The organism is Ensifer adhaerens (assembly GCF_001270265.1).
GTDB lineage: Bacteria > Pseudomonadota > Alphaproteobacteria > Rhizobiales > Rhizobiaceae > Ensifer > Ensifer adhaerens_B.
In genome coordinates, this window is record NZ_LGAP01000001.1 from 962,864 (window position 1) to 1,009,122 (window position 46,259).

General features: G+C 61.8%; 45 protein-coding genes (1 of these 45 cut by a window edge). 24 read left to right on the top strand and 21 right to left on the bottom strand.

The features are described 5' to 3' along the window. From AC244_RS04600 to AC244_RS04625, 6 genes are all read left to right on the top strand, one after another. A protein-coding gene (locus AC244_RS04600) for an LTA synthase family protein (protein ID WP_053247690.1) crosses the window boundary here: on the top strand, nt 1–548 show its 3' end. Its footprint begins 1,375 nt before the window's first position; the window shows 548 of its 1,923 coding nt (coding positions 1,376–1,923); its start codon lies off the left edge, out of view; its stop codon occupies nt 546–548. A 233-nt stretch (nt 549–781) separates the two neighbouring features. Then, entirely contained in the window at nt 782–1,330 is a 549-nt protein-coding gene (locus AC244_RS04605; RefSeq protein ID WP_053247567.1) for a DUF1003 domain-containing protein, read from the top strand. 196 nt (nt 1,331–1,526) lie between these two features. Next, entirely contained in the window at nt 1,527–1,949 is a 423-nt protein-coding gene (locus AC244_RS04610) for a TadE/TadG family type IV pilus assembly protein (protein WP_053247568.1), read from the top strand. A 1-nt stretch (nt 1,950) separates the two neighbouring features. Next, on the top strand, nt 1,951–3,690 hold the full coding sequence (locus tag AC244_RS04615; RefSeq protein ID WP_053247569.1) for a pilus assembly protein TadG-related protein: 1,740 nt from the start codon (nt 1,951–1,953) through the stop codon (nt 3,688–3,690). Nucleotides 3,691–3,863: 173 nt separating this feature from the next. Next, nucleotides 3,864–4,805 (top strand): hypothetical protein, encoded by a 942-nt coding sequence (locus tag AC244_RS04620; RefSeq protein ID WP_414735880.1) that lies wholly within the window; start codon nt 3,864–3,866, stop codon nt 4,803–4,805. Nucleotides 4,806–5,056: 251 nt separating this feature from the next. After that, entirely contained in the window at nt 5,057–6,094 is a 1,038-nt protein-coding gene (locus AC244_RS04625; protein WP_053247571.1) for a MerR family transcriptional regulator, read from the top strand. Between the two features lie 4 nt (nt 6,095–6,098). Here the strand turns inward: AC244_RS04625 and AC244_RS04630 are convergent, their stop codons facing one another. From AC244_RS04630 to rpiA, 5 genes are all read right to left on the bottom strand, one after another. Then, nucleotides 6,099–6,497: a GFA family protein gene (locus AC244_RS04630; RefSeq protein WP_053247572.1), complete on the bottom strand. Its 399-nt coding sequence runs from the start codon at nt 6,495–6,497 to the stop codon at nt 6,099–6,101. 121 nt (nt 6,498–6,618) lie between these two features. Continuing rightward, the gene (locus AC244_RS04635; RefSeq protein WP_053247691.1) at nt 6,619–7,992 is read right to left on the bottom strand and encodes a class II 3-deoxy-7-phosphoheptulonate synthase; all 1,374 of its coding nucleotides are present in this window, start codon (nt 7,990–7,992) and stop codon (nt 6,619–6,621) included. Nucleotides 7,993–8,237: 245 nt separating this feature from the next. After that, a complete protein-coding gene (gene gor / locus AC244_RS04640; protein ID WP_053247573.1) occupies nt 8,238–9,629 on the bottom strand; it encodes a glutathione-disulfide reductase in 1,392 nt (463 codons plus the stop codon). Nucleotides 9,630–9,846: 217 nt separating this feature from the next. After that, nucleotides 9,847–10,395 (bottom strand): DUF2059 domain-containing protein, encoded by a 549-nt coding sequence (locus AC244_RS04645; protein ID WP_053247574.1) that lies wholly within the window; start codon nt 10,393–10,395, stop codon nt 9,847–9,849. Between the two features lie 121 nt (nt 10,396–10,516). Beyond that, nucleotides 10,517–11,212, bottom strand: coding sequence for a ribose-5-phosphate isomerase RpiA (rpiA, locus tag AC244_RS04650; protein WP_053247575.1), 696 nt, complete (start codon nt 11,210–11,212; stop codon nt 10,517–10,519). A 222-nt stretch (nt 11,213–11,434) separates the two neighbouring features. On the opposite strand from rpiA, the gene AC244_RS04655 reads away from it, so the two are divergent. Beyond that, on the top strand, nt 11,435–12,112 hold the full coding sequence (locus AC244_RS04655) for an HAD family hydrolase (RefSeq protein WP_053247576.1): 678 nt from the start codon (nt 11,435–11,437) through the stop codon (nt 12,110–12,112). Nucleotides 12,113–12,369: 257 nt separating this feature from the next. Here AC244_RS04655 and AC244_RS04660 read toward each other — a convergent pair whose 3' ends face one another. Both AC244_RS04660 and AC244_RS36245 read right to left on the bottom strand, forming a co-directional pair. Beyond that, a complete protein-coding gene (locus AC244_RS04660; protein ID WP_053247577.1) occupies nt 12,370–14,265 on the bottom strand; it encodes a L,D-transpeptidase family protein in 1,896 nt (631 codons plus the stop codon). Next, nucleotides 14,262–14,657, bottom strand: coding sequence for a hypothetical protein (locus AC244_RS36245; RefSeq protein ID WP_152975833.1), 396 nt, complete (start codon nt 14,655–14,657; stop codon nt 14,262–14,264). The genes AC244_RS04660 and AC244_RS36245 overlap by 4 nt, the downstream gene beginning before the upstream one ends. Before the next feature lie 141 nt (nt 14,658–14,798). Between AC244_RS36245 and fumC the strand changes: the two genes are divergently transcribed. From fumC to AC244_RS04675, 3 genes are all read left to right on the top strand, one after another. Then, on the top strand, nt 14,799–16,190 hold the full coding sequence (gene fumC, locus AC244_RS04665) for a class II fumarate hydratase (RefSeq protein WP_053247692.1): 1,392 nt from the start codon (nt 14,799–14,801) through the stop codon (nt 16,188–16,190). A gap of 190 nt (nt 16,191–16,380) precedes the next feature. After that, nucleotides 16,381–17,451, top strand: a complete 1,071-nt coding sequence (locus AC244_RS04670; RefSeq protein ID WP_053247578.1) for a GGDEF domain-containing protein — start codon at nt 16,381–16,383, stop codon at nt 17,449–17,451. Nucleotides 17,452–17,622: 171 nt separating this feature from the next. Further along, the gene (locus AC244_RS04675) at nt 17,623–18,270 is read left to right on the top strand and encodes a L,D-transpeptidase (RefSeq protein WP_053247579.1); all 648 of its coding nucleotides are present in this window, start codon (nt 17,623–17,625) and stop codon (nt 18,268–18,270) included. 40 nt (nt 18,271–18,310) lie between these two features. On the opposite strand, the gene AC244_RS37920 is transcribed toward AC244_RS04675, so the two are convergent. The 3 genes from AC244_RS37920 to AC244_RS04690 all read right to left on the bottom strand — a co-directional run bounded on the left by AC244_RS37920 (nt 18,311) and on the right by AC244_RS04690 (nt 20,936). Then, complete coding sequence (locus tag AC244_RS37920) at nt 18,311–19,102, bottom strand: M15 family metallopeptidase (protein ID WP_234716840.1); 792 nt, start codon at nt 19,100–19,102, stop codon at nt 18,311–18,313. A gap of 80 nt (nt 19,103–19,182) precedes the next feature. Continuing rightward, a complete protein-coding gene (locus AC244_RS04685; RefSeq protein ID WP_053247581.1) occupies nt 19,183–19,791 on the bottom strand; it encodes a pyridoxamine 5'-phosphate oxidase family protein in 609 nt (202 codons plus the stop codon). 236 nt (nt 19,792–20,027) lie between these two features. Continuing rightward, complete coding sequence (locus AC244_RS04690; RefSeq protein ID WP_053247582.1) at nt 20,028–20,936, bottom strand: alpha/beta fold hydrolase; 909 nt, start codon at nt 20,934–20,936, stop codon at nt 20,028–20,030. Between the two features lie 47 nt (nt 20,937–20,983). Between AC244_RS04690 and AC244_RS04695 the strand changes: the two genes are divergently transcribed. Then, the gene (locus AC244_RS04695) at nt 20,984–21,469 is read left to right on the top strand and encodes a MarR family winged helix-turn-helix transcriptional regulator (RefSeq protein ID WP_053247693.1); all 486 of its coding nucleotides are present in this window, start codon (nt 20,984–20,986) and stop codon (nt 21,467–21,469) included. Nucleotides 21,470–21,484: 15 nt separating this feature from the next. Here the strand turns inward: AC244_RS04695 and AC244_RS04700 are convergent, their stop codons facing one another. After that, on the bottom strand, nt 21,485–23,305 hold the full coding sequence (locus AC244_RS04700; RefSeq protein WP_053247583.1) for a monovalent cation:proton antiporter-2 (CPA2) family protein: 1,821 nt from the start codon (nt 23,303–23,305) through the stop codon (nt 21,485–21,487). A gap of 24 nt (nt 23,306–23,329) precedes the next feature. Beyond that, complete coding sequence (locus tag AC244_RS04705) at nt 23,330–23,704, bottom strand: gamma-butyrobetaine hydroxylase-like domain-containing protein (protein WP_053247584.1); 375 nt, start codon at nt 23,702–23,704, stop codon at nt 23,330–23,332. Between the two features lie 148 nt (nt 23,705–23,852). Between AC244_RS04705 and moaA the strand changes: the two genes are divergently transcribed. Beyond that, nucleotides 23,853–24,902 carry a GTP 3',8-cyclase MoaA gene (gene moaA / locus AC244_RS04710; RefSeq protein ID WP_152975836.1) on the top strand — a complete coding sequence of 350 codons (1,050 nt, stop codon included), beginning with the start codon at nt 23,853–23,855 and terminating at the stop codon, nt 24,900–24,902. A gap of 352 nt (nt 24,903–25,254) precedes the next feature. Here moaA and AC244_RS04715 read toward each other — a convergent pair whose 3' ends face one another. Next, nucleotides 25,255–27,807 carry a methyl-accepting chemotaxis protein gene (locus AC244_RS04715; protein WP_053247586.1) on the bottom strand — a complete coding sequence of 851 codons (2,553 nt, stop codon included), beginning with the start codon at nt 27,805–27,807 and terminating at the stop codon, nt 25,255–25,257. Between the two features lie 455 nt (nt 27,808–28,262). Here AC244_RS04715 and AC244_RS04720 point away from each other — a divergent pair, with 455 nt between their 5' ends. Genes AC244_RS04720 through mobB form a run of 3 tightly spaced genes read left to right on the top strand, consistent with a single transcriptional unit; the run spans nt 28,263 to nt 30,359 of the window. Next, nucleotides 28,263–29,171 carry a DMT family transporter gene (locus AC244_RS04720; protein WP_053247587.1) on the top strand — a complete coding sequence of 303 codons (909 nt, stop codon included), beginning with the start codon at nt 28,263–28,265 and terminating at the stop codon, nt 29,169–29,171. A gap of 16 nt (nt 29,172–29,187) precedes the next feature. Continuing rightward, nucleotides 29,188–29,853 carry a molybdenum cofactor guanylyltransferase MobA gene (gene mobA / locus AC244_RS04725; protein ID WP_053247588.1) on the top strand — a complete coding sequence of 222 codons (666 nt, stop codon included), beginning with the start codon at nt 29,188–29,190 and terminating at the stop codon, nt 29,851–29,853. After that, nucleotides 29,850–30,359 carry a molybdopterin-guanine dinucleotide biosynthesis protein B gene (gene mobB / locus AC244_RS04730; protein WP_053247589.1) on the top strand — a complete coding sequence of 170 codons (510 nt, stop codon included), beginning with the start codon at nt 29,850–29,852 and terminating at the stop codon, nt 30,357–30,359. Before mobA ends, mobB begins: the two co-directional genes overlap by 4 nt. Nucleotides 30,360–30,442: 83 nt before the next feature. On the opposite strand, the gene AC244_RS04735 is transcribed toward mobB, so the two are convergent. From AC244_RS04735 to AC244_RS36250, 3 genes are all read right to left on the bottom strand, one after another. After that, nucleotides 30,443–31,174, bottom strand: coding sequence for a polysaccharide deacetylase family protein (locus AC244_RS04735; RefSeq protein ID WP_053247590.1), 732 nt, complete (start codon nt 31,172–31,174; stop codon nt 30,443–30,445). 105 nt (nt 31,175–31,279) lie between these two features. Next, nucleotides 31,280–33,622: an OmpA family protein gene (locus AC244_RS04740; RefSeq protein ID WP_053247591.1), complete on the bottom strand. Its 2,343-nt coding sequence runs from the start codon at nt 33,620–33,622 to the stop codon at nt 31,280–31,282. A 199-nt stretch (nt 33,623–33,821) separates the two neighbouring features. After that, nucleotides 33,822–34,037 carry a hypothetical protein gene (locus tag AC244_RS36250; RefSeq protein WP_152975837.1) on the bottom strand — a complete coding sequence of 72 codons (216 nt, stop codon included), beginning with the start codon at nt 34,035–34,037 and terminating at the stop codon, nt 33,822–33,824. On the opposite strand from AC244_RS36250, the gene AC244_RS04745 reads away from it, so the two are divergent. From AC244_RS04745 to AC244_RS04760, 4 genes are all read left to right on the top strand, one after another. Beyond that, on the top strand, nt 34,036–34,818 hold the full coding sequence (locus tag AC244_RS04745) for an ABC transporter substrate-binding protein (RefSeq protein WP_053247592.1): 783 nt from the start codon (nt 34,036–34,038) through the stop codon (nt 34,816–34,818). The two genes, AC244_RS36250 and AC244_RS04745, sit on opposite strands and share 2 nt — an antisense overlap. 169 nt (nt 34,819–34,987) lie before the next feature. Beyond that, on the top strand, nt 34,988–35,791 hold the full coding sequence (locus tag AC244_RS04750; protein ID WP_053247593.1) for an ABC transporter permease: 804 nt from the start codon (nt 34,988–34,990) through the stop codon (nt 35,789–35,791). Continuing rightward, the gene (locus AC244_RS04755) at nt 35,788–36,618 is read left to right on the top strand and encodes an ABC transporter permease (protein ID WP_053247594.1); all 831 of its coding nucleotides are present in this window, start codon (nt 35,788–35,790) and stop codon (nt 36,616–36,618) included. The genes AC244_RS04750 and AC244_RS04755 overlap by 4 nt, the downstream gene beginning before the upstream one ends. 178 nt (nt 36,619–36,796) lie before the next feature. After that, nucleotides 36,797–37,063 (top strand): usg protein, encoded by a 267-nt coding sequence (locus AC244_RS04760; protein WP_053247595.1) that lies wholly within the window; start codon nt 36,797–36,799, stop codon nt 37,061–37,063. Between the two features lie 128 nt (nt 37,064–37,191). On the opposite strand, the gene AC244_RS04765 is transcribed toward AC244_RS04760, so the two are convergent. Continuing rightward, complete coding sequence (locus tag AC244_RS04765) at nt 37,192–37,896, bottom strand: SDR family oxidoreductase (RefSeq protein ID WP_053247596.1); 705 nt, start codon at nt 37,894–37,896, stop codon at nt 37,192–37,194. Nucleotides 37,897–38,012: 116 nt separating this feature from the next. Next, complete coding sequence (locus AC244_RS04770) at nt 38,013–38,738, bottom strand: DUF2270 domain-containing protein (RefSeq protein WP_053247597.1); 726 nt, start codon at nt 38,736–38,738, stop codon at nt 38,013–38,015. Between the two features lie 180 nt (nt 38,739–38,918). Between AC244_RS04770 and AC244_RS04775 the strand changes: the two genes are divergently transcribed. The 4 genes from AC244_RS04775 (at nt 38,919) to AC244_RS04790 (ending at nt 42,642) form a co-directional block, all read left to right on the top strand. Further along, nucleotides 38,919–39,746: a class I SAM-dependent DNA methyltransferase gene (locus AC244_RS04775; protein ID WP_053247598.1), complete on the top strand. Its 828-nt coding sequence runs from the start codon at nt 38,919–38,921 to the stop codon at nt 39,744–39,746. A 106-nt stretch (nt 39,747–39,852) separates the two neighbouring features. Beyond that, nucleotides 39,853–40,722: an NAD(P)-dependent oxidoreductase gene (locus AC244_RS04780; RefSeq protein ID WP_053247599.1), complete on the top strand. Its 870-nt coding sequence runs from the start codon at nt 39,853–39,855 to the stop codon at nt 40,720–40,722. Further along, nucleotides 40,719–41,441 carry a DNA alkylation repair protein gene (locus tag AC244_RS04785; protein ID WP_053247600.1) on the top strand — a complete coding sequence of 241 codons (723 nt, stop codon included), beginning with the start codon at nt 40,719–40,721 and terminating at the stop codon, nt 41,439–41,441. Before AC244_RS04780 ends, AC244_RS04785 begins: the two co-directional genes overlap by 4 nt. 208 nt (nt 41,442–41,649) lie before the next feature. Further along, a complete protein-coding gene (locus tag AC244_RS04790) occupies nt 41,650–42,642 on the top strand; it encodes a carbon-nitrogen hydrolase family protein (protein WP_053247601.1) in 993 nt (330 codons plus the stop codon). Nucleotides 42,643–42,691: 49 nt separating this feature from the next. Here the strand turns inward: AC244_RS04790 and AC244_RS04795 are convergent, their stop codons facing one another. The 3 genes from AC244_RS04795 to AC244_RS04805 form a co-directional block, all read right to left on the bottom strand. Next, nucleotides 42,692–43,180: an Lrp/AsnC family transcriptional regulator gene (locus AC244_RS04795; RefSeq protein WP_025427268.1), complete on the bottom strand. Its 489-nt coding sequence runs from the start codon at nt 43,178–43,180 to the stop codon at nt 42,692–42,694. 65 nt (nt 43,181–43,245) lie between these two features. Continuing rightward, on the bottom strand, nt 43,246–43,881 hold the full coding sequence (locus AC244_RS04800; RefSeq protein WP_053247602.1) for a uracil-DNA glycosylase family protein: 636 nt from the start codon (nt 43,879–43,881) through the stop codon (nt 43,246–43,248). Continuing rightward, on the bottom strand, nt 43,874–44,467 hold the full coding sequence (locus tag AC244_RS04805; RefSeq protein WP_053247603.1) for a thermonuclease family protein: 594 nt from the start codon (nt 44,465–44,467) through the stop codon (nt 43,874–43,876). The genes AC244_RS04800 and AC244_RS04805 overlap by 8 nt, the downstream gene beginning before the upstream one ends. 224 nt (nt 44,468–44,691) lie before the next feature. Between AC244_RS04805 and AC244_RS04810 the strand changes: the two genes are divergently transcribed. After that, a partial coding sequence (locus AC244_RS04810) for a sensor histidine kinase (RefSeq protein WP_063934067.1) occupies nt 44,692–46,259 on the top strand: 1,568 nt, incomplete at its 3' end.

Below are 46,259 nucleotides of genomic sequence, written 5' to 3' on the forward strand. Positions count from 1 at the left end.
TTGCCACCTATGCGCAGGGCGTCAAGGAAGCCGACGAAAGCCTGAAGAAGCTCATGGATTGGGCCAAGGAACGCGACCGCGAAACCATCATCGTGCTCTTCGGCGACCACCTGCCGCCGCTGAACACCGTCTATACCAACACCGGTTTCATGAAGGGCGTGACCGCCGAGCGCAAGGGTCCGAAGGACCAGATGAAGGCCCAGCACGAGACGCCGCTCGTCGTCTGGTCGAACAAGACGGGTCCGAAGAAGAATGTCGGTACGATCAGCCCGGCTTTCCTCTCCTACCAGATCTTGAAGCAGTCCGGTTACGAGCATCCCTATTACACCGGCTTCCTCGGCAAGGTGCATGACCAGTACCGCGTCCTCGACCGCTACATGCTGATCCGCAAGAACGGCAAGGATGTCGCCGAGTGGTCGCGCCAACCGAAGGTGCCGGCGCTGCTGCGCGACTACCGCTTCCTGCAGCACGACATGATGTTCGGCAAACGCTACTCGACCGACCGCTTCTTCAAGTCGCACGCGGATCTCTACGCCGCAGGTTTCTAAAGCATGTCGCGCAAAAGTGTGCTGCGGTTTTGCGATGACGACATGCGCAAGAACAAGAGCTCAAAGCGCAACAGCGAATCCTAGAGATCGCGACGCGCTTTAGTGCAACGTGTTTGAGAACCGGACAGAGCCGGACGGGCGACCGTCCGGCTCTTCTCATTTTCACCTATCCCGTTGATTTCCTCGCCGAAGTGGTGCGCTAGATATCCTCCGGTCCATTTCCGGAGACAATCATGCCGCACTTCAACGACCTTTCTCAGCACCTCTTCGGCAAACCGATCGCCGAACTCGGCGAGATTGAGCGCCGTATCCTGACCCGTGCGAAGGAAAGACGCACAGTTGCGACGGACACCAATGCCGAGTTCAGCGCCGAGCTTACCGTCGGCGATCGGCTCGCCGACGCCATTGCCAGGGTTGGCGGCTCCTGGGGCTTCATTCTCGGCTTTTGCGGCTTTCTCGTCGCCTGGGTGATCATCAACACTGTGTTGCTGGTGACCGGAGCCTTCGACCCCTACCCCTTCATTTTCCTGAACCTGCTGCTCTCAATGCTGGCTGCCTTGCAGGCGCCCGTCATCATGATGTCCCAGAACCGGCAGGCCGAGCGTGATCGCTTCGCTGCGGCAAAGGACTATGAGGTCAATCTGAAATCGGAAGTCGAACTGATCGCCCTGCATCACAAGGTCGACGACGTGCTGCTGCGCGAGATCGCCGAGCTACGCTCCGACATCGCCAATCTCAATCGCCAGCTTGCCCAATATCGGCACGCGCCCGACAACGAATAGCCGCTGCGAAAGCAGCTGACGCACGCCAGAATCTGCAGAATTCCTAATTCAATCATAAATTTGCATTTTGCAACAATAGGCGATTTCTAGCCATTGAAACAACCTATTCGCGTATCGAAAAATTAATACTTGGGGCGCAGCGTTAAAAGCGCAGGGACAAAGAAAAAGCAGTCACGGTTCGGTCGGAGTTGCTCGAATGTCCAGATTAACGCGCCTGTTCCGCGGCCGCGATGGCGCTGCCGCAATTGAATTTGCAATCATCGCCCCACTCTTCTTTCTATGCGTGCTGACGTTGATCGCCTATGGCATCTACCTCAGTGCCGCCCACTCCATTCAGCAGATTGCCGCCGATGCTGCGCGCACCGCCATTGCCGGGCTTTCCGAGAGCGAGCGTGAACGTCTTGCCACGGACTACATCCAGCGCACGACGATGGATCAGTCCTTCATCAAGTCCTCCCGCATGACGGTGACCGTCAAGGACGACGCCGGCAACACCAACCAGTTCACCGTCAGGATCATGTACGACGCCGGCGATCTTCCGATCTTCAACATGTTCACCTTTGCGATGCCGAGCGAGAAGATCGAACGCTTCGCGACGATACGCGTGGGAGGCATCTGACATGATCCTGAAGGCGCCAGGAATACGATCCCTCGCCCGGTCCAGGGATGGCAATATCGGCATATCCGCCGCTCTGATCATGCCGCTCGTGATCATGTCCATGGGGCTCGGCATCGACTACGGTTACCTCACCGTCCAGAGGCAAGAGATGCAGTCGACGGTCGATCTTGCCGCCATTGCCGCTGCATCGAACGTCTCTTCCGCCGAGCAGGCGGTCCTCAAGTACTTCTCCAACAACGGCCTTAATTTCGCGGTTGCGACGCCCGCTGGTCTGCTGACGGTCGACGGCAAGGTTCTGCCGCCAGGCGACATCGGCACCGCGAAGGTCGACGGGGTGGCAACGGTCACGCGTGGGCGCTATGTGCCCGATCCGAACATCGCCGCGGGCCAGCGCTTCATCAAGGACGCGACCCCTTCAGATGCGGTCCAGATGCATCTGGAAAAGAAGGGCCTGATCTATCTTGCCTCCGTCTTCAGCGAGCCACCGGACCTGAGCGTCGTCGGCACAGCGGCTAGTTCGAAGGTTGCGGCCTTTTCTGTCGGATCACGCCTTGCCAGCCTGAACGACGGTCTGCTCAACGCCATTCTCGGCCAGATGCTCGGCACGAACATCTCGTTGAAAGTGATGGACTACAACGCCCTGATCGACGCTGATATCGACATCCAGCCCTTCCTGAAGATCATTGCGACCAAGCTCAGCCTGACTGCCGCCTCCTATGAGGACGTACTCGACGCCAATCTGACGATGCCGCAATTGTTGTCGTCGATGCGGCTGTTCCAGGGGCTGTCCGGCACGGTAACCTCCGCCCTCAAAAGCATCGAACTGGCGACGGCCAACAACAAGAAAACCTTCACGTTGGCGCAGATCCTCAATCTCGATCCCAAGAAGGACCTGAGCGTCGACGCCGGGTCGGATTGGACGATGAAGGTCAGCGCACTGCAGATCGTATCTGCCGCCGCCGCCATTGCCAACGGCGAGAACCAGATTGCACTTAACGCCGTCGCGGGCCTGCCGGGAATAGCCTCGACTACAGTGAAACTTGCGATCGGCGAACCGCCGGTCGAGACGCCGAGCCACCGGCTTGGCACCCCGGGCGCGGCGGTGCGCACGGCACAGACCCGGCTCGCGGTCGAGGTGGGCATAGACGGGCTGGCTGCGCTTGCAGGCATTCGCATCCGTCTGCCGATCTATGTCGAGCTGGCCCACGCCGAAGCCAAGCTTTCCGACATCCGCTGCTACGGCGGCAAGCCGGAGAACGCGGCAGTCGTCGTCGATGCGGTGCCGGGCGTCGCCGAAATCGCCATCGGCGACGTCAACCCGAAGGTGCTTTCGAGTTTCTCCTCCGACGCTCGGGTCGAACGCGCCCGCATCGTCGATGCGCTGGTGGTCAAAATTGACGCTATCGCTCACGTCGAGGCGCAGAACCTTCAGGCTTCCCGGCTCACCTTCAGCCCCGCCGAAGTGGCCGCACGCTCGATCAAGAGCGTATCGACCAAGGACATCCTGTCATCGACGACGAAGACCCTGCTCAACAATCTGGATCTCAACATTCAGGTGTTGTTCCTCACGCTCGGCAGCCCCACGGTCCTGCAGCAGGCGCTGGCCCAGACCCTCGGCGCTGTCACGAAACCGGTGGATGATCTGCTCTACAACCTGTTGCTCCTGGTAGGGGTACGGGTGGGCGAAGCGGATATCCGTGTCACCGGCGTCAAATGCCAACCGCCGGTGCTCGTGCAGTAACAGCATCCCGACCAACACAAGGGGGTTGGCAACGGAAAAATCCGCTGCCAGCCCTTTCGAACAAAAACGCGGGTTCGCACGTTATGAGCAAGGTAAAGCTGCTACAAGCAGTAGAGTTGAGTAGTATCGAAGCAAGCGTGGCGAGGGATCGGCCCCCGAGACGTACGCGAGAGATGGTCGGGAGATGTGCACAGCAGATGCATTTGGTGGCAAAACAGGGGGATGTTACACCGGCAAAACCGCTCGCCTTCACAGCGGACGGAATCTTGCGCAACCCGCTGCTGCGCGAGACGCTGCAGATCAGCGCCCGCGATCTGATGGCGGTTTACGATATCTTTCCGCGCGTGGCCCGTCTCGTCGCCTCCCACCAGAAATGGATCTTAACGCAGGCCGCCTATGCGCTTCATCTTGAGCGCGACCCGTCTCACCCTGATTCTGGTGTTACCGCTGCACGGCTGTTGAAGTTCATGCACGAAACCGGTGGTGCCAGCAGAAACACGGCGGCCGCATTCCTGGCTGAACTACTCGCCTACAAACTGCTGCGCGATGCCAGCGGCGAGCGGAAGAACAAGAAGGTTCGCCCTCTGGAGCCGACGGAAGTCAGCGAGAACGCGATGATGCGTTGGTTCATGAGCCAGATGGGCACGCTCGACCGCCTTGATGGCGGGCGTCGGCTGGAGCATGTGGAGGCTGACACGTCGGTACTCGGACGAACGCAGCCGATCGCGGCAAGAATGCTCCTTTCCGACAAGAACTGGAGCGAGCCCCCCGCAGGCGTTGCCATCTTCGTCTGGACCGAATGCGGTGGCTTGTTACTCGACGATCTGATGGCGCGTCCCAAAAGTCTGACGCCTGTGGACGGGAAGGTCTGGCTCGAACTCAATCTGGCTGAACTTGCCACGCATTACACGATCTCCAATACCCATGTCCGCAGACTGTTCACCAAGGCTCAGGACTCCGGCTACATCGGTCGATCGAACGACGGTTCGCGCGGCCGCTTCTGGATGAGCGCCCGGCTGGTCGACGAATATTGCCGCTGGCAGGCCGTCAAGCTCGCCGCATTGGCCAATGCCTATGAAAGAGCCACGGCTGGTGCCGTCCGCTTGGCGGAGTAGCATAGCCTCCTTCCAACCGCAGAACCGTCCCGATCCTTCATCAAAAGCTTTGCTCGGTGCTGCAAGCGCACGAAATTGGCATTACAGCGCCGCGCGTCTGTCCAGGCGTGCAAAGGTCGCTGTAACACGTTGAGCTGCTGCATAATTTTATCCTTAAACCGATTCCGATCTAAGGAATTATGCAGTAGCCGGTTGACCCGTCCCCAGGGGCAGGACCGATAAGGACTGCGGCCAACTGGACGAGGTGATTCGTGAGTTCTTCCGCACAATTCTTGAATGCGACCGAGGCCGCCAAACGCCTCGGCGTCTCGGTCAAGGCACTTCGCCTCTACGAAGAGCGGGGCCTGATCGCCCCGGTGCGCACTTCGGTGGGCTGGCGGACCTACGGTCCGGCGGAAATGCAGCGCGCAAGCGAGATAGCCGCCCTGCGGTCGCTTGGCCTCAGCCTGGCACAAATCGGCCGGGTGCTTGACGGCGGCACGCAGCAGCTTGGCCCCGCATTGGCAGAGCAGCAGGCGTTGCTCGAAGCGCGGACGCAAGACCTGCATGATACCGTCGAAAAAGTCCGGCGCCTCAGGCAAGACCTGGCCGCCGATAAGGCATCCACCTTGCGGGAGTGGACACAGAAGACGCCGCCAGCCGGCGGCAATCCCAAGATTGTCCTCGATCTTCCGTGGCCATGGGGCGGCGAAGAATTCACGCTCGACGCCATTCGCCGGCTGACCTATATCACCGGACCGCTCGGCAGCGGCAAGACCCGCTTGGCCCGTGCCATCGCCACTGCCCTGCCCGGCACAGCTTTCATCGGCCTCACACGGCTGGACGCCGAAAACATCCAGACCATGCAACACCTGATCGAGGCCGAACCTGAACTGAAATCGCGCATAGCGACCGTACTCGCACGACTGGTGGAAGATGGTGCCACCGCATCCTCCGCTTTAACGGCGCTGCTGGTCGCGCTGGAGTCGGACGCCAAGGCGTTCGTGGTCGACATGATCGAACAGGGTCTCGACGCCGCATCGCAGGCCGCTCTGATGGCCCACTTGCGCCACGGCCGCACCGACAGGAGGCCGATCTTCATGCTCACTCGGTCCAACGCGATCCTGAATCTGGCTGACGTTGGGGCCGACGAAACCATCATTCTCTGCCCTGCCAACCATAACCCGCCGAGCGAGGTCCCGCCTTACCCGGGAGCCCCGGATTATGAAACCATCGCCAACTGCCTGGCGTCGCCACAGGTCCGGGCGCGGACCGAAGGCGTCATCGCGTGGAGGCCGGAAGTGGCCTGAGCACTTACGACCGCCCGGCTTCAAACTTGGGCAGCTCGTCGTCGATCTCGTAGAAGTCGCCCTTGTCTGCGCAATAGATGTGGTAGCCGGGTTTCAGGTCCGTCGGCTTATCGAAGGCGCCGGCCATGATCGAGGTGTAGTCGAGGCCATCCGATTTCCAGAACAGAGCTGAGCCGCAATGGCGGCAAAACCCGCGCTGGGCGCCGTCGCTCGAGCGATACCAGGTCACGTCCCCGGCGCCCTCAAGTTCCATGTCGCGATCCAGGACATTGGTCGCGGCGTAGTAGAGACCGGTCTGCTTGCGGCATTGGGTGCAATGGCAAAAGATCAGCTTGCGCAGTTCGCCCCGCGTCTTGAAGCGCACTGCAGCGCAAAGGCAGCTGCCGCTGTGGATATCCGACATGGTCCCCCGACCTCCTGAAACGAGAAATGCCGGGCCAGCTTCGTGAGCTGGCCCGGCATTGTCAATTTCATAGTGCCGGCCCGAGGTTCAGAAAAACTGAACCGTCGGTCATACGAGATGATCAGCCGTTGACGACCAGTCTCTTCTCGTCGCGGCCACCCTTCATGCGTTCGGCAAGCAGGAACGCCAGTTCCAGTGCCTGGTCCGCATTGAGGCGCGGATCGCAATGGGTGTGGTAGCGATCGGCCAGATCGTCGCCCGAAAGCGCGCGGGCGCCGCCCGTGCATTCGGTGACGTCGTTGCCTGTCATCTCGATATGGATGCCGCCCGGATGCGAACCTTCCGCACGGTGGATCTGGAAGAAGCTTTCGACTTCCGACAGGATCCGTTCGAACGGCCGGGTCTTGTAGTTGTTGAGCGTGATCGTGTTGCCGTGCATCGGATCACAGGACCAGACGACCTTCTTGCCTTCGCGCTCGACCGCGCGGATGAGGCGCGGCAGGTGCTCTGCAACCTTGTCGTGGCCAAAGCGGCAGATCAGCGTCAGGCGGCCGGCTTCGTTGGCCGGGTTGAGCAGATCGATCAGTTCCAGCAGGCCGTCGGCCGTCAGCGACGGGCCGCACTTGAGGCCGAGCGGGTTCTTGATACCACGGCAATACTCGATATGGGCGTGGTCGGGCTGGCGCGTACGGTCGCCGATCCAGATCATGTGGCCCGAGGTTGCATACCAATCGCCCGAGGTCGAATCGACACGGGTCAGCGCCTGTTCGTAGCCGAGCAGCAGCGCCTCGTGGCTGGTGAAGAAATCGGTCTCGCGCAGGCTCGGATGGTTTTCTGAGGTGATGCCGATCGCCTTCATGAAATCCATCGTCTCGGAGATCCGGTCGGCGAGCTTGCGGTAGCGTTCCGCCTGCGGGCTATCCTTGACGAAGCCGAGCATCCACTGGTGAACGTTGTCCAGGTTGGCATAGCCGCCCATCGCAAAAGCACGCAGCAGGTTGAGCGTCGCGGCGGACTGGCGGTAGGCCATGATCTGCCGTTCCGGGTTCGGCACGCGGTCTTCTTCGGTGAACTCGATGCCGTTGATGATGTCGCCGCGGTAGCTCGGCAGCTCGACGTCGCCCTGCTTCTCAATGTTGGACGAGCGCGGCTTGGCAAACTGGCCGGCGATGCGGCCGACCTTGACCACCGGCTGCTGGGCGCCGAACGTCAGAACGACGGCCATCTGCAGGAAGGCGCGGAAGAAGTCGCGGATCGTGTCTGCACCGTGCTCGGCAAAGCTCTCGGCGCAATCGCCGCCCTGCAGCAGAAAGCCGCGGCCTTCGGCAACATTGGCAAGAGCACTTTTCAGACGCCGCGCCTCACCGGCAAACACCAGCGGCGGATACTTCGCGAGCTTCGCTTCCGTCGCCGCAAGAGCTGCAAGGTCCGGATAGTCCGGAACCTGCTGGATGGGTTTCTGCCGCCAGCTATTCGGAGTCCAAGTCTGTGCCATTTCGATCACCTGTTGTCTGCCGCGGACTTCGGTCCGCGCGGGTCGCATCCTGACGGTTTTGACACCGCCCGGTATTCGGAAATTTCACTGCGTCCGCGTGCCCTGCTCCAGCGCATGGCCAAGCCCTCGCGCCCGCCCGAAGCCGGTGACTTCGCGGATGCGGGCTTATAGACGTTAAGCGATGGCTTGGAAAGACATCCTACCAGAATTCATGGATTCCGGCGCCAGCAAAGCGACCGCCCTGCTCAGCCGACGCGCTCGCCCTTGCGCAGGCGATAGGTTGGCGCATACATCGTCACGAGCTCCTCCGATGCCGTCGGGTGAACGGCCATCGTTCGGTCGAAGTCGTCCTTGGTGCACCCGGCCTTCAGCGAAATGCCGAGCAACTGCGCCATCTCGCCGGCATCGTGGCCGAGAATGTGGGCGCCCAGCACCTTGCGGTCGGCAGCGTTGACGATCAGCTTCATGATCATCTTTTCCTTGCGGCCGGAAAGCGTCGCCTTCATCGGTCGGAACTCGGCGCGATAGACTTCCAGCTCTTCGAACTGGCGTGCCGCCTGCTCCTCGCTGAGGCCGACGGTGCCGATCTCCGGCTGAGAGAAGACCGCAGTCGCGATCAGATCGTGGTCGGGCGATACCGGGTTGTTCTTGTATTCGGTCTCGATGAAGCACATCGCCTCGTGGATCGCGACCGGTGTCAGCTGGACGCGGTCGGTTACGTCGCCGAGCGCATAAATGCCGGGCGCACTCGTGCGCGAGAAGGCGTCGACGACGATCGCGCCGCGCTCGTCCGTGTTCACGCCGGCGCTCTCCAGCCCCAGCCCCTTGATGTTCGGCACGCGACCGAGCGCCAGCATGATCTGATCGACGGCAATTTCGCCGTGTTTCATCGTCTGCGCCACGCGCTTGCCGTCTGCGCCCGTGGCCACCGACTGAATGATGTCCTCGCAAAGGATGCGGATGCCCTTTTCCTCCATTGCCTTGTGCAGACCACGGCGAAGATCCTGATCGAAGCGCGAGAGGATTTCCTTGCCGCGATAGATCAGCGTCGTCTCGACACCGAGACCATGGAACACATTGGCGAACTCGACCGCGATGTAGCCGCCGCCGGCAATCAGGATCGACTTCGGAAGTTCGGCGAGGTCGAAAGCTTCATTTGAAGAGATGCAGAGTTCATGACCCGGCAAAGCGTCATGCGGCGTCGGATGCCCACCTACGGCGATGACGATACGCTCGGCGGTCACGGTCTTGCCGGTATCGAGCAGGCGAACCGTATTCGGGCCAACAAGCTCCGCCCGCGTGCGCAGGATCTCCGCGCCGGCATTGGCGAGCCCCTTCTCGTAGAGGCCTTCAAGCCGCGTGATCTCCTGTTCCTTGGCAACAACGAGCTTTTGCCAATCGAACCGGCTTTCACCGACGGTCCAGCCGAAGCCGGCCGCATCCTCGAAATGTTCGGAATATTGCGACGCGTAGACATAGAGCTTCTTCGGCACGCAGCCACGGATGACGCAGGTGCCGCCGTAGCGGAACTCCTCGGCGATCGCGACCTTCTTGCCCATGTTCGCCGCGAGTCGACCGCTTCTGACGCCACCGGAGCCGCCACCGATTACGAAGAGGTCATAGTCGAAAGCGGGCATGGCGAACTCCTGAAGGTCGTGCAGACTGCAATTGGTGTGATGAGGGACACCGTCCGGTCGACATCTCGCCGACAGCATGCCCTGCCCGGGGTGGGAGCCCCGTCGCAGGCACATATAGTGTTGCACTGCGGAAAAAGAAAAGCCCGGATCGCTCCGGGCTCGTCAAAACGTGATGTGATTGCTCGACTGGCCCGAGGTCAGTCCAACTGGCCCAGGATTATTGGGCAGGCGTCGCAGGCGTGCCTTCAACAAGCGCCGGAGCCGACGTGCCGACCTTGGCGTCGAGCGACTTCGTCGCCTCAGTGTTGAGGTCACGCGAAACGCCAGCCGCCCAGATGTCAGCCGCCTTCAGCAGTTCGCGCGAAGCGATCGGGCCGTCGTTCAGGAGCTTCTTGCCGGCGGTCGAGTTGTAGAACTCGGTGATGGCGTTCAGCTCTTCGAGCGTAAAGGTCTTGGCGTAGATCGTCGCCGCTTCGTTTTCGAGATCGGCGCGGCGCGCTGCCAAGGACAAAGCCTTTTCGTCGACGGTCGCGGTGATCAGTTCCTGGAAGTTCGGCGAAGCCTGGATCAGGGTGTTCTTCAGACGCTCGGCGAGGTTCGGCAGGATGTTGTCGAAGTTGTTGGTGACGCCGAGTGCGGCGATGGTCGCACGAGCGGCCTTGATCTGGGCGTCGGAGACGTCCTGAGCCTGGACCGCCGGAATGGATGCAGAAAGGAGAACCGCGGTGGCTGCGAATGTGCGGACAAGACCTGCGAGTTTGTTCATTTTTATCCATGCTCCTGTGTTTGTCGCATGCTGCCCGGGCGATTGCCGCCGCCAGGCCCGCATGTGTGGTAACCTGTTTTCTTCACCGTTCCCTGCTCCTGGCGGAGCAGCGGGAACCGGCTCAAGACGCGGTCAGAATGCGTGCCTCTTCCGGTCCGGCAATAATTGCCAGCGACGCGATGCCGATGAAAAGTCCATGCTCGACGACACCGGGAATGGCATTCAGCTCTCCCGCGAGCGCATCTGCATCAGGAATACGGCCAAAAGATGCATCAAGAATGAGGTGTCCACCGTCCGTCTTGAATGGCCCGTCACCTGAGTTGCGCACGGAGATATCGCCGGAAAGGCCGAGGCGCGAAGCCACCTTTTCGATGGCGATACGCGTTGCCACCTGGCCAAACAAATTGACCTCTATCGGCAGCTTGAATGCGCCGAGCACATCGACGACTTTGCTTTCGTCGGCGATGACGATCATGCGCTTGGAAGCAGCCGCGACGATCTTCTCGCGCAACAACGCGCCGCCGCCGCCCTTGATCAGCCGCAACTGGCCGTCGACCTCGTCGGCGCCGTCGATCGTCAGGTCCAGTTCCGGCAGTTCGTCCAGCGATTTCAGCTGCACGCCGAGCTCCAGGCAAAGACGCGCCGTACGCTCGGAGGTCGGAACGCCTTCGATGCGAAAACCTGCGGCGACCTTCTCGGCCAAGAGCCGAACGAACTCCTCCGCAGTCGATCCCGTCCCGATGCCGAGCCGCATGCCGTCTTCGACATATTCGAGCGCCGCTGCCGCGGCTTTGATTTTCATTTGGCGGGCGTCCATACGCCAGTCGCTCCCTTTTGTTCACCGGATGTAGATATGGTGACCCATCTTCTCCATCCGTTTTCCGCACAGACACTTACACGCCCGAAGCGGCAAACAAAAGCCAAAATCAGGGGCCCAGCCCGGAATCCTGGACCCTTCCCACACACACTTGCCATTGCATTCTGCTGCAACTTCGCCTACCCGAACGGCAACTCTTTCCGGCTATGCGAGGTTCACCTCTTGTCTTCCCCTATTGTCGTCTTTGATCTCGACGGAACCCTTGTCGATACGGCGCCGGACCTAGTCGCGAGCCTCAACCATGCGGTGACCCAGGCAGGCGTCGAGCCGGTCACATACCGCGACCTCACCCACCTTGTCGGCCACGGTGCCCGCGCAATGATCGAGCGCACCTTCGCGCTTCGCAACAAGCCGCTCGATGAGGATGCGCTTGCCTGGCAGATGAAGGAGTTCGTCGACTTCTATCATGGCTCCATGCCCGGTGATTCCCTGCCCTATCCGGGCATGCTCGACGCGCTCGACCGCCTGTCGGCGGCGGGCTTCAAGCTTGCGGTCTGCACCAACAAGCCGGAGATGCTGGCAAACCGGCTGCTCGAACGCCTCGGCCTCATCGAGCGCTTCGCGGCGGTTTCCGGCGGCGACACGTTCGAAATCCGCAAGCCGAATGCCGACCACCTGCTGCGCACGATCGCCAATGCCGGCGGCAGTGCTGCGCACTCGGTGATGATCGGCGACAGCCTCAATGACATTCTGGTGGCCCGCAACGCCGCGATCCCGTCGATCGCCGTGCCGTTCGGCTATTCCGACGTTCCGATCGAAAGCCTGGAGCCGACGGTGATCATCCGTCACTTCGACGAATTGACGCCGGCGCTGGTCACTGGACTTTTCAACGGCACGTGAGGCACAGCGCCCCGGCGCAGGATCTGAGGATTTGATCCGCTTCCGATCGAAGACGACCTCCACGACGATCAATGGTCACGGCAGCGCGGATGACGCAAGAATCGGCGCCGCGTTTCTTGAGTCGTAGCGGCACGCCGGTTTCCCTTCGCGCCACCTCAGCCAAATGAAAAGACCCCCGAGGAGATGCTCCACAGGGGTCTTGAATCTTGTGCCGAACGCAGCGCCGATCGTTGGCGGCGACATACTCGGATTGTGACTTAGCCCTCGGCCCTGCGGGCGTTGCGGGTCGCGTCGAAGGCGCGGTTCACATACATGTCGCGCTCATACACGTCGTCGAAATACTCGATGACACCGTCCTTGTTTGGCCAGGCGGTGAAATAGGCGACGTAGACCGGAACCTTCTGCGGCACCTGCAGCGCCTTGTTGTGACCGCCGCCGATTTCGTTGCCGACATCCTCGACGCTGGTGCCGAGCACCGCCGCTGCCATCCGGCGCGGATCGGCAAGCCGCACGCAACCATGGCTCAGGGCACGCTGGTCACGCTTGAAGAAGCTTTTCGACGGCGTGTCGTGCATGTAGATCGCGTGCGCATTCGGGAACAGGATCTTCAGTTCCCCGAGTGCGTTGTCGCTGCTCGGCGGCTGGCGCACGGCGACCGAGGCTGTCGATCCATTCCAGTTGACCGAAGATGACGGCACCGGGCGTCCACCGATTTCCACCTGATAGCCCATCCGGTCGAGATAGCCGGGGTCGTTGCGAAGCTTCGGCAACATCTCGTTGACGATGATCGACTGCGGCACGCCCCAATATGGATTGACCTCGACGGTCTGGATCTCGTCCTGGAAGAAATAGGTCTGGTTCGCCTTGGAGCCGACGACGACGCGCATGGAAAACTGTTCAGTGCCGTTGTCGGTATAGGACGCGGTGAAGGCCGGCTGGTTGATGAAGACGTAGCGGTTGCCGAGACCATCGGGAAGCCAGCGCGCCTGTTCCATGGCGACTTCGAGCTTGTCGATCTTGCTTGCCACGGTATCGCCGCCCGTCAGAATGCGCAGCGAAGCCTGACCGATGACGCCATCGGCTTTCAGGCCATTTTCCTTCTGGAACGCTTCGACCAGCAGAACCAGCTCAGGCGTGTATTCGGGAGTTCCCTGATAGGCGGCGAGCACCGTCGCATGATCCGCCTTCAGTGTATCGGAGCCTTTGATGCGGATCCCGGCGACAATGTTGGCAAGTTCAGGATTGCTCTGGCCCGGCTTCAGCAGCGTGCCCGGCGCGATTTCGACGCGCTGCTCCACGCTCTTTTCGGCACGAAGGCGCTCGAGTTCCACCGACAACGCCGCGAACTGCTCGCTCTTCGGATTCTGGTCGTTGATCAGCGTGGCAACATCGGAGCTTGCCGACATCTTGTCGAGGAAGGCGCCGAGATCGACGGTCTTGCGCTTGAAATCGTGATAGCCGGAGATCTTGTTGGGATCGATGCGGCCGCGCACCGTATCCTCGACATAGGAAAGCGTTGCCGCCGACAGCGCGATTTCGAACTGAACAAGTTCCTTTTCACGCGCGATCATGTCGCCGCGGTCGAATTCTTCTGCCGGTATCTGGACGGCATAATCCTGCGGCTCGAGGCCGACCTTTGCCGCATCGGCAAGAACGGCAATTGCCGCCTTCGCGCGCGCGTTGACGCCAGTGCCCTCGATCCAGACGAAATCCTCACGTGACCCGTAGTGGGTCTCGATGGCCTTTGCCACGTTCGAGGTCGCGCGAACCTCGATTTCAGGCATGAATTGACGGGCATCGGCGAGCGGCGCACGCAGCATCGGCGGCAGCGCGCCGTTGCGCACGGAACCCGTAACGACCGGATCGAGCAGCTTGCCTGTATCGATCCGGCGCAGAGGCTCAGCCTTATAGGCGTAGTAGCGCGGGCCGGTCACCTTCGGCAGTGGCTTGGAAACCGTGTTCTGCTGCGGCTGAACCATGGAACCGACGCCGGGCAACGGCTGAGCGGGCTGCATTTCCTGCTTCGGCGTCTTCTGCCTGCCGCCGCGGATAAGGTCCATCAACGTGATGGCCGCAGCCGGCCGCACATCGAAGGTTGCAATCGCACAGCTGCTCATGAGCGCTACGATCGCTGCCGTCTTGAAAATTCTCATGTGAAACTACGTCCCCGTATCGCGTTGTCGCCGAACTCGGCTTTAGCCAGATTCTCGCCACGCCCTCGTGCTCCAAAACTTATAGAAAAGGATGGTGAATGAAAAGGAAACGCGCCTGCCCGAACCTGCATGAAACCACCTCTGCGTGGTAAAAAAACCGCTTCATTTTCAGGACGTTCAAGAGCCCATAAAAATTTGATTTGCATCGACATTAATGCGGCGGCGACGCCCTCAGCTCGACTGAACGATCGCTGCGAGCCTTCAAGGAAGGTAACGAATGTGACTGAAACGCAACAACGAATCCGGCTCGCCTCACGCGGTGCGAATCGGCCGCTGCACGGTTGCAAAAGCAGCTCTTTGTCGCATGCCTGCGTTTCAAACGATTGTAGCATTGCCACCGCCAGTGCCGCCTCTTTACAAGCCTTGCCAGCCGGGGCAGAGAGAGGCCCGGCACCTTGGGGAAGGGACAGCCGGTTGCGACCGGGTCCCCTCGCCCAGACTTCATGAACCGCATGACGAAGGCAGGGATCACGATGACATCGACGCGCACGGAAACAGATACGTTCGGCCCCATCGAAGTGGCAAACGACCGCTACTGGGGCGCTCAGGCCCAGCGATCGCTCGGCAACTTCAAGATCGGTTGGGAAAAGCAGCCGGCTTCGATCGTCCGCGCGCTCGGCATCGTCAAACAGGCAGCGGCTCGCACCAACATGGCGCTCGGCCGCCTGGATGCGACCGTCGCCGATGCCATCGTGAGGGCCTCGCAGGAAGTCATCGACGGCAAGCTCAACGACCATTTCCCGCTCGTCGTCTGGCAGACCGGCTCGGGCACCCAGTCGAACATGAACGCCAACGAGGTCATCTCGAACCGCGCAATCGAACTGCTCGGCGGCGTCATGGGCTCGAAGAAACCGGTGCACCCGAACGACCACGTCAACATGAGCCAGTCGTCGAACGACACCTACCCGACCGCCATGCACATCGCCTGCGCCGAGCGGGTGATCCACGACCTGCTGCCGGCGCTGAAGCATCTGCACAAGGCGCTCGAAGCCAAGGTCAAGGCATTCGACCACATCATCAAGATCGGCCGCACCCACACCCAGGATGCAACCCCGCTGACGCTCGGCCAGGAATTCTCCGGCTATGCGGCGCAGGTCGCCTCCTCGATCAAGCGCATCGAAATGACCCTGCCCGGTCTTTGTGAACTGGCGCAAGGCGGCACGGCTGTCGGTACCGGCCTCAACGCACCCGTTGGCTTTGCCGAACAGGTCGCCGAAGAGATTGCCAAGATCACCGGCATCGCCTTCACCACGGCGCCGAACAAGTTCGAGGCGCTTGCCGCCCACGATTCGATGGTGTTCAGCCACGGTGCGATCAACGCCTCTGCCGCCGCCCTCTTCAAGATCGCCAACGATATCCGCTTCCTCGGCTCCGGTCCTCGCTCGGGCCTCGGCGAACTCTCGCTTCCGGAAAACGAGCCGGGCTCATCGATCATGCCGGGCAAGGTCAACCCGACCCAGTGCGAAGCCCTGACCCAGGTCTGCGTCCAGGTCTTCGGCAACAACGCCGCGCTGACCTTCGCCGGCAGCCAGGGCCATTTCGAACTGAACGTCTTCAACCCGCTGATGGCCTACAACTTCCTGCAGTCGGTGCAGCTCCTCGCCGATGCCGCGGTCTCCTTCACCGACAACTGCGTTGTCGGCATCGAAGCGCGCGAAGACAACATCAAGGCAGCGCTCGACCGCTCGCTGATGCTGGTGACGGCATTGGCGCCGAAGATCGGCTACGACAACGCGGCAAAGATCGCCAAGACGGCGCACAAGAACGGTACGACACTGCGCGAAGAGGCCGTCGGCGGCGGCTACGTGACCAATGAAGAGTTCGATGCGGTCGTGCGCCCGGAAACGATGATCAGCCCGGCCTGATCCGTTTATCCCTGCCGCGGCGCCTTAACCGGCGTCGCGGCGCGGCTCTCGCCCCGGATAGACCGGACAGCGCCTTGTCTGCCTTAACTCGAATTGTCCTCTTTCGCGGAAGCAATCATTAAGACTTCGCAAATCATTTGCCCCTAAAAATCAGTACCCGTAAGCAATGAGTAATATTGGGGGTTTGCGGATGCAAACGGCCACCTCTGGAAAAACACAAGCTCCTGATATCGCAGCGCAAGTGACCCATGCGATGCGGATGATGGGCGTATCGCCGATACCGCGCAATTACGAGCTCTATTACGAAGCCTATCTCGGTTCCAACCCGCAACTGTCCAAGGAGCTTGCGGCCCTCGGCAGCCGCGCGACCCAGGAAGAACTCGACGCGATCGGCGCGCAATATTTCAGCCATATCCACCGCTCGACCGGCATCGAGCGGGCACACACCAGCCTTGCCGCCAAGCTGGCCGAACTGGTCAACCTGTTGAAGGACGAGCAATATGCGCTCGAGACCTACAACAAGGTTCTCGACGAAGCCTACGTCAACATAACCAGCAAAAGCGCCTCCAGCGCTGACATCCTGCGCCATGCCATCGGCATCCTCACCGAAGCGACCGCCGACACGATGAGCCAGGGCAAGGAGCGCGTGCAGACCGTGGTGCAGAAGTCCTTCGAGATGGAGGTCATCCGCCAGGAACTCGACGAATACAAGCGGATTGCCAACACGGATTCGCTGACGCGGCTCGCCAACCGCCGCGCCTTCGACGACAATCTCGCGGCCGTCTACAACAACGATCACGAGAAGAACTTCACCGGCTTGCTGGTCGCCGATATCGACCACTTCAAGAAGGTGAACGATACCTTCGGCCATCCGGTCGGCGACAAGATCCTGGCGACGGTCGGCAGCGTCATCCGCGCCAATGTCCGGCGCGATGCCTTTGTTGCGCGCACCGGCGGCGAGGAATTCGCCATCATCCTCAACGACAGCAGCCAGGAAGAATGCCTGCAGGTCGCCGATCGCATCCGCACGGTTCTGGCGGGCACGCCGTTCAGAAACTCCAAGACCGGTGTGAATTACGGCCCGATCACCCTGTCGGTCGGCGTCTGCATGGCGACAGCCGCGGAAGATGCGGTCGACCTCTACAACAAGGCAGACATCGCGCTCTACTCCGCCAAGAATGCCGGCCGCAACAAGACGATGCTGTTCGAAGACGGCATGCGCAAGGAGTCCGGCCGCAACTGGCTGATCTACCGGCGCTAGCAAGCAACGGCAATCCCATGAGATGGCGCCCACTGGGCGCCATTTTCGATTCAGCACCTCCGGTTCCCTTGGAAACAGCCAGATCAAATTGCAACCGGTAGAACCCTTTGCAACAGGGAACAACCGCAACCGAAAGCGCGATGGGTTCCCACAAGCTGAGGGGGAACTCACATGAAGCGCATCTTAGCAACCGTTATAGCAACCGCCCTGATGACGGGATCGGCGGCAATCGCCCATGCCACCGAAAGCGGGCAGGATCCGATCACTGTCGCCTCGCTCGACAGCAGCATCGCCAAGACCGGATGGCTTCAAGTTCTGTCGCAAGGCGACGCGCGGAAGGCGAAACGCGGCGATATCAACCAGTCGCCGATCGCGCGAGAGCTCGTCGCCTTCTCCGAGACCGCAGCTCCCGGCACCATCATCGTCGACAACTCCGAGCGCCGGCTCTACCATGTCATCGGTCGCGGTATCGCGGTCAAATATGCCGTCAGCGTCGGGCGAAAAGGGTTTCTGTGGACCGGCACCAACACGGTCAGCCGCAAGGCCGAATGGCCGACCTGGGTGCCGCCCGAAGACATGCGCGTCCGTGAAGCGAAAAAGGGCAAGGTGCTGCCGGCCAGCATGAAGGGCGGCATCGAAAACCCGCTCGGCGCCCGCGCCATGTATCTCGGCTCCACCATCTACCGGATTCACGGAACGAACCAGCCGCTGTCGATTGGCAAGGCGATGTCATCCGGCTGCATCCGCATGGCCAACGAGGATGTCGAGCACCTCTATGCCAATGTCCAGATCGGCGCGACGGTTGTCGTTCGCGACTGATCGATCAGTCATGGTACGGCACGTCCACGGTCAGCGTTATCTATCGACAGGCGGAAGAACCCGCCTGCCTGGCAATGGCAATCAGTTCCGGCCGGTACTCGAAATGCATGGTGTCGAAATGATACCAGCGCCCACCCCAGATGAAACCGTGCTTCTCGAAGATCTCGACGATCTCGAGCGGATAACGGTTGCGGTAGGGCGCGGTACCACTCTTGCCCCTGCCCGCCCAACGCCAGTAGTCGGCAACACCGGTATTGAGGTCGATCGCCGCACCGAAGCTGTGCATCGACAGCGTGCGCGCGCCGGCGATATTGCGCCAGTTGAAGGTGCCGGCACTTGGTACGAGGTACCGCTTCAGCTTCGGGTGTGAGGCGAGTTCGGTTTCGACCGCCTGCAGTGCCTTCGCCACGCCGTGTCTGCTGGTCACCCTCAGGCGCTCGCCGAACCAGTCGACTGTGACGAGATCGCGCCTGACGTGCGCAGCGCTGTCGCCATAGAGCCGTTTCATGAAGGCTTCGCTGCGGATACGCCCCGGATCGAAATCGACGGCCGGCGGCTTGGCGCAGAGGCCAAGCGGATAGATCTGGGAAAGACTGTCCTCGATATCGCCCGCTTCGAGCTTTTCCACATGGCTCTTCTGCCGGCCGTCATCGATCGGCAGCGCTGCACCGCCGTCGCGCAGGATCAACGTGTCTTTGCCGACCTCGGCGATCGCCTCCGGATAGGCCTTGGCGAGCAGCGCAAGTTTCTCGCTCAGCGTCGGGTCAGCAGCAAGGGCCCTGCTAATGCACGCCGAAAGAAGCAACGCGGCCGCACCAAGATATGCGCTCACAGATCCACGTCGCATCACGTTTCCATCTCTTGGCTCGCTCCTGCGCGGCCGGCATCGCGGGGCCGGCTCGGCGTTCCAGCCTACCACATGGTCTTGGCGGCGCGCTCGGGCCATTCGCGATCATAAGTATCCCGGTCGAAATCGACCTTGGCCGCCTTCAACAACATGCCGGGTGTGGGAAGCGTCGCGGGATCGATGAAACGCTCAGGGTTCCAGATCTGCGATCGCATTAAAGCGCGCGCGCACTGGAAGTAGACCTCGCCGATGGTCACGACGATGACGCTGCGCGGGTTCTTGCCGTCGACCTCGAAGGAGCCGGTCAGCGCCGGATCGATGTTGACGACGGCGGTGCCGTTGATGCGCATGGTGGTGTTCGATCCCGGCACCAGGAACATCAGCGCGACGCGCGGATCGCGCACGATATTGGCAAGCGAATCGACGCGATTGTTGCCGCGCCAGTCGGGCATCAGAACGGTCTTGTCGTCGGCAATACGGACGACGCAATCGTCGTCGCCGCGCGGAGAACAGTCGAGCCCTTCCGGACCGACGGTGGCAAGTGCTGCAAAGGGCGAAGCCTCGATCATCTGCCGGTATTCCGTGGTCAGCGCCTGGGTGACCTTTGCCACCGACGCCTCGCTGACGCCGCCGTAAAGTGCGTTCAATTGCTCGATCGAAGTGATGACCGACATGCCGTCCTCCCGCAAATGCACGATAGCCGCATGTCGAAATCGTTATCCGGATTCATGCAGCCAATCCAATGTCAGCAGCGACACTCGCGCCTCTGGAAAGGCGGGCAGCACCGCAGATCGAAGCGATCCTTTCGACGGATAGCATGACAGGCCTATGACGGCATCTGCGAAATTGGCTGAAATCGTATCAGGTGCGAGAACCCAGATGCACTGCAGCCTTTTAGAGCCGCATTGCCTCAGGCGGCAGCCTTTCGATCCTCGCCATGGACGAAGGCGTTGATCCTGTCGATCACCGGCGCTGCCGATACGATGCGGCGATGGCCGTAGCCGTTCGCCCAGTGAAGTTCGACATTGGGTCCGGCAGCCGCATAGCGGCGCGCATGTTCGGCCGAAACCTCCTTGTCGTCTTCCGCATGGATGATCAGTGTCGGCACGGCCCGCACCTCAAGGATCTTGGCCGCATCGAAATCTTCCAGCCGGCGGCCGGACAGCCGTTCGACGACGGCTTCGAAAGCCCGCTGCGTCTTGGAAGAAAGTCGAAGAACTTTACCGAAACCCTTGAAAAGCCAGGTCATCTCGCTCGGGGCACCGATCAGGACGAGTTTCTTCGCCACATGGCTCGGCACGTCGCAAACGACGCCACCAGCCGCACAGGCAAGGCTTGCGCCGCCAAAGGAATGGCCGACGCTGACGTCGAACCCGCCGAAATGTCGCCAGGCGGCATCAATCGCCCTGACGGCGGCAGGCATGGTCAGCGTCCGCCCCGGCGAGGCGCCGTGCCCCGGCCAGTCGAGCGTCACCACTTCGGCGCCGCCGGCAACGAGGCCCTCGATCATCGGCGCGAGATAGTCGCTGCGCGATCCCCAACCGTGGACAAGCAGCACGCGCTTGGCATTGGCCGCATTGCGGGGGCCGACGAAATGCCGGGCCATGACCCACCCGCCGGCATAGGAAAGCGTCACCGGCTTGCCCTTGGCGATGACCGGGACCGCTGCGGCCAGTGCGGCGCGCTCCTTGGCACTCTTCGGCTTGCGGCCGGGCGTCACGCTGAACAGCTTGAAGGCAAGCCTACCGGCTGCCTCGGGAGAAATGACCGACACGCCGGCAAGCGCATGGCGGATGACCTTGATCGCAAAGGATGCCATAGTGAGAATCTCTTAGTATGTTCAATGCTGAACATTATTGTACAACGATGAACAAAAATCAAGTGACGAACGAACAGCATCATTTCCCCTGGGACCACCCGCGTTTTCGCAGCTGGATTGCCGTTGCGCGCGCCTGTCAGCTGATGCAGCAGACGATGACGCGCTCGCTCGCGCATCTCGACATCAAGACGCCACATCTCGACATCCTGATCAATCTGTACCGCTTCGACGGGATCTCGCAGCAGGAGCTTGCCCGCAAGCTGCTGGTGGGACGGTCGAACATGAGCATGTTGCTGCCGCAGCTGGAAAAGCGCGGACTGATCGAGCGTCGCGGCGACGACAAGGACAAGCGCATCCTGCGACTGTCACTGACGCCGACGGGGCGCACCTTGACCGAAGAGGCGATGGAGGTTCAGACGGGCCTCATCGCAAAATTGATGGAGGATGCGCCGCTCGAGGAATGCATGGTCGTGGCGCAATCGATGGAGCGGCTGATCGCGGTCCTCCTGAAGGATGAGAACGACCTTGCCTGACGCCACGCCGGCTGGTCAGCCGGCTGAGCCTTCCTGCGCCTCGCGGGCTTCCGCCTCCGCCCGCTCGCGCGCCGTTCTCGAGGCGATGATGTCGGACGGCTGCGCGTTGCCGCGGATCAGTTGCCGCCCGGCATAGATGCCGCCGATGGTTTCGAGCGCAAAGCGCTCCTTGTCGAGGTCGCGGAACTCTTCGATCACATCCGCCGCCGTTTCCGCATCCTCGCCCAGGACGTTCAGCACCTGCGTGCCGAAGACGAGCGCCGATTCGAATGTTTCGCGGATCTCGAAGTCCACCCCGGCGTGCAACAGGTCGATGGCATGGCCGCGGTCGAATGCACGCGCCAGCACCGGCACCAGCGGAAACTCCTCCTTGGCGGTGTGGGCGATCTTGATCGCCGCCGCCTTGTCGTCGACGCAGATCAGGATTGCCCTTGCCGTGGCCGCCCCTGCCGCATGCAGGATATCGCTGCGGGATCCATCGCCGTAAAAGACGCGGAATCCGAAGTTCGAGGCGTCGCGCACAAAGTCCGCATCCTTGTCGATCAGCGACAGCTTGTAACCGCGCGCCAACAACGGCTGGCTGACGATCTGCCCGAAACGGCCGAAGCCGATCATCAGCACCGTGCCCTCGACATTCTCAGGCACTTCCAGGTCGTCAGTCCTCGGCGGCTCCGGTCTGGCAAGGCGGCCATGAAGGAAGATCGCAATCGGGGTCAGCATCATCGAGAGGATGATCGTCGCCGTCAGCGTCGCATTGGCTTCGGCATCGATGATTCCGGCCGAGACGGCGGCTGCATAGAGCACGAAGGCGAACTCGCCGCCCTGCGCCATCAGCACCGCCCGCTCAAGGCTTTCGCTGTGGCAGGCACGCAGCAACCGGGCGACCGCATAGATCAGCACGCCCTTCAGCGCCATATAGGCGAGCACGGAGATCACCACCACCTGCCAGTTGGCGGCAATCACCGAAAGGTCGATCGCCATCCCAGCACCAAGGAAGAACAGGCCGAGCAGGATACCGCGAAACGGCTCGATATCGGCTTCGAGCTGATGGCGGAAAGCCGATTCCGACAGAAGCACACCTGCAAGGAAGGCACCCATCGCCATGGAAAGACCGCTCTGCTGCATCGCCAATGCCGAACCGAGCACGACAAGCAGGGCCGCCGCCGTCATCACCTCGCGCGCGCCGGCCGCGGCCAGAAGCCGGAACAGCGGGTTCAGGAGGTAACGACCCGCGACCACCAATGCGACGAGCGCCGCAAAGGCAATGCCGATTGCCATCCAGCGCTCCGCCGGATCGCTGGCAGCCCCACTGCTGCCAAGCAGTGTGACGATCACCAGAAGCGGCACGATCGCCAGATCCTCGAACAAGAGGATCGCGATCATGCGTTGGCCCTTCAGCGTCGAGATCTCGTTTCGCTCCTGCAGCATCTGCATCACGATCGCCGTCGAGGTCAGCACGAAGCCGGTGCCGGCAATGAAGGAGGGAATGGGCTGAAACCCAAGTGCCAGGCCGACGGTCGTCAAACCGGCGATGCAGGCGAGCACCTGGGCAGCCCCAAGGCCGAAGATGTCCTTGCGCATGCTCCAGAGCTTCGACGGCTGCATTTCCAGCCCGATGATGAACAGGAACATCACCACGCCGAGTTCGGCCACATGCAGGATCGCCTTCGGCTCGGTGAAGAAGCGCAGGCCGAACGGCCCGATCACCAATCCGGCAAAGAGATAGCCGAGCACCGACCCGAGGCCGATGCGCTTGAACAGCGGCACGGCAACGACACCGGCAGTCAACAGCACGACCACCTGCGTCAGGTCGTTCGCGTTCGATGCATCGGCCAATAGACCGTCTCCTTTTCAAATGGTTCAGCGTGGCTTTTCAGTCTTGTCGCGCGACATGCCCTTGTCGGCGAGTTCCTGCTCATAGGCGGCAAAAAGCTCTCCGCCCTTCTCGCCGAGTTCGCGCAGATAGGTCCAGGTGAAGATGCCGGTGTCGTGAAAGTCGTCGAAGCCGATGCGCACGGCGTAGTTTCCGGTCGGCTGAACGGAGATGATCTGGACGTTGCGCTTGCCCGGTACCGTCACCCGCTGGCCCGGCCCGTGGCCCTGTACTTCGGCGGACGGCGACAGCACGCGCAGCATCTCCGCCGAAAGATCGAAGGATGCGCCGTCGTTGAAGGCAACGACGAGGCGGTGGCGGTCTTTCGAGACGCGCAGTTCCGTCGGCCAGATTTCGCTCATGATGTCTGCTCCTGTTTTCAAGCCCACGCTTAGCTGAAGAATCGCTCCCCGAGAATTACCCGGCTTTTCTGATCAACACTTTGCGACAGTATGCACCTTGACGCGACCACGTTTGCTGACGACATTGAAGGCGCTGGGAGAAAGACATTTGAACACAGCAGCAATAATGAGAACCGGCGCAACGCCGCTTGAAGATAGCACCGCCCCGATGATCGATCCGTTCGGCCGGGCGATCACCTATCTGCGCGTGTCCGTCACCGATCGCTGCGATTTCCGCTGCACCTACTGTATGGCGGAACACATGACCTTTCTGCCGAAGAAGGATCTTCTGACGCTGGAAGAGCTCCACCGTCTCTGTTCCGCCTTCATCGCCAAGGGTGTGCGCAAGCTGCGGCTGACCGGTGGCGAGCCGCTGGTGCGCAAGAACATCATGTTTCTGGTGCGCGAACTCGGCCGCGAGATCGAGGCAGGCCGCCTCGATGAGTTGACGCTGACGACCAATGGTTCTCAGCTTGCGAAACATGCCGCGGAACTGGCCGATTGCGGCGTACGCCGCATCAACGTTTCGCTCGACACGCTCGACCCCGCCAAATTCCACCAGATCACCCGCTGGGGCGATCTCGGCAAGGTCATCGAAGGCATCGGCGCCGCCCAGGCCGCCGGCATCAAGGTCAAGATCAATGCCGTTGCGCTCAAGGGCTTCAACGATGTCGAGATCCCCGACCTGATGCGCTGGGCGCACGGCCGTGGCATGGACCTGACCTTGATCGAAACCATGCCGATGGGCGAGATCGAGGAAGACCGCACCGACCACTACATGCCGTTGTCGGAGATGCGCCGGCAGCTCGAGCAACAATTCACGCTGTCCGACATCGCCTACAAGACCGGCGGGCCCGCCCGTTATGTCGAAGTCGCCGAGACCGGCGGCCGGCTCGGCCTCATCACGCCGATGACCCACAATTTTTGCGAAAGCTGCAATCGTGTCCGGCTGACCTGCACCGGCACGCTTTACATGTGCCTCGGCCAGAACGACGCCGCCGACCTGCGCACCGCACTGCGGGCCTCCGACGACGACGCCTATCTCGGCCAGGTGATCGACGAAGCGATCGGCCGCAAGCCCAAGGGTCACGACTTCATCATCGACCGCGAGCACAACCGCCCCGCCGTTGCCCGCCACATGAGCGTCACCGGCGGCTGAGTCGGCACCTGCATCCATTTTTGTTCTTGGCTGTCTAGACTTGCCGTACCGGCGCAGCGGTCGACGGCTGCGGCGCGCCCGCCCCTCATCCGCCTGCCGGCACCTTTGTAACTTCCCTATCACCGCATTCGCAGGTGTAATGGACAATGCGGTAGCGGGCGAAAGACCGAAGCACCTTTGGGACAGCAAGCCCGTGGGAGAGCTTGGCCGAAACCTGCTACGGTCGATGGTGGGGAATGACGGCGAGGATGGGCGGCGCGAACCGAGTCCTATCGCGGGGCACGTCCCCTCTCCCCGCCTGCGGGGAGAGGGTTAGGGTGAGGGGCAATCGGCGCGCGCTGCCGCCGCCCGCTCACGCTGCGTAATGCGCTCCATAGCCGCGGCCATAGGCCTGGCTCGCGACCGTCGACGTACCGGTCTTGAAGCGCTCGATCTTTTCGTTGAGCGCCTCGACCTGGCGGCGCAGACCGTGGATCTCGGCGGTGTTCTCCTCCACCATCGCCGCGTTCTGCTGGGTGATCAGCTCGACCTCGTGCACCGCCGAGTTGACCTCGTTGAGGCCGGTATACTGGTCTGCGGCCGCAGCCTCGATGTTGCTGACGAGCTGGTGGATGGTGCCGATGTGGTTGTTGATGACGGTAAGCGCATCACCGGTTTCCTGCACCAGCGCCACGCCACTTCTAACCTGAGCCGAGCTTTCGGAAATCAGGCCCTTGATCTCGCGCGCCGCACCGGCGCAACGCTGGGCGAGTTCCCTCACCTCCTGTGCAACGACGGCAAAGCCGCGGCCCGCCTCGCCTGCCCGCGCCGCCTCGACGCCGGCGTTGAGTGCCAGGAGGTTCGTCTGGAAGGCGATCTCGTCGATGACGCTGATGATCGTGCTGATCTTTTCGGATGAGCGGTTGATCTCCGCCATGGCGTCGATCGCCTTCGCGACCACCTGGCCGGAATGCTTGGCGTAGGAATTGGTCTCGTCGACGGAGACGGTGGTCTTGCGGGCGCTCTCTGCCGTCGAGCGGACGATCTCGGTCAGCTGGCGCAGGGCGCGCGAGCTTTCCTCAAGTGCGGCCGCCTGCTGTTCCGTCCGCCGCGCCAGATCGTCGGCGGAAGCCGACAGGTTGCTGGTGCCGCCGGTGATCTCGCCGGTCACCATGCGCACGTCGCTGAGCGTAGCGCGCAGCGCCTCGACCGCGTTGTTGTAGGTGCGCGCCATGATCACGTAGTCGGCCGGCAGGTCTTCCGCCATGCCTTCTTCCAGGTTGCCGGCGGCAAGCTCCGCCAGCACATCCGAAAGCGCGTTCAGCGCCTGCATTTGTTCGGCCTCGATCCGGGCGCGTTCTTCGGACCGGCGGCCTTCTTCTTCCGCCGAGAGCGTGCGAGCGGCTTCCGCCTCGCGTCCCAACCGGACGTTTTCGACGGCGTTGTCGCGGAACACGGCCACCGAGCGCACCATGTCGCCGATCTCGTCGCCGCGGTTGCGGCCTTCGATCGCCACGTCGAGATCGCCATTGGCAAGCCGGGTCATCGTCTCCGTCACCCGCTTCAGCGGACCACGCAGGGTTTCGACCAGCATCAGGCCACCGATGATTGCAAGCAGTGTACCGGCTACCATCGCCACGATCGACATGTCAGCCGAACGTTGGCTGTCGAGCTTGCCCGCTTCCTGGGCGCTGCTGACGAAGCTTTCGAGCGTTGCGCTCGCGCCGGCAACCAGTGTAGAGGCCGCAGCCTTGGCTTCCTGCCAGCGCCCGCCGACGTCGATCAATGCGGCCGTACCCTTGTCGATGTTGTCGAGCGAGGGCTTGAGCTTGGCCGGCAGGTCGCGCAGAGCGGCATTCTTGCCGCCAAGTTCAGAAAGCTTCGCCGCGCTGTCACGAACGGCCTGAATATCAGCCACCACCAGATCGCGGCTTTCCGCGTCGAGCTTGCGATGAAGCTCGCTGATATGCAGGCGGGTGCTGTCGAGCCCCTTAAAGGTGTCGCCCATCAGCGCGATCAGCGTCTTCAGCTGCGAGATCTCGCTGTCCATTCCGACAAAGCGCTTGGCGGCGGTGTCGGAATTCTTGGCCGCTTCCTTGGCAAAATCCGCCTCATATTTCGAGAACTTGCTGAGGATCGGCACCAGCGCATTCTTCTTGGCCTCGCTGTCTTCAGCGCCGGCAAGAATCGCCTGGACCTTCAGCGCCAGATCCTTCAGCTCGGCAATCGGCTTCTGAACCTTTTCCGACGCGATCTTCTCGGCTTCCTCGATCTGCTTGATGAGGTGTGGTAGCAGCTTGCCAGCCTGATCGATCTTGGCGTCGGCGTTGACAGCCATCGTCACCGGCAGGCGGAATTTCTTGATCCGCTCGGCGACACCCTGGTAGGCGGCAGCATCGAAGAGCAGCGCCTTGGCAAAAGATTCCTTCTCACCCGACTCGTTGCGGATGATGTCGATCTGCTTGTAGGCACTGTTGCCCTGCGCCGTCATGTCGGTCAGCGCCGCCTCGAGCGAAGCTGTCACCTGGTCCTGCTCGACCTTGATCGACCAGAGTTTTTCCGTCTGGCCCCGCATCGCTTCACCCAGCGACAGCACGGAGGCGATCTCTGATTTGTCGGCCTCGCGCGTCAGCAAGCCGTCAAGCGAACGGACGCCAGCTTCCTGTTCGTCGATCTGGGCACTCAGCGCCCCTCTCATTTCCTCGCTCGGCGCATCGGCAAAACTCTGGAGCGCGCTGCGCAGCGCCTGGAAATCCGAGAGATTGTTGATGGTTTCCCGCGTCACGGTCATGTGGCCGTTGAGCGTTCGTGCGGTGAAGAAGCCGACGAGGCCGATACCCGCGATCAGAACCACCAGCGGGACCACGAAAAGCAGAACCTTGGTGACGATGCGCAGGCGCTGTAATAGACGATCGATGAAAGACATTGCGGACCCCAGATTATTCTTATGAGAGACATGTCCGCGCGGTGGCTTCTTCTTGCTGGAAGCACGGGGAAATATCGGCGGAAGCACCTCCCAGGCCCCGACCGACACCTCTGGAATGGCGCGTCACCAATGTTCCGGCGCACACCATCCACCGATCGCGTCATGCGATTGGAAGCGGAGTCATCGCAACGATAGGCAGCGAAACTTAAGATTCCGCGAATAGAAACCGCTCCGGGAGATCACGCCTTCTGGATGATCGACAGTCTTCGTCCCGATTGACCTCGCTGACGTCGGACGTCTCTACTTGCGAGGGAAGAAAAATCGCCAGCTGGCGGGTTGGTGTTTGCACAAAATGGCGGCCGATGCTTAAACGGTATGCGACATCCCGCAACGGATTCGCCTTTCCCACCCGCCGTCAGGTTCCCGACCCGATCCGGCGCCGCAGGACAGCCAGCATGCAATCCTCCAGCAATTTCCGCGGTATCGTCTTCATGTGTCTGGCGATGGTCGCCTTCTCCTGCAACGACGCATTGGTGAAATCGGTGACCGGGGCGATGAATGTCGGCCAGATCATGTTCGTGCGCGGGCTGTTGACGACCTTGATGGTGATCGTCATCGCTCGGCATTTTCGGGCGTTTCGCCCGCTTCGCACCATCATGAAGCCGGTCATCATCCTGCGCATCGTCATGGAGGCGCTGGCTTCCATTACCTACATCTCGGCGCTCGGCCAGATTCCCCTCGCGAATGCATCGGCGATCATGCAGGCGCTGCCGCTGGCCGTCACGCTCGGCGCCGCCGTGTTCCTCGGCGAACCGGTCGGATGGCGGCGCTGGACCGCCATCTTCGTCGGCTTCATCGGCGTGCTGATCGTGCTTCGCCCGGGTCCCGAAGGCTTTACATCAGCCGCGCTCACCGTCGTTGCCTGCGTCTTCTGCACCGCCACGCGCGATCTCTGCACCCGTCGCATCGACCACGACATCCCCTCGCTCTACATAACGGTGACAACGGCGCTTGTGACGACATTGGTCGGCGCCGCATTGATCGTACCGCTTGGCGGCTGGCAACCGATGTCCTCGACCACGCTGACCCACGTCGCCGGCGCGAGCCTGCTGCTGATGGTCGGATACCAGACGATCGTGCTCGCCATGCGCGGCGGCGACATCTCCGTCATTGCGCCCTTCCGCTACACCAGCCTGCTGTTTGCGATCGCGATCGGCATCTTCTTCTTCTCGGAAAAGCCGGATGCCTGGATGTTGCTCGGTGTTGCCGTCATCATCGGTTCCGGCCTCTACACCTTCTATCGCGAGAGCCGGCGCGGCAAGAATCCCGTCGCCCAAAGCTCCGTGACCGGACCGCTCGAATAGGAATAGTGAAATCCCGATGCCAGCCGCAACGAAAACAGATGCGAGACAGACACAGTGGCCGGCCGTGGTGCTGGCCGGCGGTCTTTCGCGCCGCATGGGCCGGCCGAAGTCCGGCTTGCTTCTGGGTGGAAAGACCATGCTGTCGCGGATCGTCGAGAGGCTCCAGCCTCAGGTCGCCAGCGTCGCCATCAATCTCAACGGCGCCGCCGAGCGGGCGGCGATCGAGGGGCATCCGGTGATTGGCGATACCGTGCCCGGCTTTCTCGGTCCGCTTGCGGGTGTGTTGACGGCGATGCGCCACGCGGCCGCCACCACGCCGGCAGCAACGCATGTCCTCGTCGTGCCGACGGACACGCCCTTCTTCCCGCAGGACCTCGCTCAACGCCTGACCGATGCGATGACGGAACGTGAGCAGATTGCCGTCGCGTTATCCGATGATGCATTGCATCCGCTCTTTGCGCTCTGGCCGGTCACGCTCGCCGACGATCTCGAACACTGGCTGACGACGGATCCAAAACGCCGCGTGCGCGCCTTCATCGAGCGGCACCCGAACGTTACTGTCGATTTCCCGATGAAAGATACGGCCAACGGATCATTCGACCCCTTCTTCAACATCAACACGCCGGATGATCTGCTGCAGGCAGAGGAATGGCTGGGCATTCTCGGGGAGAACAGCGCATGACTGCGACTAAGATTTTCGGCATCGCGGGCTGGAAGAATTCCGGCAAGACCGGACTGATGGTTCGCCTCGTCACCGAACTGACGCAGCGTGGATATGTCGTATCGACCGTCAAGCACGCCCATCATGACTTCGACATCGACAAGGTCGGGGCCGACAGTTTCCGCCACAGGGAAGCAGGCGCCCACGAAGTCACCATCGTTTCCGGCACACGCTTTGCGATCATGCATGAGTTACACGGCGCGCCAGAACCCAGTTTTGAGGAAATCCTCGCCCGGCTCGCCCCGTGCGATCTCATTCTGGTCGAAGGCTACAAGCGCGAACCGATCCCGAAGGTCGAGGCGCGACGCCTGGAATCGGCCAACCGCGAGCCTCTGGCACCGACCGATCCGCATATCTGCGCCATTGCCGCCGACCACCCGATTGCCGACACGGAATTGCCTGTGTTCGATCTCGACGACACGAATGCCATTGCCGATTTCGTTGAGCGCGTGACGGGCCTTCGATAACGCAACGACACCGTGCGGTATGGGCAACGGCAGGCTTCGACCAATCTTCAACCTCACGCGCCCTACGGCGCGGTGGAGCGGTGTCAGTTGGTGGCGCCAACCGTCATTTCATCGGGAATATCGTTGAGGCGGACGAAGCTGTAGCCCTTGGCCTTCAGGTCGAGTATGCCGCGGGCGACGCCGGCGCCGGCGGCGTGCGTCTGAGCGATGATGACGTCACCGTCCCGCGCGTTGCGGATGCGCTTCTCGGCCATCGCCGCGGCCAGCAGCGAGCCGCCGTCGCCATTCACGGAATAGCCGGCGATGCGGTAGCCCATCTCGCGAATCTGGCTCATCGAGGAATGGGTGTACTTCGCCGTTGCGCCGCGGAACCAGCGTGGTGTCGCAATGCCATGCGCCTTGATTGCCGCCGCCCCGCCTTCGACTTCGGCCGCAACGGCCGCGCTCGAGCCGGCGGCCGCCAGCCCATAGACGGAAATCTTGATATCGATCGGCGGCACATGCATGGCGCCAGGATCTTCGATTTCGAAGAGGTCCGGGTGCGCCTTCATCACCTCGACCGCCAGCCCATTGCGCTTCGGCCAGCGCGCCGTCACGAAGATCGTCGCAGGGATGCGGTTCTCGATCAGCGTGCCGAGGATGCGCATGTCGGTTGCCCCGCCGCAGGCATCGAGCGTCAACGCCACGCGCGGCCGCTGGTCCTTGCCGACAGGATTGCTCGGAAGCCGCAGGTCCGGCTCGACCAGCGCCGGTGCCGCAATGGCGGAGTGAGCGGACATCGCAAGGGCGGCAAGCAGAAGAGAAGCGGTTTTCATGACAATCCAGAAAGAAATAGAAGAATGAAACGGAAACGGCAGAAACCCGCCCTGTGACAGGCGGGTTTCGCAAGATTTACGCGGGCACTCGCGCCCGAGACTTGGTCAGCGCTGGGCGACCGGGCGAACCAGCGGCGTGACGCGGCGAATGGTAACGCGGCGGTTTTGCTGCTCGGCTTCCTCGGTGCGAACCTTGAGGAAGCGCTCGCCATAACCCTGCGTCACCAGGTTTTCGGCAGGAATGCCGTAGACCTCGGTGAGCAGCGAGGCAACCGATTCGGCACGCTGGTCCGAAAGCACCAGGTTCGAGCGGTCCGAGCCGACGGCGTCCGTATGGCCTTCGATGAAGAAGGTTTCACCCGGATCCTTGGCAAGCACCTTCTCCATCGCCGCTGCGACATTGCGCATGGTCTTTGCCTGCGACATCGACACTTCGGCACTGCCCGTCGGGAAGGTGATGGTGTCGAGGTCGATGCGGCGGACCTTGTCACGCACACGCGCCGAGTGACGGACCTCGTCGATCGTATAGACGCGCTCTACGCGCTCCACCGGCGGCTCAGCCAGGAAGTCGTAATAGTCGCGGTCCGGATCGTCCGAAACATCGGCAATATATTCGCGAACCGGGATGCGCAGTCGCATCGGCGGCAGCTCGTAACCGACGTCGATGATCGCCGGACGCGGGCCTTCGTCACGCTCGGGTGCGTAGATCATCAGGTACTCGTTGCCGTCACGATCAACACGCGAACGCTGCAGGATGTCGCCGTAGCGGTTATAGATCGTGACGATCCGGTAGCCACCCGGACGAACAATGGTCTCGCGGGTCCGGCCGCGCGGCAGCTCGTCGTAGAAGGTTTCCTCCGAATCGCGGCGGAGGCGCGGTCGGTCGTCGCCACGAACGAAGATCTGGTCGCCGACGCCAAGAATGACGCGGTTGTCGATCTCCTGGATCACTTCCACATTGGTGACATTGTTGGTGACGTTGTTGACCGTCGTGTTGTTGTTGATCACCGTGTTGTTGACGACGGTGTTGTTGACGATGTTGGTCGTCTCCGGCACCACGAATACGGGGGCCTCCTCGATGCGCGTGCCCTTCTCGGCCAGGTTCGCCTCGATCGTTTGCGGCATGTCGGCCTGGATTTCAGCCGGCATCTGCGCCTGGGCCGCGGCGTCGTCGGTCGGCGGCGGAGCGCTTTCCTCCTGCGCACGCAGTTCTTGGCGCAGCTTCTGGCGGTCTTCGCGGGCCTGGTTGCCGCCGGCATTGTCGGCGTCCTTGTCGCTATCGAGAACGGCCGCACCGTTTTCGACCGGAAGCACGATGGTCTCGTCGCTCGCGGCCGGATCTTCGGCGATCTTCAGCTTTTCTTCCTCGGTGCGGGTATCGACCACTTCCGGTACCGGCTGGACCTGCGGTTGCTGCTCGGCCGTCGCCGGCTGCTCGGCGCCCGGAACCGGCTGACCCTCGCCCGTCTGCGGTTCGGTCGGCTGCGGTTCGGTCTGCGGCTCGACGGCGGGTGCGACGGCTTCGCCGGCATTCTGCCCATCGGTTACAGGCGGCTGTTCGCCCGCCTTCTGTTCTTCGGTCACCGGCGGTTGTTCACCGGCATTCTGGCCTTCCGTTGCCGGCTGCTGGCCGGTCGCTTCACCGCCAGCCGGCGGGCAAGCGGTGGAGGCGTCCTGACCTTCCGGAACGACGCACTCGCCTGGCTGGGCCTTCTGGGCTTCTTCGGCCTGACGCTTGGCTTCTTCCTCAGCTGCCTTCTGCTGTTCGGCGGCTTGGCGGGCGGCTTCGTCTTCCGCAGCCTTCTGCTCATCGGCGGCCTTCTGCTGGGCTTCGCTTTCAGCGGCCTTCTGGGCTTCTGCAGCTTTCTCCTGCTCGGCGGCCTGGCGCGCAGCCTCGTCTTCAGCGGCCTTCTGCTGCTCGGCGGCCTGGCGGGCGGCCTCCTCTTCGGCAGCCTTCTGCGCCGCGGCGGCCTTTTCCTGTTCGGCGGCCTGGCGTGCGGCCTCTTCTTCGGCAGCCTTCTGCTGTTCGGCCGCTTGCTGCTCCTGTTGCTGGCGTGCGGCTTCCTCTTCTGCAGCCCGCTGGGCTTCTGCGGCCTTCTCCTGTTCGGCAGCCTGACGTGCGGCCTCTTCCTCGGCAGCCTTCTGCTGCTCGGCGGCCTGGCGGGCAGCCTCTTCTTCGGCAGCCTTCTGCTGTTCGGCGGCCTGCTGCTCCTGCTGCTGGCGCTGCTGTTCTTCGGCGGCCCTCTGCTGCTCTTCGGCTGCGCGCTGCTGTTCTTCGGCCTGGCGCTGCTGCTGCAGCAGTAGCTCTTCGTCCGACGGCTGACCGCTCCCTTCCTGCGCCACCTCAAAAGGCTTCATCAGGCTGTCGGCAAGGGCTGGTTGCACCGCAAGCGACACCGAGAGCACCGGCAGCGCTACGGTTGCGAATAGTCTGGATCGAATCGACATTGTCTTCCTTCCTCGTCCTGGGAGGTCCCTGGCCTGCCACTGTTACCCACCGGACAGCCGGTTCGGCAACAGGAGACAGGCGAATTCTCAAGGGCCTTGATCCAAGGTTCCGGCTTTTTTGTGTTGCCCGTCAAACGAGCCGCAAACGCAACGCCCGAACCTCCAATCGGTTCCCGCAATAGGCGTAGCCAAAGCAAGATTAACCGGCGCTGAACGCGCCGTTCATGTTTGCGCCGATCACGGTCGCTGCAATCTCCGGTCGAAATTCTTTTCCCGGTGGGCGTTTTCGCTTTCCTGTTGATTTTTGCCGGAAAACAGTACGAATATCGCTCCAACCGGCGGCAAGCGCCCCGGTCAAGATAGGCATCCGTGAAGAACAAAAAACCGGATGTCGGCCAACAGAGAGGACTATCATGCGTATTTCCAGACGGCTGGCAGCCGCCGCATCGGTTGCCGTTTTCGTGCTCATGGCTGGCTCGGCCATGGCAGATGGCGAAAAGGTCGTTATCGGCACGGAAGGCGCCTACCCGCCCTTCAACAACCTCGAATCCGACGGCACGCTGACCGGCTTCGACGTCGACATCGCAAAGGCTCTTTGCGTCGAGATGAAGGCCGAATGCACGTTCGTGACGCAGGACTGGGACGGCATCATTCCGGCGCTGATCGCCAAGAAGTTCGACGCCATCATCGCGTCCATGTCGATCACTGCCGAGCGCAAGGAAAAGGTCGACTTCACCAACAAGTACTACAACACGCCTCCGGCGATCGTAGTTCCGAAGGATTCACCGATCACCGAAGCAACCGAAGCAGCCCTTGCCGGCAAGTCGCTCGGCGCGCAGGGCTCGACCACCCACTCCAACTATGCCGAAGCGCATATGAAGGGTGCGGACATCAAGCTCTATCCCACCTCTGAAGAGTACAAGCTCGACATCGTCAACGGCCGCATCGACGCCGTGATCGACGACGTCGTCGTGCTTTCGGAGTGGCTGAAGTCGGCTGACGGCGCATGCTGCAAGCTGCTCGGCACGCTGCCGGTTGACCCCGTCATCAACGGCGAAGGCGCCGGCATTGCGGTGCGCAAGGGCGACGACGCGCTGCGCGAGAAGTTCAACAAGGCGATCGAAGCCATCCGCGCCAACGGCAAGTACAAGGAAATCAACGAAAAGTACTTCCCGTTCGACGTTTATGGCAGCTGATCAACGGCTTCCGGCCTGTTTTCCTAGTGAATCATGCCGGAAAAACGTTAGTTGATGAAAAAAATGCAACGGCGGACGGCTTGCCCTTCCGCCGTTTTTGTTTGACAAGAACCTAAAACACAAGCGCGATCCATATGCATAAGAACAGCGCAAAGGGGAATTCTCTGACATGAGCGGGTTATTTGCCGGCTTCTATTCGATCCTAGCCTGGATCGGCTCCATAGTGGATCCATTCTGCGGCCCGGTCGGCGTATTCCGCTGGCTGGCACCCGGTACGCTTCTGGCCTGCGGCGACGCAGGCTGGGGCGACGAGATCGCCTACGGCTTCGTCGTCACCGCAAGCCTTGCCATCGCGACCTTGCCCGTCGGCTTGCTGATCGGCTTCTTCGTCGCGCTCGGCAAGCAGTCCGAAGAGCGCACTGTTCGTCTCGCCTCGAACATCTACACCACCATCTTCCGCGGCCTGCCGGAACTCTTGACGCTGTTCATCGTCTATTACGGCCTGCAGATCCTGGTGCAGCAGCTCCTGGCATCGTTCGGCTACGAGGGACCCGTCGAGATCAACGCCTTCTTTGCCGGCATGATCGCCCTTGGCGTGGTCTTCTCGGCCTATTGCTCCGAGGTTCTGCTGTCAGCCTTCAAGGCGATCCCGCATGGCCAGTACGAGGCCGGCGCGGCGCTGGGGCTTCATCGCGGCCGCACCATGCGGTTGATCATCCTGCCGCAGCTCGTGCGCATCGCCTTGCCCGGCCTCGGCAATCTCTGGATGGCGCTGCTGAAGGACACGGCGCTCGTCTCGGTCGTCGGCCTGCCCGACATCCTGCGCCAGACCGGCATTGCCGCCCGCGTCACCAAGCAGGCGTTCGAGTTCTTCGGCATGGCCTGCATCCTCTTCCTGGTGCTGGCCATGGTTTCGTCGATCATATTCTCGAACCTTGAACGCTGGACCAAACGCGCGGAGATGGGCCGATGAGCTTCGTCGAGACGATGATCCCTCCGCAGGCACCGCCACCGGCGCCGCCCAAGCCTTATACCCTGGCCCGCTTTGTCGGCAGCGTAACACTCGGCATCTGGCTTGCGCTTGGCGTTGGCATATTCCTGACCGTCGTCAACGGCTGGGACCCGGCGAAATTCACCAAATACGGTCCGAGCTTCCTGTCCGGCCTTGGCGTCACCCTGATGCTGGTCGCCTGCTCCGTCGTGCTCGGCGCCATCCTTTCGCTGCCGGTTGCGCTCGGCCGCATGTCCAAGAACAAGATCTGGTCTTGGCTCGCCTATGCCTATGTCTACTTCTTCCGCGGTACGCCGCTGATCGCCCAGCTCTTTCTGATCTACTACGGCCTCGGCAGCTTCCGCCCGCAACTGGAATCGGTCGGCCTCTGGTGGTTCTTCCGCGAGGCCTGGAACTGCGCGCTCTTTGCCTTCACGCTGAACACCGCCGCCTACCAGGCGGAAATCCTGCGCGGCTCGATCGAGAGCGTGCCGCGCGGCCAGCGCGAAGGTGCAGCCGCCCTTGGCTTGCCGGAGCGCATTGCGTTCTACAAGATCATCCTGCCGCAGGCGATGATCGTGGCGCTGCGCCCCTACGGCAACGAGATCATCCTGATGATCAAGGGCTCGGCGATCGTCGCGATCGTCACCGTGTTCGACTTGATGGGCGAAACGCGCCGTGCCTTCTCGCGTACCTTCGACTACCAGATGTATGTTTGGGCGGCGATCCTCTATCTGCTGATGGTGGAACTGCTTCGCAATATCTGGGCCTGGCTGGAAAATCGCCTGACGCGGCATCTGAAGCGTTGAGGTCCCGGGGCCAGCGAAGGCTGAGCTAAGGTGAAATGGCTTGGCAGCACTCCTCAAAGAGCGCTGCCAAGCCATTGTTATTACGCCAAAAGTTTCATATTGGAGCGAATATTAGAACTTGATTAATAAATCAAGCGTTTCATCATAGAGACCAACCTTTGCGAAAAGTGAGGTTTATATGACGAACGAAATGGAACTGCAGCTGAAGGGCTACGGCGTGACCACGGCCCAGATCCTCTACCGCATGCCGGACCATCCGACGTTTCTGCAGACCTATATCTGGCAGCACTACGACATCGCCCCGGATTTCCCGGAGATGCGCGGCTTCCTGAAGTTCTGGCAGGAAAAGCTGGACGGCCCGCTGCATTCGGTACGCTACGTGCATCGCAAGCTGATATCGGCCACCGAATGGCGGGCACTCAAGGGCGAGTTCATTCTGCACTGAACCCGCCCCGACTGCATGATGCCTTAAACCGGATTCGATCCGGCAGGGAAATCATGCAGCCAGGTTAAAGTGCTACAGCGTCCTTAGCCTGTCACACGCGACGCACGGCGCTGCGTGGACCGACGCAATCAGACCGACCGGGTAATGCCGCCGTCAATGCGGATGTTCTGGCCGGTGATGTAGGCACCGCGGTCGGTCGCCAGAAGCGCGATCAGTTCCGCCACCTCCTCCGACGTGCCGTAGCGCTTCATCGGAATGCGATTGCGCCGCTCTTCCGTCTCCGGCAGGCTGTCGATGAAACCGGGAAGCACGTTGTTCATGCGGATGTTCTCGGCGGCGTACTGATCCGAGAACAGCTTGGTGAAAGCGGCAAGCCCCGAACGGAAGACGCCCGATGTCGGAAACAGCGGATCGGGCTCGAAGGCCGCATAGGTCGAGATATTGACGATACTGCCCGACTTCTGCTCGCGCATGATCGGCGTCACCAATCGTGCCGGACGAACTGCGTTGAGGAAATAGACCTCCATGCCCTTGTGCCAATCCTCGTCGGTCAGCTCCAGCACCGGCGCGCGCGGGCCGTGGCCGGCCGAATTGATCAGCGCGTCGACACGCCCCCAGGTGTCATAGGCCTTGTCCACCAGACGCTTCAGGTCGTCGTTGGACTGGTTCGAGCCGGTGACGCCGAGACCGCCGAGTTCCTTGGCCAGCGCCTCGCCCTTGCCCGACGATGACAGGATCGCCACGCGATACCCTTCGGCCGCCATGCGCCGCGCCGCGACCGCCCCCATGCCGGAACCGCCCGCCGTGATCACCGCTACTTTTTCGCCAGCCATAGTGCTGCTCCTGTTCGGTTTTTCTTTGCCGGGATAGAAGCAGTCGGCCGCGGCAATCTCAAATGACAAATTCTGAACACAGCCACAAATGCACACATCCTTGCGGGGTATGCGTGTCAGACGTGGACCTCGCCATGAGCCAGTTCGCCCTCACCCGGTTCCTTGTGCAGCGAGCCGTAGAGCACGACGGCGTAGAACAGCACGACCACCAGGATGACAGGCCAGCCCGGCAACGGGCCGAGCGCAGCATTCTCCGCGACATCGGTCCAGGAGCGCACGTGCCCGAAGGGCTCGCCATTGGTCGACATCTTCGGCGACGAGATCTTGAGCGCCCAGGCGAGCAGCAGGATCAGGTACATCCAGCAATAATTGCGCTGCAGCCGGCGGCACAAGGCTTCACGGTAGCTCATCAGGAATGCCGGCTTGCGCAGGCTCTTGGCGATCGCCACCGCCCAGTTGAGGTTCGGCGCCCCGTCCGGTGCCAGGATCTGTGCGAAATAACCCCGCTCAAGTTGGCGCACCCGGGCGCGATAGACATCTAAGAAGCGGTAGCGCCGCGCCTCGATCAGGAGAAGCAGCGTGATCAGCAAAATGGCAAACAGCAACACGCCGTGATGGGAGGAAGGCGTCGACAATGACACCGACAAGAGCGCCGCAACCACGGTGATCGCCCAGTTGGACGTGCGGTCGATGCGGTCCCGCCAGCCCGCCATCCGCCCCATTTCGCCGCGATAATAGTGTACGACTGCGTTGATCTGCTCCTGCGAGGTCTGTGGCAGCGGCGGGCCCTTCGGCTCCTTGATTTCCGTGCCCGCCAGCAGCGGACTGAGTTCGGCGGCCATCGGCATTTCCTCCGTCTTTTCTTGTTGTTGCGATCATGAACCCTTTCCTTGCCCGGATAAATCCCGTGCTCGCCGGCTCACGTCGCTTTTTCCGCTCCGCACCCTGATAACGCGAGGATCCCGGTCGGCTGCGGCTCGCGGCGCATTGCCAAAAGCGGCCTTCGGACGTAAGAAGCGCGCATGACCCAGAACACCACGAAAATCGACGAGGAAGCGCTGGCGGAAGCCTACAACCGCGCCCTTTCCCTGGAAAAATCCGGCAACTTCGATGCCGCGGCCGATGCCTATGCCGAAGTGCTGGCGCTCGATCCCGAGGATCACGGCGGCGCCGCGGTGCGGCTCGCCTCGATGGGACGCGGCGAAACGCCTGTGAAGGCGCCGGACGCCTATGTCGCCACCCTTTTCGACCAGCACGCAGACGTGTTCGACAACGTGCTCGTCGAGCAGCTTGGTTACTGCGTTCCTCTGCTCGTGCGCCAGCGTCTGCAGGCGCTTGAGCTCGGTCCGTTCAACCGCGTGCTCGACCTTGGCTGCGGCACGGGTCTGACCGGCGGTGCGCTGCGCGACATGGCGGACGACATCACCGGCATCGACCTCTCCGAAAACATGGTCGAAATCGCCCATGAGAAGGATCTCTACGAGACCCTCTATGTCGCCGAAGCGGTGGACTTTCTCGACGACAACGACGACGAGCCCTTCGACCTGATCGTCGCAACCGACGTGCTGCCTTACATGGGCGCGCTCGAGGCACTGTTCTTCGGCGCCGTCGACAATCTCGTGCCCGGCGGCCTTTTCATCTTTTCCAGCGAAACGCTGCCGGCCGAGACCTTTGCCGGTCGCCCCTTCATGGTCGGCCCGCACCAGCGCTTTGCCCATGCAGAGGCCTACCTGCGCGAACGTCTGGCGGCGACCGGCTTCGAAGTGATCGAAGTCGGCGACATCACCGTCCGGATGGAAGAAGGCGAACCGATCGCCGGCCACCTCTTGATCGCCCGCTTCAAGCCTTAATCAGACAAGACAGGCGACGGAGCAGGCTTCACCTGGTCCGTCGCCCCTTTCGCGCACCGGCGCCATCGGCTAAACCTCACCAAAAGCAATTGGGAGTGTTTCGGAAATGGCAAAGGTCGCATTCATCGGTCTCGGCGTCATGGGTTACCCTATGGCCGGGCACCTTAGGGTACGTGGCGGACACGAGCTGACGGTCTATAACCGCACCTTCGCCAAGGCCGAAAAATGGGCTGCCGAGTTCGGTGGACGGGCGGTTAAGACGCCGGCCGAAGCCGCCGATGGCGCCGAATTCGTCTTCGCCTGCGTCGGCAATGACGACGACCTGCGCTCGGTCACGACAGGCAAGGACGGCGCCTTCGAAAAGCTGAAGGCCGATGCCATCTTCATCGACAACACCACGGCCTCTGCCGAAGTCGCACGCGAGCTTTATGAGGCGGCCCGCGCCCGCGGTGCCCATTTCGTCGACGCGCCCGTGTCCGGCGGCCAGGCTGGCGCCGATAACGGCGTGCTGACGGTGATGTGCGGCGGCGACGAGCCCGCCTTCGAGCGCGCCAAGCCGGTGATCGAGGCCTTTGCCCGCATGGTGGGGCTGATGGGTCCGGCGGGTGCCGGCCAGATCACCAAGATGATCAACCAGATCTGCATCGCGGGTCTCGTCCAGGGCCTCGCCGAAGGCATTCACTTCGGCAAGAAGGCCGGCCTCGACATCGAGAAGGTCGTCGACGTCATCTCCAAGGGTGCCGCCGGCTCCTGGCAGATGGAGAACCGCCACAAGACGATGAATGCCGGCAAGTATGATTTCGGCTTTGCCGTCGACTGGATGCGCAAGGATCTCGACATCGTACTGGCGGAAGCCCGCCGCAACGGCGCCAAGCTGCCGGTGACCGCGCTCGTCGACCAGTTCTATGGCGATGTCCAGGCCATGGGTGGAAACCGCTGGGATACGTCTTCCCTGCTCGCCCGGCTGGAGAAATGACGCTCTCGCCGACCTCGAGTCCCAGTGACATCATCGCGCACCTGCGGGCGCAGCGCTCGCAGGAGAACCTTGCCGGCATGGCGCGTTTCGGTATCGTCACCGAGACGGCCGTTGGGCTCTCGAATGTCGAGCTCCACCGGATCGCGCGGTTGGTAAAGATCGACCATGCCCGTGCGCTTGAGCTCTGGCGGTCCGATATCCGCGAGGCACGCATTCTCGCTGCCTTCACCGCAGACCCGAAGGCATTGACGCTCGACGAGGCAAGACGCTGGGCTGCGGATTGCAATTCCTGGGAGGTGGTCGACACCGTCGCCGACCTCTTCGTGACCGCCCGGTTCGAACAGATCCTGATCCCGGAATTTGCGGCAGACCCGCGTGAATTCGTTCGCCGCATCGCCTTTGCGATGATCGCGACCGCCGCCGTGCATCTGAAGAAGGAGCCGGACGCAAGCCTGCTTGCCTGGCTTCTGCTGATCGAGCGCCACGCCGGAGACGAGCGCAACTTCGTCAAGAAGGCGGTTAACTGGGCGCTGCGCCAGATCGGCAAACGTAGCGCTGCCTGTCACGGCCCGGCGCTGGCGCTTGCCGAAAAGCTCGCCGGAAGTTTCGATCGCACAGCAAGATGGATCGGCAAGGACGCCCTGCGGGAACTGACGAGCGACAAGGTCTTGGCAAAACTCGGTCTCACCGACGCCGGCACGGATCGCGCGCAATCCTGAAGCGGATCGGCGCTTTCGACACGTTGACGAATCATAATGGCGGCGCCATCCTTTCCGTGGCGTGACCTGCGCCTAACCTCCCAGGACCGTCCCCAGCATGGTCTTAATCGGAGGCAAAGGGACTTCCGTCTCGGGTTTCTTGTCTTGGTCCGACCGTCTCGGGCGTGGTTGCTGGGGAACTGAGCCTGCGACGTGAAAGGCCCCGACAATGACCAAAAATGCCAATCTCAAGCGTCGTGTCCGCGCTCGCGCAGCCAAAACAGGCGAGTCCTATACATCAGCTCTAAGACACATCAGGCAAACACCCCCTGACCATCCCGCTGCCAAATCGGTTCGGTTGGCAGTCGCGCAGACGTCGCTTTTCAACGATCCTCGCGATATTTCCGGACTTCAAGCCAGTGGAATGGAGATGCGCCGCCTGATGCGTGACGCACACGGAGCAGGAGCGCAGCTTATCCATTTCCCGGAGGGAGCGACGTGCTCGCCCAACAAGCGCATCATGTCTGAAACCGGCCCCAGAGAAATCGGGCTTGCCGATTGGAACCGGTTCGAATGGACAGTTCTGCGCGAGGAGCTGGACGCAACCAGCAAGCTGGCTCGAGAGCTTGAGATATGGACGGTGTTCGGCTCGGTCCATCAACTTAGCTCACCGCACCGCCCGCATAATTGCCTCTATGTCGTCTCCGATCGCGGAGAACTGGTGACGCGCTACGATGAGCGGATGCTATCGAACACGAAGATCTCCTTCATGTACTCGCCGGGGAATATCCCGGTGACATTTGAGGTTGGTGGCATCCGTTTCGGCTGCGCGCTGGGGATGGAAACGCACTATCCTGAAATATTCACCGAATATGAAGGACTGGATGTCGATTGCGTTCTGTTCTCGACAACAGGCGAGACCCCTTCCGCCGCACCATCTTTCGCGGCCGAAGCGCTGGGGCATGCTGCGAGCAACACCTATTGGATCAGCTATTCCGCCCATGCGCCGCAAAGCGTCACCGTTCCCTCGGGAATAGCCGCGCCGCATGGTCAATGGGTCGTACAATGCCCGTCCGACGGCGCTCCCGCTATTGCTGTCGCCAACATTGAGATTGATCCAGAGCGTCCAGCGCGACTGTGGAGACGAACGGCTCGCGCCGATCTTTACATGCCGCATCGGGTGCACAATGATCCAAGAAGCGACGGTCGCAACACATTCTGAGAAGAATCAGGTCAATGGGGCGGCGTTTACTGCCGCCCATCTGTCAGGCTCAATCCTCGCTGGATTTCGCCTGGTCGATCATCATGTAGTCGAGCGGAAGCTCGGTCGTGTACTTGATCTGCTCCATGGCGAAGGCGGAGGAGACGTCGCGGATCTCGATCTTGGCGATCAGTCGCTTGTAGAACGCGTCATAGGCAGCAATGTCAGGAACGACGACCCGCAGCAGATAGTCGACGTCGCCGCTCATGCGATAGAACTCGACGACTTCTGGGAACTCGCCGACCACTTCCGAGAAGCGCCGCAGCCATTCGATCGAGTGCGTGTTGGTGCGGATCGACACGAACACGGTCACCTTGGTGTTGATCTTGACCGGGTCGAGCAACGCCACCCGGCGGCGGATGACACCATCCTCTTCCATCTTCTGGATGCGCCGCCAGCAAGGCGTGGTCGACAGGCCCACCTTCTTGGCGAGGTCGGCAACGGCCAAGGTGGAATCCTCCTGCAAGAGGCGCAGGATTTTGCGGTCTAGACGATCCATAAATGTCCCTCTCGAATTATTTTTCTTTCTATAGCGCGAAATCGGCAAAGATAAAGAATAATTTTTCAGGAAATCAACAGGCTGAGCCGCTCACGCAAAAACGGTAAAACATCGGCCTCGAACCAGGGATTGCGCTTCAGCCAGCCGGTATTACGCCAGCTCGGATGCGGCAACGGCAGGATCGCAGGCACGGCATTGCGCAACGCGTAGCGCCGCCAACCGGCAACCGTTTCGGTCATCGATTTCGGACAGTCCGGCCCGATATGCCAGCGCTGCGCATAGTGGCCGATCGCCAGCACCAGCTCGACCTGCGGCATCGCCTCCATTACCCTCATCCGCCAGAAAGGCGCGCATTCGCGGCGCGGCGGCAGGTCGCTGCCATGGGCGTCGTAACCGGGAAAGCAGAACCCCATCGGCACGATCGCCAACTTGTCCCTGTTGTAGAAGGTTTCCCGATCGATCGCGAGCCACTGCCGCAGCCGGTCGCCGGAAGCGTCGTTGAACGGCAATCCGCTTTCGTGCACCCGCAGGCCCGGCGCCTGTCCGGCAATCAGCACCCGCGCGGATGTGGAAATGACCGCCACCGGCCGCGGCTCGTGCGGCAGCCGGTCTTCCGGCCCGCGCGCCGGCTGATCGCGACAGATGCGACAGGCCGCGATAGCGGCACGAAGCTCTCCGAGATCATCCCGCTCCTCATGCATCGCCAATCCTCGCAAACAGCGCCGAGATCTGCTCGAACAGCCAAAGGCGGATGGCATTGAGCCAACTGTCGACGACATGCGGCGCCTCGTCGGCATGGCCGTTGGTGCGACGCCAGGCTTGTGGCCGGGTAAAATCGCCGCCCCAGAGCCCGACGTTCTGCCTTTCCGCCGATGCTTCCTCTTTCTGATAGCGGCCGTAGCTGACGGCATAGCCGGTCGCGACCATTTCCCGTCCGATGTCTCGCCCATTGGTTTCGCACGTACCGAGATCACGGCCATATTTATCGCGCCCGTGCAGCCGACAACGCGTCGCGGCGCCCGAAACCATCGCCCTCAACCGCTGGCGAGCGTCGGCCCCGCAATCCCACTGCGCGCCATCGCGCTCGCAGGTCTGGCCGATCTCGGGCGCGTCGATGCCTTCGAGGCGTATGCGCCGACCATCAAGGCGCAGGCTGTCGCCGTCGCTCGCGATCGCCATCCCGGAGAGCTCGCCCGTCACGGTCCGCTCCGGCGGCGGTAGCTGCGAGGCGACATAGGCGCCGGCGCAGAGGATCAGAAAGAAGATCCAGCCACCGATGGTTCCCATGCGCCCGGCAGGGGCGCCACCCTCAGCACCCCTTCTGCCGCCCGTGAACCGATATCTGGATCTGCCCGATCTCAATTTGCTGCGCCCCGTCCGCTTTGCAACGCCCATTGAAACCGCAAATCACGATCGCGCCACAATGGTTGTCGAATCCTTCATGTCAGGCAGCAACTTCTTAAGGATTGCTCACTAGACTGCAACCAGCTGTAACCTTTGCATATAAGAGCATGAGTATCGCCGTCAGCACATCGACAGATAAGATCATTGTCGACAAGTCGCGAAGCCATCGAAACAAGGCTGTTTCGAAGACAGTGCGCGCGACGCGCGAACGGCTGCAAACCGGTTCGTCAGCCCCCTCCGGCTTCGAACGCGAAATGCTCAATCTCTATATCGGTTCCGCATTGCATGGCGCCATCGCCATGCCGCTGCTGGTTGCATTCATCACCGCCGTCGGCATCTACCTCTCCGGCAATTTGAGCATCGTCGTCTGGGCTGTCATGACGCTTTCGGCCCACGCCGTCACCGTCTTCCTGGCGCGAAAGGCGCGCAAAGAAGACATGGCTGCGGACAAGGTGCCGGTGTGGCGCCGCCGCTTCCTGATCGGCCAGTTGCTGATGGGCCTTTGCTGGGCGACGTTCGTGACGCAGGACTGCGCCACCTGCGGCGAGATCCGCTATGGCCTATTTGAAGGTGCTGGCCTGCTGATCGCACTGGCCGCCACCGCCATGGGCACCTTCCTGCTGCGCAACGCCCTGCTCTACACCTTCTTGCCCGTCGTCGCCGCCCTCGCCTTTTCCTCCCTGACCACGGGCGATCCGGTTCATGTCGGCCTGACCGGCGTAATCTCGCTGTCTCTGCTGTTCCTCGTCTTCATGACCGACCGCATGAACCGCGCTAATGTGCATATTCTTTCGATGCAATCGGAGAAGGACGATCTGATCGCCGAGCTCGAAGTGGCAAAATCCATGTCGGACGAAGCCCGCAGGCGCGCGGAGGAAGCAAACCTTGCCAAGTCGCGGTTCCTCGCCTCGATGTCACACGAGCTGCGCACGCCGCTCAACGCCATTCTCGGCTTCTCCGAGGTCATGTCGACCGAGGTTCTCGGGCCGCTCAACAATCCGACCTACAAGGAATATACCAGCGATATCCACCGCTCGGGCGAACATCTCCTCAACCTGATCAACGAGATCCTCGACCTCTCGCGCATTGAGGCAGGCCGCTACGACCTCAACGAAGAATCCGTCAACCTCGTCGATATCGCCGACGATTGCATCGGCATGGTCCAGCTTCGTGCCCGTGCCAAGTCGATTAGCATCCATGCGCAATTCGAGCAGGGCATGCCCGCCGTCTGGGTCGATGAAAAGGCCATGCGCCAGGTCATCCTCAACCTGTTGTCGAATGCGGTGAAGTTCACCAGTTCCAGCGGCGAAATCACGGTCAAGGTGGGCTGGACGGCCGGCGGCGGCCAATATCTCTCGATCAAGGACAATGGCCCGGGCATTCCCGAGGAGGAAATCCCGATCGTGCTTTCCGCCTTCGGTCAGGGCTCCATTGCCATCAAGAGCGCCGAACAGGGCACCGGCCTCGGCCTGCCGATCGTGCAGGCGATCCTTGCCAAGCACAATGGCGAGTTCATCCTGCGCTCAAAGCTGCGCGAAGGCACCGAAGCCATCGCCATCCTGCCGGCCCGTCGGGTGCTTGAAAGCCTGCCCGCCGTCGAGGACCTGCCCCCCCCCGCCCGCCGCCGCCCGTGCCTCGCCCGCTCCGCACTCGCTGAAACAGCTCGCTCCACCCA

Excerpts from the sequence above, each read along its gene's own strand:
- AC244_RS04605 (WP_053247567.1), top strand. The coding sequence starts at position 782 with ATGCCGCACTTCAACGACCTTTCTCAGCACCTCTTCGGCAAACCGATC.
- AC244_RS04610 (WP_053247568.1), top strand. The coding sequence starts at position 1,527 with ATGTCCAGATTAACGCGCCTGTTCCGCGGCCGCGATGGCGCTGCCGCA.
- AC244_RS04615 (WP_053247569.1), top strand. The coding sequence starts at position 1,951 with ATGATCCTGAAGGCGCCAGGAATACGATCCCTCGCCCGGTCCAGGGAT.
- AC244_RS04620 (WP_414735880.1), top strand. The coding sequence starts at position 3,864 with ATGGTCGGGAGATGTGCACAGCAGATGCATTTGGTGGCAAAACAGGGG.
- AC244_RS04630 (WP_053247572.1), bottom strand. The coding sequence starts at position 6,497 with ATGTCGGATATCCACAGCGGCAGCTGCCTTTGCGCTGCAGTGCGCTTC.
- AC244_RS04635 (WP_053247691.1), bottom strand. The coding sequence starts at position 7,992 with ATGGCACAGACTTGGACTCCGAATAGCTGGCGGCAGAAACCCATCCAG.
- gor (WP_053247573.1), bottom strand. The coding sequence starts at position 9,629 with ATGCCCGCTTTCGACTATGACCTCTTCGTAATCGGTGGCGGCTCCGGT.
- AC244_RS04645 (WP_053247574.1), bottom strand. The coding sequence starts at position 10,395 with ATGAACAAACTCGCAGGTCTTGTCCGCACATTCGCAGCCACCGCGGTT.
- rpiA (WP_053247575.1), bottom strand. The coding sequence starts at position 11,212 with ATGGACGCCCGCCAAATGAAAATCAAAGCCGCGGCAGCGGCGCTCGAA.
- AC244_RS04660 (WP_053247577.1), bottom strand. The coding sequence starts at position 14,265 with ATGAGAATTTTCAAGACGGCAGCGATCGTAGCGCTCATGAGCAGCTGT.
- AC244_RS36245 (WP_152975833.1), bottom strand. The coding sequence starts at position 14,657 with ATGCTACAATCGTTTGAAACGCAGGCATGCGACAAAGAGCTGCTTTTG.
- fumC (WP_053247692.1), top strand. The coding sequence starts at position 14,799 with ATGACATCGACGCGCACGGAAACAGATACGTTCGGCCCCATCGAAGTG.
- AC244_RS04670 (WP_053247578.1), top strand. The coding sequence starts at position 16,381 with ATGCAAACGGCCACCTCTGGAAAAACACAAGCTCCTGATATCGCAGCG.
- AC244_RS04675 (WP_053247579.1), top strand. The coding sequence starts at position 17,623 with ATGAAGCGCATCTTAGCAACCGTTATAGCAACCGCCCTGATGACGGGA.
- AC244_RS04685 (WP_053247581.1), bottom strand. The coding sequence starts at position 19,791 with ATGTCGGTCATCACTTCGATCGAGCAATTGAACGCACTTTACGGCGGC.
- AC244_RS04690 (WP_053247582.1), bottom strand. The coding sequence starts at position 20,936 with ATGGCATCCTTTGCGATCAAGGTCATCCGCCATGCGCTTGCCGGCGTG.
- AC244_RS04695 (WP_053247693.1), top strand. The coding sequence starts at position 20,984 with ATGAACAAAAATCAAGTGACGAACGAACAGCATCATTTCCCCTGGGAC.
- AC244_RS04705 (WP_053247584.1), bottom strand. The coding sequence starts at position 23,704 with ATGAGCGAAATCTGGCCGACGGAACTGCGCGTCTCGAAAGACCGCCAC.
- AC244_RS04715 (WP_053247586.1), bottom strand. The coding sequence starts at position 27,807 with ATGTCTTTCATCGATCGTCTATTACAGCGCCTGCGCATCGTCACCAAG.
- AC244_RS04720 (WP_053247587.1), top strand. The coding sequence starts at position 28,263 with ATGCAATCCTCCAGCAATTTCCGCGGTATCGTCTTCATGTGTCTGGCG.
- mobA (WP_053247588.1), top strand. The coding sequence starts at position 29,188 with ATGCCAGCCGCAACGAAAACAGATGCGAGACAGACACAGTGGCCGGCC.
- mobB (WP_053247589.1), top strand. The coding sequence starts at position 29,850 with ATGACTGCGACTAAGATTTTCGGCATCGCGGGCTGGAAGAATTCCGGC.
- AC244_RS04735 (WP_053247590.1), bottom strand. The coding sequence starts at position 31,174 with ATGAAAACCGCTTCTCTTCTGCTTGCCGCCCTTGCGATGTCCGCTCAC.
- AC244_RS04740 (WP_053247591.1), bottom strand. The coding sequence starts at position 33,622 with ATGTCGATTCGATCCAGACTATTCGCAACCGTAGCGCTGCCGGTGCTC.
- AC244_RS04745 (WP_053247592.1), top strand. The coding sequence starts at position 34,036 with ATGCGTATTTCCAGACGGCTGGCAGCCGCCGCATCGGTTGCCGTTTTC.
- AC244_RS36250 (WP_152975837.1), bottom strand. The coding sequence starts at position 34,037 with ATGATAGTCCTCTCTGTTGGCCGACATCCGGTTTTTTGTTCTTCACGG.
- AC244_RS04750 (WP_053247593.1), top strand. The coding sequence starts at position 34,988 with ATGAGCGGGTTATTTGCCGGCTTCTATTCGATCCTAGCCTGGATCGGC.
- AC244_RS04755 (WP_053247594.1), top strand. The coding sequence starts at position 35,788 with ATGAGCTTCGTCGAGACGATGATCCCTCCGCAGGCACCGCCACCGGCG.
- AC244_RS04760 (WP_053247595.1), top strand. The coding sequence starts at position 36,797 with ATGACGAACGAAATGGAACTGCAGCTGAAGGGCTACGGCGTGACCACG.
- AC244_RS04765 (WP_053247596.1), bottom strand. The coding sequence starts at position 37,896 with ATGGCTGGCGAAAAAGTAGCGGTGATCACGGCGGGCGGTTCCGGCATG.
- AC244_RS04770 (WP_053247597.1), bottom strand. The coding sequence starts at position 38,738 with ATGGCCGCCGAACTCAGTCCGCTGCTGGCGGGCACGGAAATCAAGGAG.
- AC244_RS04775 (WP_053247598.1), top strand. The coding sequence starts at position 38,919 with ATGACCCAGAACACCACGAAAATCGACGAGGAAGCGCTGGCGGAAGCC.
- AC244_RS04780 (WP_053247599.1), top strand. The coding sequence starts at position 39,853 with ATGGCAAAGGTCGCATTCATCGGTCTCGGCGTCATGGGTTACCCTATG.
- AC244_RS04785 (WP_053247600.1), top strand. The coding sequence starts at position 40,719 with ATGACGCTCTCGCCGACCTCGAGTCCCAGTGACATCATCGCGCACCTG.
- AC244_RS04790 (WP_053247601.1), top strand. The coding sequence starts at position 41,650 with ATGACCAAAAATGCCAATCTCAAGCGTCGTGTCCGCGCTCGCGCAGCC.
- AC244_RS04795 (WP_025427268.1), bottom strand. The coding sequence starts at position 43,180 with ATGGATCGTCTAGACCGCAAAATCCTGCGCCTCTTGCAGGAGGATTCC.
- AC244_RS04800 (WP_053247602.1), bottom strand. The coding sequence starts at position 43,881 with ATGCATGAGGAGCGGGATGATCTCGGAGAGCTTCGTGCCGCTATCGCG.
- AC244_RS04805 (WP_053247603.1), bottom strand. The coding sequence starts at position 44,467 with ATGGGAACCATCGGTGGCTGGATCTTCTTTCTGATCCTCTGCGCCGGC.